The organism is Gemella massiliensis, from assembly GCF_900120125.1.
GTDB classification, from domain to species: domain Bacteria; phylum Bacillota; class Bacilli; order Staphylococcales; family Gemellaceae; genus Gemella; species Gemella massiliensis.
Map to the genome: position 1 here is coordinate 171,784 of NZ_LT635546.1, position 57,671 is coordinate 229,454.

At 29.8% G+C, this 57,671-nt stretch carries 57 protein-coding genes, 2 tRNA genes and 1 pseudogene (1 of these 60 running past the window's edge); 42 read left to right on the forward strand and 18 right to left on the reverse strand.

What is annotated here, in order from left to right; translation table 11 throughout:
• Positions 1 to 473: the final stretch of a ribonuclease Y gene (rny, locus tag BQ7358_RS05740; RefSeq protein WP_021752950.1), read on the forward strand. It extends 1,081 nt beyond the left edge of the window; the window shows 473 of its 1,554 coding nt (coding positions 1,082-1,554); the start codon falls outside the window, past its left edge; the stop codon is at positions 471 to 473.
• A gap of 151 nt (positions 474 to 624) precedes the next feature.
• On the opposite strand, the gene BQ7358_RS05745 is transcribed toward rny, so the two are convergent.
• Positions 625 to 1,704, reverse strand: a complete 1,080-nt coding sequence (locus BQ7358_RS05745) for an LPXTG cell wall anchor domain-containing protein (RefSeq protein WP_371524259.1) — start codon at positions 1,702 to 1,704, stop codon at positions 625 to 627.
• On the opposite strand from BQ7358_RS05745, the gene BQ7358_RS09070 reads away from it, so the two are divergent.
• Complete coding sequence (locus BQ7358_RS09070) at positions 1,616 to 1,876, forward strand: hypothetical protein (protein ID WP_062173962.1); 261 nt, start codon at positions 1,616 to 1,618, stop codon at positions 1,874 to 1,876. The two genes, BQ7358_RS05745 and BQ7358_RS09070, sit on opposite strands and share 89 nt — an antisense overlap.
• On the opposite strand, the gene BQ7358_RS05755 is transcribed toward BQ7358_RS09070, so the two are convergent.
• From BQ7358_RS05755 to BQ7358_RS05780, 6 genes are all read right to left on the reverse strand, one after another.
• Positions 1,873 to 3,222 carry a YSIRK-type signal peptide-containing protein gene (locus BQ7358_RS05755; RefSeq protein ID WP_062173960.1) on the reverse strand — a complete coding sequence of 450 codons (1,350 nt, stop codon included), beginning with the start codon at positions 3,220 to 3,222 and terminating at the stop codon, positions 1,873 to 1,875. The genes BQ7358_RS09070 and BQ7358_RS05755 overlap by 4 nt on opposite strands.
• 525 nt (positions 3,223 to 3,747) lie before the next feature.
• Positions 3,748 to 4,683: a 50S ribosomal protein L11 methyltransferase gene (gene prmA / locus BQ7358_RS05760; RefSeq protein WP_062173958.1), complete on the reverse strand. Its 936-nt coding sequence runs from the start codon at positions 4,681 to 4,683 to the stop codon at positions 3,748 to 3,750.
• Positions 4,684 to 4,796: 113 nt separating this feature from the next.
• Positions 4,797 to 5,591 (reverse strand): metal ABC transporter permease, encoded by a 795-nt coding sequence (locus BQ7358_RS05765; protein ID WP_062173956.1) that lies wholly within the window; start codon positions 5,589 to 5,591, stop codon positions 4,797 to 4,799.
• Complete coding sequence (locus BQ7358_RS05770) at positions 5,584 to 6,294, reverse strand: metal ABC transporter ATP-binding protein (protein WP_072520323.1); 711 nt, start codon at positions 6,292 to 6,294, stop codon at positions 5,584 to 5,586. Before BQ7358_RS05770 ends, BQ7358_RS05765 begins: the two co-directional genes overlap by 8 nt.
• Positions 6,295 to 7,086: 792 nt before the next feature.
• Positions 7,087 to 8,133 carry a metal ABC transporter solute-binding protein, Zn/Mn family gene (locus BQ7358_RS05775; RefSeq protein ID WP_062173951.1) on the reverse strand — a complete coding sequence of 349 codons (1,047 nt, stop codon included), beginning with the start codon at positions 8,131 to 8,133 and terminating at the stop codon, positions 7,087 to 7,089.
• Positions 8,134 to 9,049: 916 nt separating this feature from the next.
• On the reverse strand, positions 9,050 to 10,033 hold the full coding sequence (locus BQ7358_RS05780; protein WP_062174043.1) for a DDE-type integrase/transposase/recombinase: 984 nt from the start codon (positions 10,031 to 10,033) through the stop codon (positions 9,050 to 9,052).
• Positions 10,034 to 10,313: 280 nt separating this feature from the next.
• Here BQ7358_RS05780 and rpsB point away from each other — a divergent pair, with 280 nt between their 5' ends.
• The 8 genes from rpsB (at position 10,314) to fba (ending at position 16,043) form a co-directional block, all read left to right on the forward strand.
• Positions 10,314 to 11,057, forward strand: coding sequence for a 30S ribosomal protein S2 (gene rpsB, locus BQ7358_RS05785; protein WP_072520324.1), 744 nt, complete (start codon positions 10,314 to 10,316; stop codon positions 11,055 to 11,057).
• 45 nt (positions 11,058 to 11,102) lie between these two features.
• Positions 11,103 to 11,990, forward strand: a complete 888-nt coding sequence (gene tsf, locus BQ7358_RS05790; RefSeq protein ID WP_062173947.1) for a translation elongation factor Ts — start codon at positions 11,103 to 11,105, stop codon at positions 11,988 to 11,990.
• A 127-nt stretch (positions 11,991 to 12,117) separates the two neighbouring features.
• The gene (pyrH, locus tag BQ7358_RS05795; protein ID WP_062173945.1) at positions 12,118 to 12,831 is read left to right on the forward strand and encodes a UMP kinase; all 714 of its coding nucleotides are present in this window, start codon (positions 12,118 to 12,120) and stop codon (positions 12,829 to 12,831) included.
• A 20-nt stretch (positions 12,832 to 12,851) separates the two neighbouring features.
• Entirely contained in the window at positions 12,852 to 13,409 is a 558-nt protein-coding gene (frr, locus tag BQ7358_RS05800) for a ribosome recycling factor (protein WP_062173943.1), read from the forward strand.
• A gap of 2 nt (positions 13,410 to 13,411) precedes the next feature.
• On the forward strand, positions 13,412 to 13,621 hold the full coding sequence (locus tag BQ7358_RS05805) for a DUF896 domain-containing protein (protein ID WP_062173941.1): 210 nt from the start codon (positions 13,412 to 13,414) through the stop codon (positions 13,619 to 13,621).
• 3 nt (positions 13,622 to 13,624) lie between these two features.
• Positions 13,625 to 13,870, forward strand: coding sequence for a YneF family protein (locus BQ7358_RS05810; protein ID WP_062173939.1), 246 nt, complete (start codon positions 13,625 to 13,627; stop codon positions 13,868 to 13,870).
• A 307-nt stretch (positions 13,871 to 14,177) separates the two neighbouring features.
• On the forward strand, positions 14,178 to 15,077 hold the full coding sequence (locus BQ7358_RS05815; protein ID WP_062173937.1) for an RluA family pseudouridine synthase: 900 nt from the start codon (positions 14,178 to 14,180) through the stop codon (positions 15,075 to 15,077).
• Between the two features lie 99 nt (positions 15,078 to 15,176).
• The gene (gene fba / locus BQ7358_RS05820) at positions 15,177 to 16,043 is read left to right on the forward strand and encodes a class II fructose-1,6-bisphosphate aldolase (protein ID WP_021752663.1); all 867 of its coding nucleotides are present in this window, start codon (positions 15,177 to 15,179) and stop codon (positions 16,041 to 16,043) included.
• Between the two features lie 164 nt (positions 16,044 to 16,207).
• On the opposite strand, the gene glnA is transcribed toward fba, so the two are convergent.
• Positions 16,208 to 17,533: a type I glutamate--ammonia ligase gene (glnA, locus tag BQ7358_RS05825; RefSeq protein ID WP_072520325.1), complete on the reverse strand. Its 1,326-nt coding sequence runs from the start codon at positions 17,531 to 17,533 to the stop codon at positions 16,208 to 16,210.
• 44 nt (positions 17,534 to 17,577) lie between these two features.
• Positions 17,578 to 17,964 (reverse strand): MerR family transcriptional regulator, encoded by a 387-nt coding sequence (locus tag BQ7358_RS05830; RefSeq protein WP_021752661.1) that lies wholly within the window; start codon positions 17,962 to 17,964, stop codon positions 17,578 to 17,580.
• Between the two features lie 245 nt (positions 17,965 to 18,209).
• Between BQ7358_RS05830 and BQ7358_RS05835 the strand changes: the two genes are divergently transcribed.
• From BQ7358_RS05835 to trxA, 3 genes are all read left to right on the forward strand, one after another.
• A complete protein-coding gene (locus BQ7358_RS05835) occupies positions 18,210 to 18,488 on the forward strand; it encodes a GroES family chaperonin (protein ID WP_062173933.1) in 279 nt (92 codons plus the stop codon).
• 12 nt (positions 18,489 to 18,500) lie between these two features.
• Positions 18,501 to 20,105 carry a chaperonin GroEL gene (gene groL, locus BQ7358_RS05840; RefSeq protein WP_062173931.1) on the forward strand — a complete coding sequence of 535 codons (1,605 nt, stop codon included), beginning with the start codon at positions 18,501 to 18,503 and terminating at the stop codon, positions 20,103 to 20,105.
• An 82-nt stretch (positions 20,106 to 20,187) separates the two neighbouring features.
• Positions 20,188 to 20,493 carry a thioredoxin gene (trxA, locus tag BQ7358_RS05845; protein WP_062173929.1) on the forward strand — a complete coding sequence of 102 codons (306 nt, stop codon included), beginning with the start codon at positions 20,188 to 20,190 and terminating at the stop codon, positions 20,491 to 20,493.
• A gap of 37 nt (positions 20,494 to 20,530) precedes the next feature.
• Here trxA and BQ7358_RS05850 read toward each other — a convergent pair whose 3' ends face one another.
• The 4 genes from BQ7358_RS05850 to BQ7358_RS05865 all read right to left on the reverse strand — a co-directional run bounded on the left by BQ7358_RS05850 (position 20,531) and on the right by BQ7358_RS05865 (position 24,309).
• Positions 20,531 to 20,998 (reverse strand): OsmC family protein, encoded by a 468-nt coding sequence (locus BQ7358_RS05850; protein WP_062173927.1) that lies wholly within the window; start codon positions 20,996 to 20,998, stop codon positions 20,531 to 20,533.
• Positions 20,991 to 22,172, reverse strand: coding sequence for a cobalamin-independent methionine synthase II family protein (locus BQ7358_RS05855; protein WP_062173925.1), 1,182 nt, complete (start codon positions 22,170 to 22,172; stop codon positions 20,991 to 20,993). Before BQ7358_RS05855 ends, BQ7358_RS05850 begins: the two co-directional genes overlap by 8 nt.
• Positions 22,162 to 22,986 carry a phosphate/phosphite/phosphonate ABC transporter substrate-binding protein gene (locus BQ7358_RS05860; RefSeq protein ID WP_062173923.1) on the reverse strand — a complete coding sequence of 275 codons (825 nt, stop codon included), beginning with the start codon at positions 22,984 to 22,986 and terminating at the stop codon, positions 22,162 to 22,164. The genes BQ7358_RS05855 and BQ7358_RS05860 overlap by 11 nt, the downstream gene beginning before the upstream one ends.
• A 195-nt stretch (positions 22,987 to 23,181) precedes the next feature.
• Positions 23,182 to 24,309, reverse strand: coding sequence for an acyl-CoA dehydrogenase family protein (locus BQ7358_RS05865; RefSeq protein WP_062173921.1), 1,128 nt, complete (start codon positions 24,307 to 24,309; stop codon positions 23,182 to 23,184).
• Positions 24,310 to 24,769: 460 nt separating this feature from the next.
• Here BQ7358_RS05865 and BQ7358_RS05870 point away from each other — a divergent pair, with 460 nt between their 5' ends.
• The 8 genes from BQ7358_RS05870 (at position 24,770) to BQ7358_RS05905 (ending at position 35,148) form a co-directional block, all read left to right on the forward strand.
• A complete protein-coding gene (locus BQ7358_RS05870; protein ID WP_062173918.1) occupies positions 24,770 to 26,215 on the forward strand; it encodes an amino acid permease in 1,446 nt (481 codons plus the stop codon).
• Between the two features lie 211 nt (positions 26,216 to 26,426).
• Positions 26,427 to 27,023, forward strand: coding sequence for a dephospho-CoA kinase (gene coaE / locus BQ7358_RS05875; RefSeq protein WP_234971570.1), 597 nt, complete (start codon positions 26,427 to 26,429; stop codon positions 27,021 to 27,023).
• Positions 27,024 to 27,026: 3 nt separating this feature from the next.
• Positions 27,027 to 27,770 (forward strand): ABC transporter ATP-binding protein, encoded by a 744-nt coding sequence (locus BQ7358_RS05880; RefSeq protein WP_062173914.1) that lies wholly within the window; start codon positions 27,027 to 27,029, stop codon positions 27,768 to 27,770.
• Complete coding sequence (locus BQ7358_RS05885) at positions 27,763 to 28,980, forward strand: ABC transporter permease (RefSeq protein ID WP_062173913.1); 1,218 nt, start codon at positions 27,763 to 27,765, stop codon at positions 28,978 to 28,980. The genes BQ7358_RS05880 and BQ7358_RS05885 overlap by 8 nt, the downstream gene beginning before the upstream one ends.
• A 13-nt stretch (positions 28,981 to 28,993) precedes the next feature.
• Positions 28,994 to 30,394, forward strand: coding sequence for a protoporphyrinogen/coproporphyrinogen oxidase (locus BQ7358_RS05890; protein ID WP_062173911.1), 1,401 nt, complete (start codon positions 28,994 to 28,996; stop codon positions 30,392 to 30,394).
• An 18-nt stretch (positions 30,395 to 30,412) separates the two neighbouring features.
• Positions 30,413 to 31,852 (forward strand): leucyl aminopeptidase, encoded by a 1,440-nt coding sequence (locus BQ7358_RS05895; RefSeq protein WP_062173909.1) that lies wholly within the window; start codon positions 30,413 to 30,415, stop codon positions 31,850 to 31,852.
• A 619-nt stretch (positions 31,853 to 32,471) separates the two neighbouring features.
• Positions 32,472 to 33,587 carry an alanine dehydrogenase gene (gene ald / locus BQ7358_RS05900; protein ID WP_062173907.1) on the forward strand — a complete coding sequence of 372 codons (1,116 nt, stop codon included), beginning with the start codon at positions 32,472 to 32,474 and terminating at the stop codon, positions 33,585 to 33,587.
• A gap of 184 nt (positions 33,588 to 33,771) precedes the next feature.
• A complete protein-coding gene (locus tag BQ7358_RS05905; RefSeq protein WP_083577637.1) occupies positions 33,772 to 35,148 on the forward strand; it encodes an amino acid permease in 1,377 nt (458 codons plus the stop codon).
• 64 nt (positions 35,149 to 35,212) lie between these two features.
• On the opposite strand, the gene BQ7358_RS05910 is transcribed toward BQ7358_RS05905, so the two are convergent.
• Positions 35,213 to 35,758, reverse strand: coding sequence for a thermonuclease family protein (locus BQ7358_RS05910; RefSeq protein WP_072520328.1), 546 nt, complete (start codon positions 35,756 to 35,758; stop codon positions 35,213 to 35,215).
• Positions 35,759 to 36,083: 325 nt separating this feature from the next.
• On the opposite strand from BQ7358_RS05910, the gene tsaE reads away from it, so the two are divergent.
• The 6 genes from tsaE (at position 36,084) to mnmA (ending at position 41,048) form a co-directional block, all read left to right on the forward strand.
• A complete protein-coding gene (gene tsaE, locus BQ7358_RS05915) occupies positions 36,084 to 36,545 on the forward strand; it encodes a tRNA (adenosine(37)-N6)-threonylcarbamoyltransferase complex ATPase subunit type 1 TsaE (protein WP_072520329.1) in 462 nt (153 codons plus the stop codon).
• Entirely contained in the window at positions 36,533 to 37,210 is a 678-nt protein-coding gene (gene tsaB, locus BQ7358_RS05920; protein WP_062173899.1) for a tRNA (adenosine(37)-N6)-threonylcarbamoyltransferase complex dimerization subunit type 1 TsaB, read from the forward strand. The genes tsaE and tsaB overlap by 13 nt, the downstream gene beginning before the upstream one ends.
• Positions 37,194 to 37,646, forward strand: coding sequence for a ribosomal protein S18-alanine N-acetyltransferase (rimI, locus tag BQ7358_RS05925; protein WP_062173897.1), 453 nt, complete (start codon positions 37,194 to 37,196; stop codon positions 37,644 to 37,646). Before tsaB ends, rimI begins: the two co-directional genes overlap by 17 nt.
• Entirely contained in the window at positions 37,633 to 38,655 is a 1,023-nt protein-coding gene (gene tsaD, locus BQ7358_RS05930; protein ID WP_062173895.1) for a tRNA (adenosine(37)-N6)-threonylcarbamoyltransferase complex transferase subunit TsaD, read from the forward strand. Before rimI ends, tsaD begins: the two co-directional genes overlap by 14 nt.
• 159 nt (positions 38,656 to 38,814) lie before the next feature.
• Entirely contained in the window at positions 38,815 to 39,939 is a 1,125-nt protein-coding gene (locus tag BQ7358_RS05935) for a cysteine desulfurase family protein (protein WP_062173894.1), read from the forward strand.
• Positions 39,936 to 41,048, forward strand: a complete 1,113-nt coding sequence (gene mnmA / locus BQ7358_RS05940) for a tRNA 2-thiouridine(34) synthase MnmA (RefSeq protein ID WP_062173891.1) — start codon at positions 39,936 to 39,938, stop codon at positions 41,046 to 41,048. The genes BQ7358_RS05935 and mnmA overlap by 4 nt, the downstream gene beginning before the upstream one ends.
• Before the next feature lie 98 nt (positions 41,049 to 41,146).
• Here mnmA and BQ7358_RS05945 read toward each other — a convergent pair whose 3' ends face one another.
• Positions 41,147 to 42,139: an ornithine cyclodeaminase gene (locus BQ7358_RS05945; RefSeq protein ID WP_062173889.1), complete on the reverse strand. Its 993-nt coding sequence runs from the start codon at positions 42,137 to 42,139 to the stop codon at positions 41,147 to 41,149.
• Between the two features lie 309 nt (positions 42,140 to 42,448).
• Between BQ7358_RS05945 and BQ7358_RS05950 the strand changes: the two are divergent.
• Both BQ7358_RS05950 and BQ7358_RS05955 read left to right on the forward strand, forming a co-directional pair.
• A pseudogene (locus BQ7358_RS05950) lies at positions 42,449 to 43,230 on the forward strand (HAD family hydrolase).
• 10 nt (positions 43,231 to 43,240) lie between these two features.
• Positions 43,241 to 43,987, forward strand: coding sequence for a DeoR/GlpR family DNA-binding transcription regulator (locus BQ7358_RS05955; RefSeq protein ID WP_062173885.1), 747 nt, complete (start codon positions 43,241 to 43,243; stop codon positions 43,985 to 43,987).
• Between the two features lie 226 nt (positions 43,988 to 44,213).
• Here BQ7358_RS05955 and BQ7358_RS05960 read toward each other — a convergent pair whose 3' ends face one another.
• From BQ7358_RS05960 to BQ7358_RS05970, 3 genes are read right to left on the reverse strand one after another with little or no spacing between them, the layout of a single operon-like run.
• Positions 44,214 to 45,188, reverse strand: coding sequence for a DUF4097 family beta strand repeat-containing protein (locus tag BQ7358_RS05960; RefSeq protein ID WP_072520330.1), 975 nt, complete (start codon positions 45,186 to 45,188; stop codon positions 44,214 to 44,216).
• Between the two features lie 2 nt (positions 45,189 to 45,190).
• Positions 45,191 to 45,781 (reverse strand): DUF1700 domain-containing protein, encoded by a 591-nt coding sequence (locus BQ7358_RS05965; protein ID WP_062173882.1) that lies wholly within the window; start codon positions 45,779 to 45,781, stop codon positions 45,191 to 45,193.
• Positions 45,762 to 46,091 carry a PadR family transcriptional regulator gene (locus BQ7358_RS05970; protein ID WP_072520331.1) on the reverse strand — a complete coding sequence of 110 codons (330 nt, stop codon included), beginning with the start codon at positions 46,089 to 46,091 and terminating at the stop codon, positions 45,762 to 45,764. Before BQ7358_RS05970 ends, BQ7358_RS05965 begins: the two co-directional genes overlap by 20 nt.
• Positions 46,092 to 46,344: 253 nt before the next feature.
• Here BQ7358_RS05970 and BQ7358_RS05975 point away from each other — a divergent pair, with 253 nt between their 5' ends.
• The 13 genes from BQ7358_RS05975 to BQ7358_RS06035 all read left to right on the forward strand — a co-directional run bounded on the left by BQ7358_RS05975 (position 46,345) and on the right by BQ7358_RS06035 (position 57,544).
• Positions 46,345 to 47,409, forward strand: a complete 1,065-nt coding sequence (locus BQ7358_RS05975) for an NAD(P)-dependent alcohol dehydrogenase (RefSeq protein WP_021752369.1) — start codon at positions 46,345 to 46,347, stop codon at positions 47,407 to 47,409.
• Between the two features lie 219 nt (positions 47,410 to 47,628).
• Positions 47,629 to 48,561: a CobW family GTP-binding protein gene (locus BQ7358_RS05980; protein ID WP_062173876.1), complete on the forward strand. Its 933-nt coding sequence runs from the start codon at positions 47,629 to 47,631 to the stop codon at positions 48,559 to 48,561.
• A 301-nt stretch (positions 48,562 to 48,862) separates the two neighbouring features.
• Positions 48,863 to 48,938: transfer RNA gene (locus BQ7358_RS05985), tRNA-His, on the forward strand.
• Between the two features lie 22 nt (positions 48,939 to 48,960).
• Positions 48,961 to 49,034 (forward strand) — tRNA-Cys (locus BQ7358_RS05990).
• A gap of 142 nt (positions 49,035 to 49,176) precedes the next feature.
• The gene (locus tag BQ7358_RS05995; RefSeq protein WP_062173874.1) at positions 49,177 to 50,067 is read left to right on the forward strand and encodes a phosphate/phosphite/phosphonate ABC transporter substrate-binding protein; all 891 of its coding nucleotides are present in this window, start codon (positions 49,177 to 49,179) and stop codon (positions 50,065 to 50,067) included.
• 521 nt (positions 50,068 to 50,588) lie between these two features.
• Entirely contained in the window at positions 50,589 to 51,425 is an 837-nt protein-coding gene (locus BQ7358_RS06000; protein WP_062173872.1) for a hypothetical protein, read from the forward strand.
• 2 nt (positions 51,426 to 51,427) lie between these two features.
• Entirely contained in the window at positions 51,428 to 52,189 is a 762-nt protein-coding gene (locus BQ7358_RS06005; protein WP_072520332.1) for an iron ABC transporter permease, read from the forward strand.
• Positions 52,190 to 52,201: 12 nt separating this feature from the next.
• Positions 52,202 to 52,975, forward strand: coding sequence for a TerC family protein (locus BQ7358_RS06010; RefSeq protein WP_062173868.1), 774 nt, complete (start codon positions 52,202 to 52,204; stop codon positions 52,973 to 52,975).
• 220 nt (positions 52,976 to 53,195) lie between these two features.
• Positions 53,196 to 53,741 carry a helix-turn-helix domain-containing protein gene (locus BQ7358_RS06015; RefSeq protein WP_062173866.1) on the forward strand — a complete coding sequence of 182 codons (546 nt, stop codon included), beginning with the start codon at positions 53,196 to 53,198 and terminating at the stop codon, positions 53,739 to 53,741.
• Positions 53,742 to 53,753: 12 nt separating this feature from the next.
• Positions 53,754 to 54,845, forward strand: coding sequence for an ABC transporter ATP-binding protein (locus BQ7358_RS06020; RefSeq protein ID WP_062173864.1), 1,092 nt, complete (start codon positions 53,754 to 53,756; stop codon positions 54,843 to 54,845).
• Positions 54,846 to 54,847: 2 nt separating this feature from the next.
• A complete protein-coding gene (locus BQ7358_RS06025; protein WP_062173862.1) occupies positions 54,848 to 55,666 on the forward strand; it encodes an ABC transporter permease in 819 nt (272 codons plus the stop codon).
• Positions 55,666 to 56,466 (forward strand): ABC transporter permease, encoded by an 801-nt coding sequence (locus tag BQ7358_RS06030; protein WP_072520333.1) that lies wholly within the window; start codon positions 55,666 to 55,668, stop codon positions 56,464 to 56,466. The genes BQ7358_RS06025 and BQ7358_RS06030 overlap by 1 nt, the downstream gene beginning before the upstream one ends.
• A 1-nt stretch (position 56,467) precedes the next feature.
• Positions 56,468 to 57,544, forward strand: coding sequence for an ABC transporter substrate-binding protein (locus tag BQ7358_RS06035; protein ID WP_062173858.1), 1,077 nt, complete (start codon positions 56,468 to 56,470; stop codon positions 57,542 to 57,544).
• Positions 57,545 to 57,671: the final 127 nt, after the last annotated feature.

A 57,671-nucleotide genomic window follows, 5' to 3' on the forward strand; every position in this document is an offset into this window, starting at 1 on the left:
CGGGATTATTACATGATATTGGTAAAGCACTTGATCATGAAGTAGAGGGTTCTCATGTTGAAATCGGTGTTGCATTAGCATTAAAATACAAAGAGAATGCTACGGTTGTTAATGCGATAGCATCTCACCATGGGGATACAGAACCAACTAATCCGATTTCTGTTATAGTAGCAACGGCTGATGCTTTATCAGCATCAAGACCGGGAGCAAGACGAGAATCATTGGAAAACTATATTAAACGTTTACAAAAACTTGAAGAAATAGCTAATGAGCATAAAGGTGTAGAAAAAACCTATGCCATTCAAGCGGGACGCGAGATTCGTGTAATTGTTAATCCGGAAGAAGTTGATGATACGAAAACTTATAAAATTGCCAAAGAAGTTAAAAATAAAATTGAAGAAACTATGCAATATCCAGGTAACATTAAAGTTAATGTTATCCGCGAAGTAAGAGCAGTGAAATTTGCAAGATAATATAGAAAAAGAGATTGGGTTTCAATCTCTTTTTTGTGTTTTAGTAATGGTTTAAATCATTTAAAACATGGGTATTGCGATTTGTATTTGAATAAATACTAAGTAATAAGTTGTTTAATACAAGATATCTCAGGTTATACAGATTCATTTTTTATTTATTAGATAATTTCTTTCTAGCAATTAGACCTAATGCGGATATTAAGCCTAATTCCAGTATAGTGTTTTGAGTTGAGGTTTGTCCTGTATTTGGTAATGTCTTACCTTGCATTAAATTTTTATTTGATAGTAACGATTGTGTTGAATTTCCAAATGTTTCTTTTATCTTTTTATAGTGATGAGTAGTTATACCATTTTTTTCTAAAGTTTCATCAAATGTATATCCTTTTATTTCTCCGGCATCTAATTTTCCGGCTTTCGTCGGTTTTAATTCTTTGCCATTTTCATTCACCCAACGGGTTACTTTTAATTGTGGTTTTTCGGTTATTAAGTCTTTTACATTATCTTTTGGTTTTGTTGTACCTAATTGTTTAGACATATTTGATTTGTCTATTGATTTATCAGGTGTTGATATACTCGGATTGTTATCTTTTATTTTTTTAAAGTGGTGGGTGGTAATACTATCTTCTTTTGTAGTTTTATCAAATGTATATCCTGTTATGTTTCCAGCTTGTAATTCTTCAGAAGATGTTGATTTTATCTCTTTATCATTTTCATCAACCCAACGGGTTACTTTTAACTGCGGTTTATCTGTTGATAAATTTTTCACACCGTCTTGAGGGATAGCTGACGCTTTAGGCGGAGTTGGAGTGTCCGGTTGTTTAGGTTTATTAGGAGTAGGAGTGCTTGGTTTATTATATTTTATTTTTTTAAAGTGGTGGGTGGTAATACCGTCTTCTTTTGTAGTTTTATCAAATGTATATTCTGTTATGTCGCCGGCTTTTAATTCATCAAAATATGTTGATTTTATCTCTTTACCATTTTCATCAACCCAACGAGTTACTTTTAACTGCGGTTTATCTGTTGATAAATTTTTCACACCGTCTTGAGGGATAGCTGACGCTTTAGGCGGAGTTGGAGTGTCTGGTTGTTTAGGTTTATTAGGAGTGCTTGGTTTATTATTCTTTATTTTTTTAAAGTAATGGGTGGTAATACCGTCTTCTTTTGTAGTTTTATCAAATGTATATCCTGTTATGTCGCCGGCTTTTAATTCATCAAAATATGTTGATTTTATCTCTTTACCATTTTCATCAACCCAACGAGTTACTTTTAACTGCGGTTTATCAGTTGATAAGTTTTTTTCACCATTTCGAGGGATAGCTGAACCTTTAGGTGGAGTGGGTGTGTTAGGTTGTTTAGGTTTATTAGGAGTAGGAGTGCTTGGTTTATTATCCTTTATTTTTTAAAAGTGGTGGGTGGTAATACCGTCTTCTTTTGTAGTTTTATCAAATGTATATCCATCTACCATACCTGCATGTAATTCACCTGAAGATGTTGATTTTATCTCTTTACCATTTTCATCAACCCAACGGGTTACTTTTAATTGCGGTTTATCTGTTGATAAATTTTTCACGCCGTCTTGAGGGATAGCTGAACCTTTAGGTGGAGTAGGTGTATTCGGTTGTTTAGGCTCTTTTGGAGTATCAGGTTTTTGTTCTTTATTATCTTCTTTTACTTTAATATTGGCTATATCTTTTTTACCTTGATCTACAACTTTATTTAATATGTCTGAATTTTCTGCTTTATTAATATTTTCAGTAACTTCTTCTGCCTTTTTTTCTAATTCAGCACTTGCTTTATTTTTGCTATCTTCTGTTGATTTCGATTTGTTAATCTCCGATTGTTTATTCGCTAATTCTAAGGTAATATCTGTTGTCGCTACAGTTTTTAATGCTTCCAGATATGTTTTGATTATCTCTTTTTGTGCTTTTTCTGCTTCTTCGGCTGTTTTTATACTTTCTCCTTTAGATGCAATATTATTTATTCTAGCTGTTAGTTCTTCCAATTCTTTTGATATTTTTACTTCTAATTGTGTTTTATCTGCTTCAGATAGATTTTTATTATCTTTAATTGCTTTTAATACTTTTGCTTTAGCATCTCCGATTTTGTTTAAATACAAATCAGCACCAATTGGATTTATTTTTGATAATGCTTTTGTAAATTCTTCTTTTATATTTTTTATACTATTATCTATATTTTTTCCAACTACTTTGTCTATCATTTCATCCGCTTTTTGAACTGCAAAGTCAACAAATTTAATAGCCGCTGTCAATTCTGTTTCTGTTAAGTTTTTATTATTTTTTAATTGCGTTTTTTTATCAGCCATTAATAATCCTATATTTATTTTTTGAATATCTTTAATAAATGTATTTTTAATATCTGTTATTTTTTTCTTAAAGTCTTCTGATTTTTCACCTTTGTTAAGAGCATCAATTTTACCGGTTGCTGATTTTACTTCTTCTTCTACACGTTCTTTAGCTGATTTTTTATCTTCGCTATTTAAACTTTCTTTTGTGTTAATTAATTGCTTTAATTTTTCGGCATCTTCATTAATTTTTTGTTTAGTTTCTTCTTTCAATTTATCTAACTCACCATTGACTTGTAAATCGTACGGTGGTGTCATCTTAGTAGTAGGGATATATGTTGACTGTGCAATAACTTCACCTCCACTAATTGCAATTCCCAGTCCGATTAGGACAGATGCTGCTCCTATTTTATATTTTCGTATTGAAAATTTTTCTTGTTTTTTCATTTTATAATCCTCTTTTTTTAAAAAATTTATAAGGGTATAATACCCTAGAACGTTCTTTATAATACCATATTATTCAATATAATTATACTTAAAATTTTATTTTTATGTTATTATTTAATGTTATATAATTATAAAATGTTTTTACTACAAATTAACTTAAAATCAAATTTAAAGCTGATTTAAAGTGTATTTATTTTAAAATGAAATTTATGTGAACTAATATATTTTTGAAAATTAATTAAATAAATACAAATAAATATTATTTTATATAGATGTGAATAAATATTCACTTTTATTTTTATGTTTATGTTATAATTTTTAAAAAATGTTGTAACTGTTTTCTTTTTTGTTTTCATTTATATTTTAAATTAGTACTGTTAATAATAAACACCCTTTATAAAAACTTAGATAAGCTTTTATAAAGGGGGTTAGGCATGAAAGATGTTCAGGTCATAAAATATAATTTTAAATTTGTTATAAGCAACAGGGGTTATTTTTTATAAAATAGATCTTACTGGATATAAATTATTTTGTGAAAACTAATGAATACCAATCATTTTCAGAAGTTTCCTCTACTAGTTTAAATCCTTTTGCAATCATTTTTTCTAATAATTCATCTTTTTTTTCTTGAATAATACCGGAAGTAATAAAGTAACCATTGTCTTCAAGGAGATTATAAGCATCATCAAGCATAAGTTCTATGATATGAGTAAGTATATTTGCAACTATGATATTATATTTATTGCTTTCTTCGGTAAGAAGGCTTACCTGTTCTACTTTAATACGTTTTTCAAGATTATTTAAAGTGAAATTTTCTTTGGCGACATCAACGGCAAGTTTATCAAGATCAACAGCTTTGATATTACCGTCGGTTAGATAGCTTGTAGCAATACTAAGTATTCCACTTCCTGTGCCGACGTCAATAACGTTATCATGTTTATTAACATATTTTTCAAGATTTTTAATACAAAGTGAAGTAGTTTCATGACTACCAGTTCCGAACGCCATACCGGGATCAATGTTTATTATATACTTATTTTCCGTATTTTTATATTCTTTCCATGTGGGAACAATAACAAATTTTTCTCCAATATTTAGTATATCGAAATAGTCCTTCCATGAATTTTCCCAATCGCTATCCTTGATAATAGCAGTTTCAATCTTAAAAAATTTACCGATATTGATGTTTTTACCAAGTTTAATTAATTCGCTTTTTAATTTATTAAAGTCCTTATTGTCGAAATTCAGTTCATTTATATAACCTCTAATAATAATACCAACATCAGGATAATCTGTTGGATTTAATTCGACAATAGTGCCGAAATCATCGTGTAAATTTTCTTCTAAAGTAGTGGGATCTTCAATAGCAACTCCGGTAGAACCATAATCTAACAAAATTGATTCAATTATTTCGCTTGCTTCATTAGTAGTGTGAATTGTAATTTCAACCCAATTTTTCATGTTGTACCTCTTTCAAGATTTATTACTTTAATCATCTTATAATATTTTTTTATAACATGCAATTAAAAAAGAAAAATCCTATTAAATCAGATGAAATAATAGAATTTATCGCATTATTTTCTTTTTAAATTATAATATCCTAAACTTAAAAAGTAAAAAAGTGCTTCGATACTTGCAATAAAAAAAGTTACCGGTAGGGAAGTGTAGTATGATAATGTTATACCGAGCCAAGTTCCACTTAGGGCGAAAATGATGGAGATAAATATCATTTTCCCAACTTTGTTAGTAACATATCTTGCTGCACTGGCGGGTACTGTAAGAAGAACAAACATCAATAATGCTCCGACTACAGGAACAGTAACACTAGTTGCAATTGATAAGAGAACTAAGAAGAAAATAGAAATAAATTTTCCATTAAGTCCTAGTGCGTTAGCACCAACGGCATCAAACGAATCAAATTTTATTATTCTGTAAAACAGTGATAATAGTATTATTACTGCAATAGCTAATGAAAAAATAAGTTTTACATCAGAGCGAGTAATTGAAACTACGCTACCGAACAGAATGCTGTTAACGTAACTGGTACTTTTGGGAGTTAATGATAAGAAAAGTAAACCTAAACCAAGAAAAATTCCAAGCATAACACTAACCGTCGCCTCACGTCGAAATGCTTTAACGCTGAGATGACCAACAAGATATGACATCGTAATTGTAAAGATAAGTAAGCCGTAGATAGGGTTTATACCTAAAAATACTGCAAAAGCCGCACCGGCAAATCCAACATGAGAAAGGGTATGTGAGATAAATGACATATTTCGAGCCATAACAAAAACACCGATATATCCCGCCATTATCGCAACAATCGTTCCGACAATAAAGGCATTTTGCATAAAATCGTAATTAAACATGGTTTTCGCCCCCTATATAATGTTTACATATTTTAAGTGAATGTTGTTCTTTATTATAATCTTTAATATTCATAAATTTGTAGCCTTCTTCAGAAAGATAAAGGGTTTTATCAACATATCTTTCATCAATCAAAGAAAGTTCATGAGTAATACAAAGGGTTATAATATTTTCTTGTTTTGTAATATTTTTTACCAGTTCCATACACTCGATTTCACTTTGTTTATCCAAATTAGAAGTAAATTCATCAAGGAGTAATAAATTAGGTTTATTAATAAGAGCTTGTGCTAAGAAAACACGTTGTTTTTCGCCCCCGGATAATCTCCCTATAGAACTGTGCCTTTTTGAAAGTGAATTAGTTAAAGATAGTGCAGTTTCGATTTTTTTCTTTTCTTTATTGTTTAGCCATGGGAAAAGTTTTTGTTGTAAAGGAAGTGAAACAAAATCTTCAACAGAAAGGGGTAACTCCTCATCAATTTGTCTAAATTGCGGAACATAGCCTATTGTTGCATTTTCACCGACTAATTTTATATTGGTATCTTTGTTAAGTTTTTCTAAAATATTATTGAGAAGTGTAGTTTTTCCAACACCGTTTTTTCCGACAATAGCGACAACTTCACCGGAGCTACACTTAAAAGAAAGATTGTTTAAAATTTTTTTCTCTCCAATAGAGTAAGAGAGTTCATTAATATTAAGTTCTGCCATAAAACCTCCTATAATTTATTGTGTATTTTTTATTATATATTATTTTACAAATATTTCAGCAATGGTTAGTAGTGGTATGGACGCCTACAACTAACCTAGGTTAATTCTAGAATTTTTAGCATCTATGATGCGTAAAAATTCGTAGAAGTAAGGTATGCAAGGCTACTCTAATCTTTACGAACAAAGTGAGTAAAAGATTAGCTAGTAGCTACTGCCATGGGTCAGCAGTTGACACTAACGCATCATCTGCAACCTATGGTTTTGACGATACTAGTGTCTTTGCATACGTCACTTCTAATATTTATGATGTGCAGATAGCACTCATAAATAAAGAATTGACGCATAAAATTCTCCAAGTAAAATGCTTTTAGCATTTTACTATTACCACTACAAACATTGCTATTAGGTTCGTTGCTGTTCTTAGTGGTGGAATACTGGCTTCACCTGAGATTATAAGCTCAGGTGAACCTTAAGAAATCCACTGCGTACGTTAGCAGTGGGAACTAAGAATTTCCTCGTCACTACATTCCTTGAAATTCAAGTTCCTGTTGCATACTTTACTTCTAAGATTTATTCGTGCTAAAGGCACTCATAAACCTAAGAATTAAAGAGAGTTCTTAAGGTTGCCACACCACTATAGAATCAGCAACAAATAATATTTTGTATATAAATATATAAATTTATTTAAGAATAATTAATATTTATTTTTTGAAATTACATAAGTAAAAAAGAAGAGATACGATTTACAATCTCTTCTTTATATTATACTACATATCTAAACTTTGTGAATAATTAATTTTTCTTTTCATCTTTGTGGTCATCATCATGATCACTGTGATCGTGATGGTCATGATCATGTCCTTCATGAGAGTGACTATGACCTTCGTGGTTATGAGAGTGACCTTCTTCAGCACCTTCTATATGATATGCTTTTTCACCTTTACCTCCATTTAAAATTTCTTCAAGTTTATTATATTGATCTAACATCCACTCGATATAAGTTTTCCCGTCAGGTTGTGTTTCTGTCACATTAAGAATAGGAATATTATTTTCTTCTGCAAGATTGATTAATCCTTCAACAGTTTTGTTGGTAGTTTGGGTGTTATTAATAATTAAAGAAATCTTTTTAGATTTAATTTGTTCTTGGATAGCTTTCAAATCTTTTGGTGACGGATCGTTACCTTCTTCAGTAGCTTTGGCAAGTTTTTTAACTTCATCTGAAACTTTTAATCCCAAGCTATTAACAGAGTAATCGAATACCGGTTCTGTAGTTAAAACATATTTTCCATTCGCTTTTTCTTTTAAAGAATTGATTTTATCTGTTATTTTTGATAATTCTTTTTTGTAAGTGTCTCTATTTTTTTCATAGAAATCTTTATTTTTTGAATCTTTATCTACCAATATTTTTGTTAGTTCATCAGCAACTTTTGCCATTACTTCCGGATTGTACCAGATGTGTTCATTATCGCCGTCTTTAAGACCTAACAATTTTGCACCGTCGACTTTTTTTATATCTTTATTATTATCGGTAAGCTTTTCGAACCAAGAGTCATAACCACCACCATTAAGAATAGCAATTTTAGCATCAGCCACTTTTTTAGCGTCTTGTGCAGTTGGTTCAAAATCGTGTGGATCAACTGAAGCGGAACTGATAATAGAAGAAACTTCTGCTTTATCTCCTGCTATATTTTTAGCAATTTCTGCATAAAAGTTAACAGAAGTTACTATTTTTGTTTTTTCGCCGGAATTAGAACTGTTTGAATTAGTTTTATTAGCACATCCTACCAGTATAAGCGAGAATGCTGCTACAATAGAAAATAATTTTATTAATTTATTCATTTTTTAATACATCTCCTTTATTTCGTAATCATTACGTTCTAATAGATTATAATACAGAAAAATTAAAAAATCAACAGTTAAATCGAAATTATTTTGAAAAAGAAAATGACGAAAAAATGTGTATCATAAGATAAAGCCGAAAGATAAGACAATACTATAATAAAGAAAAACGCTCGATGATAAACGTAAAAAATTGATGTAACAAAGATTGAAAGACTATATGATATTTTATTATTTTTAATAATAATGTGCTATAGAATTTTTTAGGTGATTAAAGTACAATATAGAAATATAAATAATTTATTAGAATAAATGGATATATAGTTTATAGTATAATTACTTAATTTAGGATGTAGCAGGTAAAGAATAATTAATTACAGATTATAGGAGAAAGGTAAGCTGTTTTACAAATAAAGAAAATTTAATTAAAACAAAGAGGGTAGTTTATTTTACAGAAGTTGTTAAAAAACATAGTGCCAACTGTACGGTAAAAAAAGTTTTTTATTCCTGAATTATATATGGAAGATAATTGTATCATTATAGGTGCAGAATTATAAATATTTAGATTAAAAGCAAAGTAATTGACAGAGGTGCTGAGGTTGAAACTATAACAATTACCAATAAGTAGAATGTTTTTTTTAGTTTATCATGTAAAAAGTGTAATTTGTACATTTGTAAATGATGTGAGACAAAAAAGTAAAAAATAAATACCGGATATAATAGAATTACATAGAAGCTAGCTTCTATGTAAACCGTATGAAGCCCCCGACGTAAATTACATTATTTGATTAGATTTGCCAGCTTTAATTCCTTAGAGAACATTTCAGATTTCTAAAACTTATTTGTCAAGGATTTGAAAAAGGCGTAGCCCTTGTCCTTGACAAATAAGTTGTGAAATCTATTATCTAACAAGGAATTAAAGCCGGCATATTTTTATAGACTCTTTCCGTAGCTCTTTTCTTTTTTCAACAGGAGAAAGCCAATTTAAAGTCTGCATAGGAAGACGGTTAGAGCGATATAGATACTTTTTCATCTGAGATATAAGATCATCATACGAAAAGAAAGATAAATGCCTGTAAAAACGTTCATTATCATTTCTATGACTACGTTCAACCTTACCGTTATGTCTAGGAGTTCTAGGTCTAATAAGTTGATGTTTAATGCCAAGATTATTACACAATACATCAAAAGGGTGTATTCGTTTAGTATCTTTAAAATGCGTAAATTCAAAACCATTATCAGTTTGAATTATCTTAGGTTTATACCCAAAATAATCAATAGCCATTTTAACAAATTGAACAGTAGAATATGATGATTGTTCTTTAAAAGGGAAAATAAATCTTTCCCTAGTAGCTTCATCAATGATAGTATATTGATAAAATTTATCTGGAACTTCTCCTACATAACAACGTTTAGGAACATATTTCACATCAAGTTGCCATTTTTTACCAATTTCAGTAGGTGTATCATAAGGTTTAGGTTTATAAGGAATTACTTTTTTCTTAGTATCTTTATAAAAACCTAATTTTCTAAGTACTCTAAATAAAGAACAAGGATGTCTTTTATAACCTTTGTTGAATTTAAGTTTAGCATATAATTCAATCATAGAAATATTAGGGTTACGTTTAATAAGATTTTTAATCCAAGACAATTCTTCAACTGTATGGGCGTTAGGGTGAATAGAATGAGGTCTATGAGACTTATCTATAAGAGACTCTTTAGTACCGTCATATTTTTTATTCCAACGCAAAAGAGAGGCTTTTGATATTTTATAGCGCCTACAAATAAAGCGGATAGAGTTACCATTTCTATAAGTTTTAACTGCAGCTATTCTTGTTTGTAAAGTATGAGGTATATATCGTTGTGTTTTTTCTATATTTTCTGTTATAATAGTTTTCATAAGAGTAAATTCCTTTTTTTGATTTGTAGGTAACTTCATTATACAGGATTTACTCTTCTTTTTTTTATTATATGTCTCACATCTATTGTAACACTACAAGTTTATCATGTAAAAAGTGTAATTATGCTTGATTTTTAATTGACAATACTATATAATTAATAAAGTTGAGTAAAAATTCAACAAAAATAAAACACACGGTATTTGAGTAGCTGCTCGGTGCAGAGATGTTTGCAGTAAGCTTTGAGAATATCGGAGGAAAAACCAAGGAGGAAAATAACTTATGGCAGTTATTTCAATGAAACAATTATTAGAGGCTGGGGTACACTTCGGTCACCAAACAAGAAGATGGAATCCTAAAATGGATAAATACATTTTCACAGAAAGAAACGGTATCTACATTATCGACTTACAAAAAACAGTAAAAAAAGTTGATGAAGCATATGAATTTGTAAAATCAATTGCTGACCAAGGCGGTAAAATGCTATTTGTAGGTACTAAAAAACAAGCACAAGATGCGATTAAAGAAGAAGCTGAAAGAAGCGGACAATACTACATCAATCACCGTTGGTTAGGTGGAACTTTGACTAACTATAAAACAATTAAAGGACGTATTGATAGAATCGCTGAAATTGAAAAAATGGAAGCTGATGGAGTATTTGAAGTTCTTCCTAAAAAAGAAGTTATTGAATTAAGAAAAGAATATGATAAACTAAATAAATTCTTAGGCGGAATTAGAGAAATGAAAGGTATGCCTGATGCACTATTCGTTGTTGATCCTAAAAAAGAACACAACGCAATAGCGGAAGCTAAAAAATTAGGTATTCCTGTAGTCGGTATCGTTGATACAAACTGTGATCCGGATGATGTGGATTACGTAATTCCTGCAAACGATGATGCTATTCGTGCAGTTAAATTGTTAACTTCTAAAATGGCAGATGCTTTCGTAGCTTATAACGAAGGTAATATTGAAGAAACTGAAGAAGCATTCGTTGAAGTTGAAGAAGTAGAAGCAACAGAAGAATAATTTTAAGAATAAAATAATTAAAAAATAACGGAGGCGCTCATAAAAATGGCAACTATTACAGCTAGTTTAGTAAAAGAATTAAGAGAACGTACCGGTGCCGGTATGATGGATTGTAAAAAAGCATTACAGCAAACTGATGGTGATGTTGAAAAAGCAATTGACTATTTAAGAGAAAACGGTATTGCAAAAGCAGCTAAAAAAGCTGATCGTATCGCAGCAGAAGGACTTTCTTATATTGAAGTAAAAGGGAACAAAGCGGTTATTTTAGAAATCAATTCAGAAACTGACTTTGTTGCTAAAAATGAAAAATTTGTAGCATTAGTTAAAAATGTTGCAGATGCAATTTTGACAGCTGAACCAAAAAATTTGGAAGAGGCATTAAAGGTAGAAGCACAAGGTGGAACTGTAGAAGCGGTTATTAACGAAGGTATTGCGACAATTGGTGAGAAACTTTCATTAAGACGTTTTGAAGTGGTAACTAAAACTGATGCAGATGCGTTTGGAGCATATTCTCATATGGGAGGGAAAATCGGAGTTCTTACACTTGTTGAAGGTAGCACTGATGAAACGGCTGCTAAAGATGTAGCGATGCATATCGCCGCTTTGGCACCAAGATATTTAGACGAAAGTGAAGTGCCGGCGGATGTACTTGAACATGAGAAAAAAGTATTAACCGAACAAGCATTAAACGAAGGAAAACCGGCTAATATCGTTGAAAAAATGATTGCCGGTAGAATTAACAAATTCTTAGAAGAAATTACAGTTGTTAAGCAAAAATTCGTTAAAGATGATAGCTTTACTGTCGAAAAATTTGTAGCATCTAAAGGTGGTAAATTAACTAAATTTGTTCGTTATGAAGTAGGAGAAGGTATTGAGAAAAGAGAAGATAACTTTGCTGAAGAAGTAATGAGCCAAGTTAACGCTAGTAAATAAAAGTTCTCTTTAAATAGTTAATTATTAAAAGAGGTCAAGCACACACTGCTTGGTGTGTGCTTTTTTAAAAAGTTGTTAATAGTATTTAAAAATTAATATATTATCTGATGTTTTTAGGAGGATAAAAATGGCTACTAAATATAAAAGAGTTTTATTTAAACTTAGTGGTGAGGCATTAGCCGGCGGAAAAGGATTTGGAATAGATTCCGGTGTTGTAAATAAAATAACATCACAAATCGTAGAAGTTGTAAAACGTGGGGTAGAGGTTGCCATTGTTGTAGGTGGTGGAAATATTTGGCGTGGAAAAACCGGTGAAGAACTGGGAATGGAGCGTGCTACCGCTGATTCTATGGGAATGTTGGCAACTGTAATGAATTCTTTAGCATTACAAGATTCATTAGAACAAAAAGATGTTGATGTGCGTGTGTTAACATCTGTTGAAATGAAAGCGATGGCAGAACCTTATATAAGAAGAAGAGCAATAAGACATCTTGAAAAAGGAAGAGTTGTAATTTTTGCAGCCGGGATTGGAAATCCATATTTTTCAACAGATACAACTGCTGCACTAAGGGCAAAAGAAATCGGAGCAGAAGCTATTTTAATGGGTAAAAACGGTGTCGACGGAGTATATACTGCTGATCCTAAGATAGATAGTAGTGCGACCAAGTATGATAAATTGTCATATATTGATATTATACAAAAAGGGTTGACTATAATGGATTCGACTGCAATTTCATTTTGTATGGATAACCATTTACCAATTATAGTCTTTTCTATTGATGATGCAGATAATATTGTAAGAGTTGTTTCAGAGGATAATTTAGGAACAATAATTAAATAAGAATAGGAGTATACAAATTTATGCCTGAGCAAATTATGATTAACTTAGAAGAAAAAATGGGAAAAGCGATAGCTAGTTTAAGACGAGAATTAGCATCTATTAGAGCTGGGAAGGCTAGTGCATCTGTTTTAGATAGATTGAGTGTTGAGTATTATGGTGTACCGACCCCAATTAATCAAGTAGCAGGTATTTCAGTTCCGGAACCGAAGATGTTAGTAATTTCACCATATGAAAAAACATTATTAGGAGCAATTGAAAAAGCGATTCAAGCATCTGATTTGGGATTAAATCCGGCTAATGATGGTTCTGTTATTCGTATTGTCTTTCCGGCATTGACTGAAGAGCGACGTAAAGAACTTTCAAAACAAGTTGGGAAAGAATCGGAGGGAGCAAAAGTGGCTGTTCGTAATGTTCGACGTGATGCAATGGATGCAATGAAGAAACTGGAAAAAACATCTCAGATTACAGAAGATGATTTAAAAAGTTATTCAGATGATATTCAAAAACAAACTGATAAATTTGTTGCAGAAATTGACAAAATTACAAAAGAAAAACAAGATGAATTGATGAGTGTGTAATTATGGAAATGGAAGAAATTATTGCAAATATTAATTCACTTAATGTTATAAAAAAAGAACGAGAATTAACGGCTGATGAGCTAGAAGAACTTGCAAAATATAGACAGTTATATTTAAAAAATTTTAAAGCTAATATGAGAAATATATTAGATAATACAAGAGTTATAAATGAAAATGGAGAAGATATTACTCCGAAAAAGAAAGGAAAATAAGACATGAATACAACAACAATTATAATTTTAGTAGGGGCTGTATGTTTACTACTGGGTGTTGTAGGAGGTTTCTTCCTAGCAAGACGTAACTTTATGAATTACATGGAGAAAAATCCTCAAATTAATGAAGATATGGTGATGGCTATGATGAGCCAAATGGGTCAAAAACCATCACGTAAAAAAATAAATCAGGTAATGAGCAATATGCAAAAAGCTCAACAACAAGCTAGAAAACAAGGCAAAAAATAATAATTAAAAAAATAGATGCAGTATTAATATATTGACATCTATTTTTTTGTAGTTATATTAGTGTTATATATGATTTCAATATTATTTTCAATTTATAAAATCATTGGAATTAGAGTAGTTTCTTTAACATTAATTTTTGTTATTAGGTATAACAAATTTATTGTTAAAATGATTAGTTATACTGTAATAATCGATGTGATGATGTGGCTACTTTTTAAATTTTAACTGTTTATTATTTTCAGCTTATTAGTTTACAATTACTATTTTTTTAGTTAATATAATATAGTGAAATAGCAAGGAGGTAGTAATGGAACAAAAAAAGATAATTTATAATTCTGATAAGAGTGAACGTATTGATAAATTTTTACAGCAAGAATTAATTGATGTATCAAGAACAAATATTCAAAATTTGATAGTAGATGGATATATAAAGGTAGATGGTAAACCTACTAAAACAAATTTTAAATTAAAAAACGGTAATATAATTACAATTTATTATAAAGAACCTGAAGAGTTAAATGTAGTAAAACAAAATATTCCGGTAGATATTGTTTATGAAGATAATGATTTGATTATAGTAAATAAAGCTAAAGGTATGGTTGTTCACCCGTCACCTGGACATAAAGACGGAACATTAGTTAATGCTCTATTATTTCATAGTAAATTATCAAGTATTAACGGAACTGTAAGACCCGGAATTGTTCACAGAATTGATAAAGATACTTCAGGTTTGTTGGTAGTAGCCAAGAATGATAAAGCACATGTGAAATTATCAGAAATGATAGCTAATAAAGAGGTTAAAAGAAAATATTATGCTTTAGTTCATGGCAGTATTAAACATGATTATGGAACAATAGATGCTCCAATCGCAAGAAATCCAAAAGATCGTAAAGAAATGGCTGTTATAGATGAAGGTAAGCCATCAATAACACATTTTAAAGTAATTGACAGATTTGAAAATTATACACTCGTTGAATGTGAGTTGGAAACGGGTAGAACACATCAAATCAGAGTACATATGAAATATATTAATCATCCGTTAGTAGGTGACTTAGTATATGGACCACGTAAAACATTAAATACAAATGGGCAAGCGCTTCATTCTAAAAGTATTGAATTTAACCACCCTATTACAGATGAAAATCTTCATTTTGAGACGGAAATACCTAAATATTTACTAGATATTATGGATAAATTAGATAAATAGTACACATAATTGAAAAAACTTAGAGAAAAAAGGTTTATTTTTTTCTTAAATTGTAGTATGATATAAGAAGTAAGTAGTTATTCAAGGAGGAAAAATAACATGGTATTAGTACCGGCAAAAGATATGCTTGTGAAAGCGAGAAAAGAAGGATATGCAGTAGGACATTTTAATATTAATAATTTAGAATGGACTAAAGCTATTTTGTTAGCTTGTGAAGAAGCAAAAAGTCCAGTAATCTTGGGAGTGAGTGAAGGTGCTGCAAAATATATGACAGGTTTTAAAACAGTGGCAGCAATGGTTGATGCAATGGTTGAGGCATTAAATATTACCGTACCGGTGGCGTTACATCTTGACCATGGTTCATATGAAGGAACTAAGGCAGCTATTGAAGCTGGATTTAGTTCAGTAATGTTTGATGGATCTCACTATCCATTTGATGAAAATATTGAAAAATCTAAAGAAATGATTGCATTAGCACATGGTAAAGGTTTATCTATCGAATGCGAAGTTGGTTCAATCGGTGGAGAAGAAGATGGTGTTATCGGTGCCGGTGAATTAGCAGATCCACAAGAATGTAAAATAATGGCAGAGTTAGGAATAGATTTCTTAGCAGCCGGAATTGGTAATATTCATGGTAAATATCCGGAAAATTGGGCTGGTTTGAGTTTTGAAACATTGGAAAAAATTTCTAATGTAACCGGTGGTATTCCATTAGTATTACATGGTGGTTCAGGTATCCCAACTGATCAAATTCAAAAAGCAATTTCTTTAGGAGTAGCTAAAGTTAATGTTAATACTGAATGTCAATTGGCGTTTGCTGCAGCGACTAGAGAATATATTGAAGCCGGAAAAGACCTTGCAGGAAAAGGGTTTGATCCACGTAAATTATTAAATCCTGGATTTGAAGCAATCAAAGCTATGGTTCATGAAAAAATCGATATTTTCGGTTCAAGAAATAAAGCGTAAATAAAAAACGGGTTCTATAAAATTTAGGACTGATGATAGGAATTGTGGATTTTAAATCTACAATTCCTTTTTTATCAATGTTTTTAAAAAATAATGAGATTTTTTGTTGATATACAACCAAAAAATCTCATTAAAATTATTTATTATGAGGGCTAAATTTAATATTAACAATTTTTAAGGTATTGATCTAATTCCCAATCTGTAACTTGGGTTCTAAATGAATCCCATTCAATAGATTTAGCTTCAATAAAATTATAAAATATGTGATCACCTAATGCGACTTTCATGGTAGGAGATGAGTTTAGTTCTTTTAAAGCCGTATAAAGTGTAGAAGGTAACTCATTAATACCATTGCTAATTCTTTCATTACGAGTCATAGTGTAAATATTGCTTCTTACTTCATCAACCGGTAGTAAATTGTTTTCAATTCCATCAAGTCCTGCCGCAAGAATTGCAGTCATTGCCAAATAAGGATTAGCAGCCGGATCAACAGAACGAATCTCAATGCGAGTAGATTGTTCTCGTGAAGCCGGAACTCTTACTAACGGAGAACGATTAGAGGTAGACCAAGCGACATAACATGGGGCTTCATAACCCGGCACTAAACGTTTGTATGAATTAACAGTGGGGTTACAAATAGCTGTGAAACTGCGGGAGTGTTTAAGCACTCCGGCTATAAAATTATAGGCGATTTTTGATAAACCATTTTTGCTATCCTTATCGTAAAAGCTATTTTCTCCGTTGTTAAATAACGAAACATTGCAATGCATTCCGGAACCGTTAATGCCAAAAATGGGTTTTGGCATAAAAGTTGCATGTAATCCATGTTTTCTTGCTATTGTTTTTACAATGAGTTTAAATGTTTGAATATTATCACAAGCGGAAATTACATTATCATATTTAAAGTCAATTTCATGTTGCCCCGGTGCAACTTCATGATGGCTGGCTTCAATGTCAAATCCTAAACGTTCAAGTTCAAGAACTATGTCGCGACGAACATTTTCTCCAAGATCAATAGGTGCAAGATCGAAGTAACCACCGTTGTCATTTAGATCGATACTTGGTTCGCCATCTTCTTTTAATCTAAATAAGAAAAATTCCGGTTCAGGACCAAGATTTAAAGTATCGAACCCTAATTTTTTCATTTTAATCAATAGTTTTTTTAAATTACCTCGTGGGTCACCTGCAAAAGGTTTTCCGTCAACAGTATACACATCGCAAATAAATCTTGCTACTTTTCCATATTCACTATCCCATGAAAATACTAAAAAAGTATCAAGATCTGGGTATAGATACATATCGCTTTCTTCTATTCTAACAAAACCTTCTATAGAAGAACCGTCAAACATCATTTTATTATCTAATACTTTATTTATTTGACTAACAGGTACTTCTACATTTTTAATAGTTCCGGTAATATCCGTAAATTGAAGTCTAATGTATTTTACATTTTCTTCTTTTATTTTTTTTAGTATCTCATCTCTCGTCATTGTATTCTCCTTCTCGTTTTATGTAATAAAATTTAACGAAATTATTAAAATTTATTTTTTTTATTATTGTAGAATCTTGATAAATCACCACGACCGATAGAACGTTCTTCACGAGAAAGTCCGTTAGGACCTGCGAAAATATCATTGTGGATAATTTGACGAATTTTATTTGTTTGACTAGAGACTTCTTTTTCGTTAAGTATTTCATCAATAGCTTTTAAATTAAAGCCTTTTGTAAGCAAGTCTTTAATAGTCAGCAGCTTATCTATATCATTAAGCGAAAATAATCTAGTATTTCCTTCAGTTCGTTTAGGTGTAAATAATTTCTTTTCTTCATAATAGCGAATTTGTCTAGCGCTAAGTTGTGTTATTTTAGTTACAACACTAATGGAAAAAACTGGAAGATTTTTCTGAAATTCTTTAAAACCCACTAAGAACACCTCTCTTTTAATGTAGTGAAATATTTTTCTTACGTTATTAATATAACAGAAAACAATTAATAAAGAAAGTATATGTTATATTTTCTCACACAATTCAAGTGAGATATAAACTTTTGATGGCAACTTGTAATATTAAAAAGAGATAACACTCAATATTTGACTTTTTTTGACTTTTGATTTATGATATATGGTATAGTTTATTATAAAAATAAAATAAGTAATTAAAGGAGATTTATATGATTAAACCATTATTTGATAATGTATTATTGAAAAAAATTGAACAAGAACAAGAAACTACCAGTGGAATTGTTTTATCATCAACAGGTGCTGATGAATCAAATATTGGAGAAGTGGTAGCACTTGGGGAGAGTTGTTTATTATCAGCGGTTAATGAGGGTGAATTAACAACCGGAAGTGTTGTAGTTTTTTCAGATGTTTATAAGAAAATAACACATAAAAATGAAGTTTATTATATTGTAAATGAAGAAGAAATATTAGCAGTATTGGAAGACTAAGGAGGTATAAATATGACTAAAGAGATAAAATTTTCAGAAGATGCACGTCAGTCAATGAAACGTGGTGTTGACAAGTTAGCTAATGCAGTAAAAATAACATTAGGTCCTAAAGGGCGCAATGTTGTATTGGATAAAAAATTCGGTTCACCACTTATTACTAATGATGGAGTATCAATTGCAAAAGAAATTGAGTTAGAGGACCCATACGAAAATATGGGGGCAAAACTCGTGGCGGAAGTTGCTAATAAAACAAATGAAATTGCCGGTGATGGAACAACAACAGCGACAATTTTAGCGCAAGCTATGATTACGGAAGGACTTAAAAATGTAACCAGTGGAGCTAATCCTATTGGTATAAGAAAAGGTATGGAGCGTGCTGTTAAGGTTGCAGTGGAAAAATTAAAAGATATTAGTGTGACTGTTGATTCAAAAGATAAGATTGCACAAGTTGGTGCTATTTCAGCTGCTGATGTTGAGGTAGGTAAATTTATTTCAGAAGCTATGGAAAAAGTTGGTAATGACGGTGTAATTACAATAGAAGAATCGCAAGGTTTGGAAACAACGCTGGAAGTAGTAGAGGGAATGCAGTTTGATCGTGGGTATATATCTCCATATATGGTAAGTGATACGGAAAAAATGATTGCAGATTTAGATAATCCTTACATTTTGGTAACTGATAGAAAAATTCACGCAGTACAAGAAATATTACCGGTACTGGAAGAAGTAGTTTCGGCTGCTAAACCATTATTGATTATTGCAGATGATGTAGAGCAAGAAGCCAGTGCAACATTAGTAGTAAACAAGTTACGTGGAACATTTAATGTTGTTGCGGTGAAAGCACCGGGCTTTGGCGAAAGAAGAAAAGCTGTCTTAGAAGATATTGCCATTTTAACAGGGGCAACATTGATAACAGAAGACCTAGGTTTGGAATTAAAAGATGCTAACATTACAATGCTGGGTAGTGCAAATAAAGTAAGAGTGACAAAGGACAATACTGTTATTGTTGATGGTAAAGGTTCTAAAGAAAATATAGAAGCACGTATATTACAAATAAAAGCGTTATATAAAGAATCTACATCAGAGTTTGATCGTGAAAAATTACAAGAACGTTTGGCGAAATTATCAGGTGGAGTAGCTGTAATAAAAGTAGGAGCAGCTACTGAAACAGAATTAAAAGAACGCAAATTACGTATAGAAGATGCTTTAAATTCGACGCGTGCCGCAGTAGAAGAAGGAATAGTTTCCGGTGGTGGAACAGCTTTGGTACAAGTTATTTCCGAAGTAGAAAAATTAGATGCTGTTGGTGATGAATTAACAGGTATCAATATTATTAAAAAATCATTGGAAGCACCGGTTCGTCAAATAGCGGAAAATGCAGGACTTGAGGGTAGTGTTATAGTTGCAAAATTAAAAGAAGTGGAAATCGGAGTTGGATATAATGCTGCTATCGGTGAATGGGTAAATATGATTGAATCCGGAATAGTGGATCCAACGAAAGTTACACGTTCCGCCTTACAAAATGCGGCGAGTGTTTCAAGTTTATTCTTATCAACGGAGGCTGTTGTAGCGGATATAACAAAAGATGAACCACAAGCACCACAGATGCCGATGATGTAGAAAATTTTCAAAACAAAATAGTTGAATAACGTCAAATAATATTATAATATATACTCAATAATATAAAAGGAGATAGAAAACAATGAGAGAAATTACAGATAAAGAATTTTATGAATTATCAAAAACTGATAGTGTAAAACTATTTGATTTTTGGGCACCATGGTGTGGTCCATGTAAAATGTTAGCACCTGTATTAGAGGAAGTATCTAATGAACTAACTAATATTGAATTTTATAAACTTAATGTAGACGAAAATCAAGAAGCTGCTTCAGAATACGGTGTAATGTCAATTCCAACATTACTTATTATGAAAAATGGAGAAGTATTGGCAGAAAAATCTGGATATTTACCAAAAGAAGCATTAAAAGAGTTTCTATCAAAATATTAATATAAGTTAAAAAGGGTGAGCAAAATTGCTCACTCTTTTATATTATAGGGATAAATTCTATATTTATATCAATGGAAGATTTTAAAGTGTTATAAATAAATGAACGTTTTAAAGCATTATTACAAAATTCTATTAATTCGTCATCTTCTATATCAGCATATAAATAAATAATAATTTTACACTTATCTATTTTCGGTTCTTCATTATATCCTTTAACTCCTAAAAGTGTTAGGGGATTTTTTAATATAAAATGAATTTTTCCCTCAATTTCCTCAATTTCAAAATTTTCATGTTGACTTTGATTAACAATACTATGTATTATTCCACCTAAAGTGGCACTTGCAAAATAATTTAAGCTACTTTTATAATCTGCATTAATATCAAAATCTATTTCACTACTAACTTCTATGCAATCATTATTTGTGAAAAGTTTTAAAACTTTATTTTGAGACAAAACACCACGAAAAGAAACGTCATAATTATGAGATTCATAGATATTATTCATAGCGTGACCTTAAGTATTTACTAGCTTCACTTAGGCGTGCCAGTTTTTTATCAATAATATTGACAGTGCTGACCGGTCTGTTAGCGAATGTTGCAAAACCGCAATCAGGATTTAACCAAATTCTTTCTTTTGGAAGAAATTTTAACGCTTCTTCTGCTCTGGTAACAATAGATTCTAAAGATTCTATTTCATCTGTTCTTGGATTCATAACGCCTAATCCTAGTGTACAGTTTTCTTTGATTATTTTACTTTCAAGCAATGAGGATAATTCTCCTGCACGTGGTGTAGAAAATTCTAGTGTAAGTATATTAGGTAAAACTTTTTCAAATAATGGTAGTAGAGGTGTATATGGTCCGGTTAGCAAAATACTTTCATTGCGACTCCAGTTTCCACGACAAACATGTAAAGATACTAAAATTCCTTTTTCTTTTGCATAAGAAACAACATTTTTGATTAAATGGGTAGCAAATTCAAGTTCTTGAGTTGGATCTTTTTTTTCAGATAGTGCAGCACACATAAAAGAGCGTGTTTTTCCCTCGGTAAAAACTACTTCGGTTAATACGGGTTCATCAAATTGAACAATTTCGACACCTTGCAGCACAAGTTCATCAATTTCTTTTTTTAGAACATTTATAATATCTTCTCCCAGATGTTCTTTATTATTATAATGTTGTTTTGATAATGCCGGTAGCCACATAGAACGTGTTATTAAGTATGGTCCGGGGAGTGTTGCTTTTAATGGAGAGGTTGTGAATTTTCTTAAATATTTAATTTCATCAGCAACTAGCGGTTTGTTATAACTGACTTTTCCGGTACAAATAGCATTTTTAATACTAATAGCAGGAACATCAAGAGTTTCTAATATTTGCTCGAATGCTTGTTTGTCTTCAATATAGTCAAACATATCAGCCATACTCATCATTGTAACACCATTTAATTTATTTGCGATAAAGGATACATAGTTATCACGATCAAGTTCACCGCTGGTAATAATATCAATGTTATTTTTTTCTTGTAAATCCACAAAAAATTTAGTTTCTTCATCTAAAAGTTTTTTATAATCTTCTTGTGATAAATTACCTTTGAGAAATTTTCTTTTTGCGGTAAGCAGTTTTTTGCTACGGGGCATACTTCCCAGTAGCGAAGTTGTAAATGATTTAAAATTATTTTCCATGAAATTCACCTAAAAAATCTAAGTATTCATTTGCTTCCGTTAATTGTTTAAAACCGGTTATACGACCCGGAATCCATTCTTTTAAACCTTCCATATCCATCATTTCTTTATGTTTCGGGTTAGTGTAATCCATTTTGTGTAGAACTTCAAGGAATTTTTCAAAACGTACTTTATCCAGCTCCGGACGACCTGAGAAAATACAGTGATCAAAGAAATCTGTTTTATCTAAAATTACAAACTGGTTTTCATCAAGTGTTCCGTCAAGTGTCCATGCTTGATAATTAAAGTCAAGCATCCACGTGGCATCTACTTCACCATTTTTTAATGCAACTGCTGAATCTAATTCACCGCCGACATGATCCCCATGTAATCCTACACCAATATCAAAACGTTTTTCAATATAATCTTTTGAAAATTCCAAACCATTTTTATGTAGGTGATTTATTGGAATAAGACGTGCTTGTGGAGAATCAGTAGCACTAAAGCCTATGGTTTTACCTTTAAGATCTGCTAAACTATTTATACCGCTATCTTTTTTTACAACGATAAATGATTGTCTGTCACGATCAGTATCACGCATAGAACCGTCTAATGCTTTTCCTTTTGTGCGAAGGTGTGCATCTAACCAAGCAAGCGGGGAATTCCAAGCAACATCGATTTCTTCATTAATAAGTGCATCAACTTGTTCTTTGTAATTTTTAAAATAAATGGGTTCAATAGGAAAGTTTTCATCTTCAAAGAATTTAGCGATAATTTCCCAAATAACTGTTACTTTTGGAGCATAGATAACTGCTCCTATTTTTAATTTAGACATATAATTTACCTCATATTTTTATATTTATTTTTTAATCCTTAAGATAAAGATGATTAAAAGTAATTGATCTATTAATATAAATAACGGCGATTTATATAATGTTTGCTTAATCATGTTTTTTGATATTTTTATCAATATATTAATAGTATGCAAGGGAGTAAAAAGCTCTTTACTCCCTTATCTTTCATTTTAATTTTACGGTAATTGTTGACCGGTAATAGCTTTACCTAACCAAAGTGTGAGAACGTCAACACTTGGAGCCATAATGTGACTTGCAAATGAATCTCTTAAGTAACGTTCCATATTACCCATACGATTATAAGCTTTACCACCACCAACACGCATTCCAATTCTTGCCAGTTCAATAGATGCTTCACTAGCAAAAATACGTGCTGATAAAATTTTAGCAAGAGCATCTTCTTCTCCGGCTAGGAAACTACGTACAGCTTCATTTGTTCCTAGGACAGCAACGTTAGTTTGTGAATAGATTTTAGCAAGATGAATTTGAACAGTTTCAATATTGCTTAAAGACTTACCATCAGGATATTTTCTATTGGTAGTATGCTCAACAGCTTCATCTAAAATAGCTTGACAAAGTCCTGTATAAACGGCCGCTAATCCGGTAATAAAGTAAGTAGCAACGATGGTGAATACTTGTTCAACACCGCTACCGGCTTTACCAATACGCCAAGATTTATCCAGTTCCACATCATCAATAACCATTTGACATGATACGTTACCACGCATACCTAAGCCGTGCCAAGTATTAGGTTTAAAGTTTAATCCGTCAGTATTAAGCGGAATTATCCAGTTATCGATTTCTCCTTCTACATCAGATGGAGCAAGAACTAAGTAATAAGATGCTTGTAAAGCAGAGGTAACCATACTTTTAACACCATTGAAAACAACAGTGTTTTCTTTAAAATCAGTTTTTAAATCTGAGATATAGAAGTGAGTTCCGGTACCAAGTTCACTATAAGCTAATGCCAAAAATTTTTCATTTTCTACAACGTCTTTACAGATTTTAGCTTTTAAAGATTCATCAGCATAAGAAAGAATACAATTTAAAGCGACATTGTGCATCATATAACAAAGACCTACAGTAGCACTTGATTTTGCGAAAGCACGACAAGCATCGGCATGTTCCTGCATGTTTTTACCTAAACCGCCAAATTCCTCAGGAATCATTAGTTTAAAATAACCGGCTTTTCCCAGTTCTTCAAAAACTTCTTCAGGAAATCTTTCTTTTTCATCTATTTCTTTTGCAATAGGATCGATATATTTTTTAGCGAACTCTCTTGCCTTATTGTAAAATGTTGTCATATATTTAACCCTCCTAAAATTTGATTAGACAGTAGTGAATGTATATAGAAAATAATTAAAATAAAAGTCAACTATGTCTTATAGAAACCATTATATATAAAAAAAATAAGGTTGTAAACGATTAAATTTTTCTTTTTAAAATAAAGGTTTTAAAATAATTTTTTAATAAAAAAGTAGAGAAAATTAAAAATTAAATAAAATTATAAAAATTATGTTAACTAGATTTTAAATATTGTTATATAAAAATTATAATTTAAAACATAAAAATATTTCTTAATTGAGATTAATTATCAACTATAAAAGATTTGTCAACTTTGGTACAAAAAATAAATAGTAGTTAGAATTATCAGATTATTATTTTTTATTATCAGAGAAAATAAGTAGAAATACTTTACATATTGAATGAATAGTAGTATAATCTAGTACAAAATACGATATTATAAAGAGGGGAAGTGGTTGCATGACAAATCCAAAAATGGAAAGAAAATTGCAAGCAAGACACATTAGTATGATCGCCATAGGTGGTTGTATAGGAACTGGTCTATTTATGGCGAGTGGTGCGGTAGTCAGTAAAGCCGGATCTTACGGAGCGGTATTTACATATGCGTTAATTGGAGTAATTATTTATTTTTTAATGGCTTCAATAGGGGAATTAGCAACATTTTATCCGGTGTCAGGTTCATTTGGATCTTATGCGACTAGATTTATTGACCCGGGGCTTGGCTTTGGTATCGGTTGGCTGTACTGGATTTTATGGATTTTAGTGGCGAGTGTGGATATTATTACACTATCGAAAATTTTACATTATTGGGAATACTTTAGACAATTTTCTACATTTTCTATTTGTATCGTCTTTTTGTTATTACTATATATACTAAACTTAGTTAGTGTTAAAGTTTTTGGAGAAGTAGAATATTGGATAACGATTATAAAAGTAATAACTGTAGTAGTTTTCTTAATAGTCGGAGCAGCAATTATTTTTGGTATATCGGGTAATTCAGAAGCAGGGATTTCTACTTTTATTAAAAATGGAGAAAAAACTTCTTCAGCCGGACTTTTAGGATTATTTGGTGTGTTCTCTACAGCGGCGTTCTCATTTGGAGGAACAGAGGTTGTAGCGGTAACGGCGGGAGAATCTCCCAACCCGAAAGAAACTATGCCTAAAGCGGTTAAACAAGTATTTTGGAGAATTTTAATTTTTTATATTGCAACGATGTTTATTATATCATCAATTGTGTCGGCAGACGATGTTAGGCTGTTGGATACTAACAATGTAACGGCATCACCATTTACTATTGTGTTCCAAAATGTTGGACTATCGGTAGCGGCTGTAGTTATGAATATTGTTATTTTAACATCAGTGCTTTCGGCTGCTAATTCAGGAATGTATGTGTCAAGTAGGCAGTTATTTTCATTAAGTTCCAGCAATTATGGACCTAAAATGTTTAAACAATTAAATTCAAACTCAACACCATCAATAGCACTAACTTTTTCTGCTGTATTTATGATACTTTGTTTTGTGTTTGAACATTATAATCCAAGTGGATATTATATGCTATTGTCAATGGTTGGAATTATTGTTATGCTTATTTGGATTGTTTCTCTTGTTTCTCAAATAAGACTAAGAAAAGCTATTATAAAGCAGGGGAAAAAGGCTGAAGATGTTCTTCCTTATACAGCAAAAACAGGTGTGATAGGATCATATATTGCTCTAACTGTATTTATTTTAATAATAATATTACAATTAGTGGCGGATTATTTAACCGGCGGTTTTTTACAAATGTCATATAATTTGGTTTGCCCGGTTATTTGTCTATTACTTTATATTGGATTTAAACTTGTAACAAAAAGAAAATACGTTAAATTAGAAGAAATGGATATTAATCCATTTGGTGATGAAAAATAGATTTTAAATAATTATAAATATAGAGAAATTTGCTGGTTTGCAAAAAATGTTATAAGTATATGTAAAGAAGTTTAGTAAATTTTATGGGAGTAGGTTTAAAAGTAAATTGGTTAGCAATTATAATTTTTGTCCTACTCTCACTTTTTTATAGATATTAAATAATTAATGTGTTAAAATTATATTTAAGTTGTTTGAATTCTTATAAATGGAGATGATTTGTTTGAACGTAGGAGTTACAGGAAGTATTGCCTGTGGTAAAAGTGCAGTTTCAAATTATTTAAAAAAACTTGGATATATTGTTATTGATGCAGATAAAATCGGGCACGAAATGCTAAATAGTAAGGACGTAGTAGAAAAACTTGTTAAGATTTTTGGTGAGCAAATTTTAGATACTTATGGAGTGAATCGTTTAAAACTCGGCAGCTTAGTATTTGGTAATAGCAAGAACTTAGAGAAATTAAATGAAATAATACATCCTAAAATAAAAAATGAGATAAGAAAAATTGAAAAAAAATATTTTAAAGAAAAATTAGTTTTTGTTGATGTTGCATTACTTTTTGAAGCAAAATTTAGTGATTTAGTAGATAAAACAATAGTTGTTTATTGTGATGAAAAAACTCAGTTGGAACGATTAATGAAGAGAAATAATTTAACTAAACAAAATGCTTTAAGAAGAATAAGCAGTCAATTAAGTTCAAAAGAAAAAGCGAAACTGGGTGATTACGTAGTGAATAACAGTAATTCATTAGAATTTACTTATAAACAAGTAGATAATATTATAGAAGAATTGTTGAAAGGGGACGGGTAATTAATGATAAATATACTTGAGATAAAAAATTTGACAGGAGGTTATAATAGAAAGAAAGTAATAGAAAATATTAATATAGAAATTCCTAAAGGGAGTATAACAGCACTAATAGGTTTAAACGGTGCAGGTAAGAGTACAACTATAAAACATATATTAGGACTTCTTAATGCTATGGAAGGTGAGATAAAAGTAAATAATCTTACAATGGAAAATGATAATGAAAATTATAGAAAGAGCATTACCTATATTCCGGAATCTCCGGTATTGTACGATGAACTCACATTGGAAGAACATATTAACTTAACCGCTATGGCTTATGGGTTAGATATGAAGCATACTTGGGAAGTTGCTGATGAGTTATTGGAATTATTTAAGTTGAGTGATAAAATAAAGTTTTTCCCCGTTCATTTTTCAAAAGGGATGAAGCAAAAGGTAATGATTATTTGTGCCTTTTTAGTAGAACCTAGTCTTTATATTATAGATGAACCGTTTTTAGGTCTTGATCCGATTGCGATTAATGATTTAATTAATTTAATGTGTAAAAGGAAAAATGCAGGTGCCAGTATTTTGATGTCTACTCATATATTGGCAACAGCAGAAAAATATTGCGATAACTTCGTTATTATTCATGAGGGAAAAATATTGGCAAGTGGGAATCTTGATAAGTTAAGAGCGGAGTTTAAAATGGCAGGTGCGTCTTTAGATGAAATATACTTGGCTTTAACCGTAAGAGGCAATAATGACTAATATTACGACTATTTTCAATGATCGGAGAAAAAAAGAGCGAGAGAAAAGGGCATTATATAGTAAGTACATATTTAATTCGCACCTGATTATGTTTCTTATTATCGTGCTTGGGGCTGTAATGATAAATTACTCAAAATGGTTGGCTGTTGCTACTAAATTTGAGATGAAGGCAGTATTAATCGTAGTAATTTTACTTTTAAGCTATTTGATTACTTTCACGAAAGCTAAAACATTTATAAAAGAAGCGGACTCAGTTTTCTTACTTCCGCTCGAAAAATACTACGTTGAAGTATATAAAAATACTTTAACGATGGGTACAATAGGGCATTTGGTAATGACGGTGATATTTTATTTTGCGACTAAACCTATTATTGACAGAGTAGGAGAATTTCAAAATAAATTACAAATTATAAACATAGCAATTTTATTTTTAGTGATTATAGCTGTCAATGGAATGAAGTTGAGAGAAGCAGTTTATAACAAACCGCAAATAACTAGTTCTGTACTTCAGTATTTAATTTTGGTATTATCTTTATTAAGAGTGGTATTACATAAAAATTATTATGATTATATGGCAATAATAATTTTTATTATTATGGTTATGGTAATGATAAAAACAAATAAGGTTTATACTAATATAAATTGGTACGGAGCAGCGGATTATGATAAACAACGTAAGGAAAATTATTTAAAATTTGTAAATATGTTTGTAGATGTACCGATGGATAATATAAAAGTAGCCAGACGAAAATATTTTGATATATTATTGCCAAAATTAAAAGAAGATAATTTTTCTGTAGAAAATAGTTTTAAATACTATTATTATCGGGTATTTTTAAGACAAGAAAATACGGTATTTTTAGCATTAAGACTAATGTTGGTTGCAGTAATGTTTATTTACAGTTTTAAAAATAGTTATGTATCAATGGTAATAATCGTATCATATAGCTATTTGACAATAATCCAGTTAGTACCCTTATATAAAAAAATAAATAATAGTATTTGGAGTCATGTGCTTCCGGTAAAAGAAGAGATTAAAGTAAATAGTTTTAGACATTTGTTAACTGTTGTTATGTTATTGACTACATTATTACTGATATTAATATCAATATTATTAACCAATATTAACATGAATAATATAATAATAAATATAGTAGCTTTAATTTTGGCAAATTTAGTAGCAAGAATTTTTATAGTAAAGGTGAAATAAATTAGGAGAAATCATGAAGAATATAGCGATCATTGGGGGAGATTTATCCGGAGTAAGTTGTGCATACTTTCTTGATAAATTTTCAAACATTAATTCAAAAAAATATAATATTGATATTATTGAGAAAGATTTAGAATTTGCCAAAAATAGATTTGGAAAATTTCAATATGGGCAAGAGATCTATGATAATGGTTGGCATAATGCAATATATGGGCAAGGTATATTATTTTACTTAATGATTGAGCTTGGACTTCATAGATATTTAATAGAGAGCAGTAACACTAAAAAAGTTTTCTTTACAAAAGAGGGAGTAAAATATCTTCCTGAGAAAATGCTTTATGGTTATCCGTTGGAAAAAAGAGAATTGTTATTTTCAGATTTATTCGATTTTAAAGAAAAATTATCTATTGCTTATAATATGCACAAAACAATGGAAGAAGAAAATATAAAAAATATGACGGTAAAACGATTTTTTACTTCTAATATTAATTCTAAAATATATCATAATCTTATAGAGCCTTTATTAACAAGTCATTATGGAAGCGATGTTTCTAATCAGAATATGGTAAGTTTAATGCCGGAGCTTTCATTTTTAACTATTCAAAAAGAAGATATTAATGAAGTACTAGAAGATATGTATAACAAGAATGTTACTGATAATATTAGCATAGGAAATAAATATAGGTTAAAATTCACTTTAAAGTCTTTTGTAGAAACATTAGAGTCAAATTTTTCGGATAGAGTATTTTTAGAATTTAATAGGAAAATAGAAAAAATAGAGAAAATAGATAATAAATATTTAGTTCATTCCAATGGGAGAATTTATCAATATGATTATGTAGTATTAGCTTTAAATCATAACAATTTTTTGCCGTGGTTTAATGGAGATAAAATGGTAGAACAATTTTTTTCCACTATAAAGTATGTATCTAACATAGTAGTAACTTTTGTTTATAAGAGAGAGGATTTACACATAAATAGAGAAATAGGAGAGATAATTTTTCCGAAAAATACCGGTAATTACGTAACGAAGTTGGAGTATGTCAGTAACGAGTGGATAGATATAAAAATGAGTGGAATACAAATAGTAAGGGCTTATGTTAATCGGCAAAATAAAGTTAATGAATTATTTGAAAAAACAGATGAGCAGATAAAAGAATTAATAGAAAAAGAAATTCAAATGGTTCATGGTTTTGTAGGAATACCGGAAAGATATTATGTTAATAAAATAGAAGATAATTATAGATATTGTAATGGAAAGTATAATAAGAAAATTAACAGTTTTGTTGATTATATGAAAGAAAAATATCCGAACCTATATATAATAGGAACATCAAAAAAAGCCACTAATCTCGAAAATACAATATTGGAAGCAAAGGAAATTGCAAAAGAAATATTGGAAAAAATAAGATAAATGAAAGGAATATAAAAAATGAATATAGAAAAAATAAAATTTAATACAACCGATAAAAATGGGGTAAAAGTAACACCTATATTTGAGGATAAGGAATATAATAGTGAGTTATTACATTATACAAAAGAAAAAGAATTATTTTCAGGAAAATTAAATGAAATATTTAATAATTTGCCATATAACGAAGAAAAAGAAATTTTATTAGGTTTAGGAAAGTTCAAAGAAATAACTGAAGATGAAATAAGAGAAGTATTTTTTAAATTGGTAAAAAATTTATTAAAAGTAAAAGAATATGAAGTTAATATACAATTACCAAAAATAGATCATTTAACAGGTAGCTTTGTAGTAAAAGCTGCAGTTGAAGGAAGTTTGCATGCTATTTATAATTTTGATAAGTATAAGAGTGATAGGGAAGAATTACCGATATTAACGATAAATATTTCAACGGAAGAATTAATAAATACATTAGAAAAAGATATAAAAGAAGCACAAGATATTATGGAGGCGATATTTTTCTCAAGAGATTTAGTTAATGAAAGAGCGGAGTATTTATATCCGGAAACATTGGCAAATATAGTTGTTGAAAAATTAAAACCACTGGGAGTAACAGTAGAAGTATATGATGAAAAGCAATGTGAAGAACTAGGTTTGAAAGGACTTTTAGCTGTAGGTCGTGCTTCTGCTAGAAAACCTCGATTTATTGTGATGAAGTATTTAAACAATGCTGATAGCGATGAAGTAACGGGATTGGTAGGAAAAGGTGTAACTTACGATAGTGGAGGTTATTCGATAAAACCGACAGCTAATAGTATGGATATTATGCACTGTGATATGGGAGGAGCAGGAACCGTAATAGGAACAATGCACCTTATTGCAAAAAGAAAATTAAAAACAAATGTAATTGGAATAGTTGGGGCTTGCGAAAATATGATTTCCGAAAGTGCATATAAACCCGGCGATATTATTGAAACATTATCGGGAAAAACAATAGAGGTTCTTAATACAGATGCAGAGGGAAGAATAACTTTGGCAGATTCTGTATATTATGCAACTGAAAAACTAAAAGTAAATAAAGTAATAGATTTAGCAACATTAACCGGAGCTTGTTTAATAGCTCTAGGAGAATTTTATACCGGAGCGATTACCAATAACGAAAATTTCTTTAATGAATTAAAAATTGCTTCATTAAAAGCAGGAGAACGAGTATGGCAACTACCTGTAGATGACAGTTTTAGAAAATTAAATAAATCTTCGGTAGCTGATGTAAAAAATACCGGTGGTAGATTAGGAGGAACGATAACAGCAGGACTGTTTATAGAAAATTTTGTAGCAAATGATGTTCCGTGGATTCATTTAGATATAGCAGGAACAGCATACTTATCAAATTCTGAAAAGTATTTACCAAAAGGAGCAACAGGGGTTCATGTAAAAACGTTATTTAATTTACTAAATAAATAATGATAAAAAGATATAGTGATTTATAAGTGAGAATTTGTTAAAACATTTTTACTTATAAATCATTTATTTTTTTATAAATCGTAAAGTTTTCAAGTTATAAAACATAAGAATAAGTTGTGTTATAAAAATATAGAAAAAATGAAAATGTAAATAATATATTTTCCACATAATGTATAAAAATAATAAATTTTATGATAACAATAAATTAATATTTACATAAATTTTAAAGACAAAAAAATATGATGAGAATAAATCTCACATTGTAACTTATAAAAATCAAACATTATAAAATTTGTATATTAGGAATAAAATAATTATTAAAAAACATTATATCAATATTATAAAACATTATCAAAATATCTATTTTATGAAAACATAAAATCTGTTTTTCTGTATTCTTTTCTTAAAGAAAATAATCAAAAAAAGGCAAAAAATTCATTTGGAAAAATAAAATATAAATCCTATCACAACAGGAAAATAATAAAAAATTCAAATTATTGTAACACATCGGTATTTAAGGAAAATATTTACATAAAAACTTTCATATAAAAACGCTTTCATTTTGTATTTTTTTGTGATAAGATATAAATACAGAAAAAAAAATTAGGAGGTAAGGGAAATGATTATCGGAGTACCAACAGAAATAAAAAATAACGAAAGTAGAGTATCTGCAATTCCAGGAGTTGTTCATGAATTAGTATTAGATGGACACACTGTGTATGTAGAGAAAGGAGCAGGGGTAGCTTCAGGTATTTCAGATGAAGAGTATGAAAAAGTGGGGGCTGTTTTATTAGATAAAGCAGAAGATGTATGGAATAAATCAGACTTAATCTATAAAGTAAAAGAACCTATTCCTTCTGAATACAAATATTTCAGAAAAGGACTTATTATCTATACTTATTTACACTTAGCAGCAGATCCGGAGCTTACAAAAGCTATGGTAGATACCGGAACAATCGGTATTGCATTTGAAACTGTTAAAGTGGGACGTTCACTACCATTGTTAAGACCAATGAGTGAAATCGCAGGGAGAATGGCTGTTCAAGAAGGAACAAGATTCTTGTCTAAAGTACAAGGTGGAAAAGGTAAATTATTACAAGGTGTACCAGGGGTACAACCAGGACATGTAGTAGTAATTGGAGCAGGGGTAGCTGGAACAGCTGCAGCAACAGCGGCATCTGGACTTGGTGCACGTGTAACTATGTTAGATGTTAACTTAGATCGTTTAACAGAATTATCACATATCTTTGGCGGAAAAGTTGAAACTGTTTACTCTAACAAATTAAACATTGCTAATGCTATTAAATCAGCTGATTTAGTGGTAAGTACAGTATTAATCCCAGGAGCTAAAGCACCTAAACTTGTAACTAAAGAAATGATTAAAGATATGCCAGATGGTGGTGTAATCGTTGACGTAGCTATTGACCAAGGTGGTACAACAGAATATACTGAAGGACGTCCAACAAGCCATGATAACCCTATCTTTGTAGAAGAAGGAGTGCTACACTATTCAGTAGCAAATATTCCGGGAGCAGTAGCTGAAACAGCAACTTATGCATTATGTAATGCAACTGCTAAATATGTTAAACTAATTGCTAAATTAGGTGTTAAAGATGCAGTAGTTAAATTCCCAGAATTAGTACCTGGTATAAACGTAGCAAATGGAAAAGTTACTTTCAAAGCAGTAGCTGATGATTTAGGATACGAATATACTCCGGTAGAAGAAGCATTGTAAAAAATATTACAATAAAATAGTAAGTAGTTTAGGAAGTGGAAAAAAGAATACTTGTACCTTTTTTCCACTTCTTTTAAATAGGGTGGGAGCAAATATTTGTAGTAAATGATATATGACTGTGATATAATATAACGATATTATTTAAATGTAAATAATATTTGTTATATAATTTAAGGAGGAAATGATGAGTGTATTTAGGAAAAAATCAATTGATTCTATTTTAGCCGAATCTAAAAGTAAGACTTTAACCCCTACTATGAAAACATTGGATTTAGTTTTGTTCGGTATAGGTGCTATTATTGGATCCGGGATATTAGTATTAACCGGAAAAGCATCATCTGAAGCAGGACCTGCGGTAATATTCTCGTTTTTAATAGCGGGGCTTGCATGTTGTTTAGCTGCTTTATGTTACGCAGAGTTAGCTTCTACAATACCGTCAAGTGGAAGTACCTATACTTATTTATATGTTTCTGTTGGAGAGATAGTAGCATATGCAATAGGTTGGGTATTAATAGGAGGATATGTTCTTACATCTGCTACGGTAGCAAACGGATGGTCTAGTTACTTTTCACGTCTATTAGCAGGTTTAGGTGTTAACATGCCTAAAGAGTTTTACACATTACCATCAGCTGGTGGATATGGAAATATTCCTGCGGTAATTATTGTTTTATTAATAATATTTATTCTATCTAAAGGTACATCTAGCAGTAAAGTGGTAAATAATTTAATGGTTGCTGCTAAAGTGGGTATCGTAATATTATTTGTTATTGTTGGTTCATTTTATGTAGAACCTACTCATTGGACAGACAATTTTGCTCCAACAGGTTTTTCTGGGGTAATGTTAGCAGCAACAACAGTGTTTTTTGCTTATTTGGGATTTGATGCCATTTCTACTTCGGCAGAAGAAGCTATCCATCCTGAAAAATCTTTACCTAAAGCGATTATTATTACTATGATAGTATGTACAGCATTTTATATTTTGGTATGTTTAGTTTTAACCGGGGTAGTACCTTATACTGAATTAGGAACTGGGGATGCACTTGCCTTTGTTCTCGAAACTGTAGGTCAACATAAAGTAGCCGGTATAGTATCGTTAGGAGCTGTTATCGGACTTATGGCAGGTATTTTATCATTTATATATGCAGGTATTCGTATTACTTATACAATAGCACGTGATGGTTTACTACCTAAATCTTTGACAAAAGTTAATAAAAATAAAGTACCAAGTACTTTAACTTGGGGATTGGGAATATTAACAGCATTATTAGCAGGTTTCTTGCCTTTAGGACAATTAGCTGACTTAGCTAATGTTGCCTCTATTATTGCGTTTGCATTAGTAAGTTATACAACTATCGTGTTTTATAAAAAATATCCTGATTTAAAACGTGGTTTTAGAGTTCCGGGTATGCCAATTTTACCGGCAGTATCAATAATTCTGTTTGTAGCATTATTATATAGTGTAACATTAAAAACATGGATTATCTTTATAGTTTGGGTAATAATTGGAATGATAGTGTACTTTACTTTCTCATATAGAAATAGTAAGTTAAAAGAAGAATAGAAGTATCTTAGAAAAATCGGGCTGATAGTATTATCAGCTCGATTTTTATGTTTTCAGATAATTATTAGTTACTCCATAAATTTCGTTTATTACTTTTTGCAATATTTTGTGCTTTTTTAAATTTGTTTAAGTATCGTGTATCCGGTGCTTTTACATATTTTATTTCTGCCAGTCCTGATAATAGCAATTCTTCTTGAATTGATTTTCCATCTGCATAGACGTAACATAATGCACGATGGTATTTATCTTCTTTTTGATAAACATCAAATTCTATTTCTATATTTTGTGCATTTTTTAGTAATTTTTCATTTAATTCGCTGGCTTCAGGTCCGTATGGTTGAACAGCAACACCACGTTTTACAGTTTCAGGTGTATCTATAAGTAGATATCTTACTTTTAAATTTTTCTTATTAAATCGCACGACGATAGTATCACCGTCAATTTTTTCAACGAAGTTAACCTTATATTTAGTAGTATCTCCTTTTACTTCTACATCATTTATTATTTGTTTATTATATTTTTCTTGAAAATGAGTATTAAATATAAAGAATAATATTAAAAATATAGTCGAGAATATTCCGACACAGATAATAAAAATTTTTTTGTTCATAGTTATCCCCCTCAATGTTATTGTATCACTTTTATATATAAAATCAATGTTATAATTGGAATAAAATGGTAAATATGATATTATAGAAGATGTTAGAAAAATGAATTTCTTTTTTCACAGAGTAATGGTGTTAGATATAATAAACTGATTAATTTTATCTTAATTTATAAAGAGTAAAAAATTATTTTATAAAATCTTCCCTGTAAAATGTTTTAGCACTTTACTCCTTTAACCATAAATATAGAAGTTAAGAATTTTTTGATTTAATGGTAGTGAAAAAAGATAGTATATTAAAATTTGTAAAAAACTTATTAAAGGACATATTATGTTGGAAATAACTATAAAAAATTTACATGATACGGAGCGTTTAGCACATATAGTGGCTGACAGCATAGATAATAAATTGTTACTTATGCTTAATGGGGATTTAGCTGCCGGAAAAACTACATTTACGAAATATTTAGCACAGAATTTAGGCGTAAAACAAGTCGTTAACTCACCAACGTTCAATATAATGAAAGAGTATAAATCAAATAAAGGAAATTTATATCATATTGATGCGTATCGACTGGAAAATAGTAGTGAAGACTTAGGGTTTGAGGAAATTTTTTACGAAGATAATATTTGTATTATCGAATGGGGGGAGTTTATTGAAGAATATCTTCCTATGGAGCGTTTAGTATTTAATATAACATTGCACGAAGATGAACGTGTTATTACTATTTTTAGTGACGATGAGTATCACAATCGTATAGTAGAAAGGATAAAAGAAGAATGGTCAGTTTAGTAGTGGAGGCATCAAATAGCTTTCTTTCGGTAGCATGTCTTAAAAATGATAAAGTGTTGGCAGAAAGAAATATATCATGCTCCAATAATTTATCATCAATTATTTTAACAGAAATAGACAGATGTTTAAATATGGCAGGTGTAACCAAAAAGGATTTAAAGGAAATAATATCAAGTAAAGGCCCGGGCTCTTACACAGCGATACGAGTTGTCGCTGCTGTTTGTAAGACATTTTCTTATGCACTAAAGATACCTATTAAAGTTATTTCCAGTTTGAAGTTACAAGCATTGATTGAATATGAAAGTGATAAGCTGATTGTACCTGTTATTGATGCAAGACGTGGAAGTGTTTTTGGAGCTGCATATAAACGAGAAGGTAATGATTTAGTAGAGGTATTGGAAGAAAGTTATTATACACTTGTTGAATTAAATGACTTTATTTTATCACAAAATATACCTACTATATACGTGGGAAAAGATGTAGAAAAATTATCAGATAAATTATTGGATAACACGTTGATATCAATTAATACTGATGCTATAAAAGCAGCAAATATATTAAAAATATATAATTATTTAGAAAAAAGTGATTGTTTTAATATGACACCGCAGTATTTAAGAAGAACAGAGGCAGAAAGGGAATTAAAAAATGATAAAAGTAAATAAAGTAGATATAAATAATTTAGATGTATTATCAAAAATAGATATTGATAATTTTGATGATGCGTGGACAAAAAGTATGTTCAAAACAGAGTTGGAACATGAAAATTCGGAGTATTTCGGTTTGTTTAATGATGACGAAATAATCGGTTTTTGTGGGGGATGGTTGGTTGCGGATGAGTATCAAATCAATAAAATTGTTATTGATAAACCACATAGAAATAAAAAATTAGGGCAAATCTTTTTTACATACGTAATGCAATTTATGAAATTAAAAGGTGTTAAGAAAGCCCTAGTAGAGGTAAGAGTTAGTAATATGCCTGCCATTACTGTTTATGAGAAAGCAGGTTTTCAGACGATTGATATGAGAAAAAATTACTATAAAAATAACGGTGAAAATGCTTATGTAATGGTAAGGGATTTTAGCAATGAAAGATATTAATATATTAGCGATAGAAACCAGTTGTGATGAAACAAGTGTTGCTGTTGTAAGAAATGGTAAAGAAGTTTTATCCAATATTGTAAGTTCTCAAATAGATACACATAAACAGTTTGGGGGTGTTGTCCCTGAAATTGCCAGTCGTCAGCATATAGAGGTTGTAATTCAAATAGTTGAGGAAGCATTAGATGAAGCGGAAGTAATTTTAGATGAAATAGATGCAATATGTGTAACACAAGGTCCGGGATTAATAGGTTCGCTTTTAGTCGGCGTTAATGTTGCTAAAACATTGAGTTATACTCTTGATAAACCGTTAATTGGAGCACATCATATTGCCGGGCATATTTATGCGAGTGATATTGATAATAATATTGTTTATCCGTCATTAGCACTTGTTGTTAGTGGTGGGCATACAGAACTTGTTTATTTAAAAGATGAACTTGATTTTGAAATTATCGGCTCCACTCATGATGATGCAGTTGGTGAAGCGTATGATAAGGTTGCTCGTCAATTAAATTTAGAATATCCGGGAGGGACAAAAGTAGATAAGTTGGCGAAATTTGGTGAAGATAAATATAAATTTCCACGGGCAATGATTGATAGTGACGATTACCATTTTAGTTTTTCGGGAATGAAATCTGCTGTAATAAACTTTGTTCATAATGCCAAACAACGTGGAGATAAGATAGTTTTTGCAGACTTGGCATGTAGTTTTCAAACGGCGGTAGTCGACGTCCTTATTACAAAAACAAGAAAAGCGATAGAAAATTTTGACGTAAAACAGTTAATACTTGCAGGAGGTGTCGCCGGCAATAGTGAATTACGCTTGCAAGTTTTAAACTTAGAGAAAGAATTAGGAATAGAAGTATTAATACCAAAAATGAGTTATTGCAGTGATAACGCAGCGATGATAGGAGCGGTAGGATATTACTATTACAAACATAAACTATTTGCAGATCCGTTGTCATTAAATGCAAGATCAACATTAGATTTGGAAGAGATAAGAAAGTAGAAAATAAATTTAGTTATATTTTATTAAAAGCCATTGTGATGATTATTTTTTTGAAACTTTATTTCTAAAAAATAGAGAAATAAACTAAAAGTGATTTTGATTTTATTTGACCTTTATTTATGATACAATGGATTGAATAGATATTAGGAGGCGGATGTTATGGAGAATATATATTTAGACTATGCAGCTACATCAAAAAAACATTTTGATATAATAGAGAAAAATTTAAAATTATTAAAGGAAATTTATGCTAATCCCAGCAGTAGTCATACCTTAGGGAAAAAAAATGCAAAATTAAAGAAAGAAGCACAGCAAAAAATAGCATATTCAATCAACGCACAACCCGAGGAAATTATTTTTACTTCCGGAGGGACAGAAAGTAATAATACTGTATTTAATCATGTTTTTAACCGTTTTAAAAGTGGGGAGATTATTATTTCTGAAATAGAGCATCCATCGGTAAAAGCTAGTGCCAGACATTTAGAACATTTCGGTTTTACAGTAATTGAGTTGGCAGTCGGAAAAAATGGTATGGTTAGTTTAGAAGAACTGGAAGATAAAATAACGGATAATACGGTACTTATTTCTATTATGTTTGCAAATAATGAAACGGGTGTTTTAAATCCGATTAAAGAAATTTCAAAATTAATATCGGGTAAAAATATTTTATTACATAGTGATATTGTTCAAGCATTTGCTAAAATTGAAATTGATGTAAAAGATTTAGGGGTAGATTTTGCTTCGGTATCTGCACATAAAATAGGTGCATTAAATAATTTCGGTTTTTTATATGCTAAAAACGGTATAGTTGAGCCTTTTATTTTAGGCGGCGGTCAGGAAAACGGTTTACGCTCAGGAACCAGTGATGTTTTGGGGGCATTAACATTAGCCGACAGTATTGATGAAACTTTAAAGACCGTTCCATATTTAAGAGATTTAAAAAATTATTTTATTGAAAAATTAGAAAAAAATAATGTAGAGTTTGAAGTGAACGGGGCAATAGAATATTCATTACCAAATATATTAAATATTTACTTTAAAAATATTGAATCGCAGCGTTTGATTACTTATCTTGATGCTAATGAAGTATATATTTCCGGCGGTTCGGCGTGTAGTTCCGGTAATATTAAAGGTAGCAAAATAATTACACAGATGTATAATATAGAGCGTGCGGCTCATTCTGTCAGAATAAGTGTGGGCTTTGATGTTGATAAAAAAATGATAGACAATGTTATTAATAAAATAGTATATCTTGAACAAAAAATTAAAGAAAGGAATAAATGATGAACGGAAAAAAAGTAGTTGTTGGTATGAGTGGAGGTGTTGATTCATCAGTTACAGCATACCTTCTGAAACAACAAGGTTACGAAGTTACCGGAGTTTTTATGAAAAACTGGGAAGAAAAAGATAATCATGGTGTTTGTGTCGCAGAAAAAGATTATAAAGATGTAATAAAAGTATGTGAGCAATTAGAGATACCGTACTACTCAATAAATTTCGAAAAAGAATATTGGGATAAGGTGTTTACGTATTTTTTAGATGAATATAAAAAAGGACGTACCCCTAATCCTGATATTATGTGTAATAAAGAAATTAAGTTTAAGGTTTTTTTAGAATATGCTGAAGACTTAGGTGCTGATTATGTGGCAACCGGTCATTATGCCCGTCTACAAGATAAAAATGGTGAACGATTGTTACTTCGTGGTGTTGATAGTAACAAAGATCAAACTTATTTCTTATCGCAGTTAAAACAAGATCAAATAAAAAATATATTATTTCCTATAGGAGAGCTTGAAAAAAAAGAAGTTAGAAAAATTGCCGAAACAGCAGGACTTGCTACTGCGAAGAAAAAAGATTCAACCGGAATTTGTTTTATTGGTGAGAAGAATTTTAGAACATTTTTATCACAATATCTCCCGGCAAAAAGTGGAAAAATGATTGATCTTGATGGTAATATCCGTGGAGAACATGCAGGGCTTATGTATTATACTATAGGTCAACGTCATGGGTTAGGTATTGGTGGAACAAAAGATACAGATGGAGAAGCATGGTTTGCTTGTGGAAAAGATTTGGAAAATAATATACTATATGTTTGCCAAGGTTTTCATAATGAATATTTGTATTCAGATAGTCTGTTTGCTAGCGGGTTATCATTTACAACCAAAGAAGAACTACCGAAAAACTTTAGCTGTACGGCAAAATTTCGTTATCGTCAGCAAGATACCGCTGTTGATGTTGAAGTATTAGAAGAAGGAAAGGTTAAAGTAACATATAAAGAGCCTGTAAGAGCGGTAACACCGGGACAAGCTGTTGTCTTTTATAACGGAGATGTTTGTTTAGGTGGTGCAACAATTGATGAAGTATATAAAAACGGAAAAAGATTACAGGTGTAATGCAAAACAGAGAAAAGAATAATTTAATAAACTAGCCCCCCTAAATAGGTTTAGGAAGCTAGTTTTTCTATACATATTCTATCTTTTTGAGCAAATTTCTATATTTTTATATAGTTTCCTATACCAATTTTTGTTGCTTTTTTTATTATTGCTTCGGAGGTAGCTACATCTAAAACGGCACTACCTACAGATTTGAAGAGTGTGATTTCATCATTATTTTCTCTACCGCTAACTTTTTTTGAAATTAGTTCTCCTAACTCACCGGTAAAAGATGACTTATTGATCATTTTTTCTTTTAAAGCCAGTAAAATATCTCCGGCTTCACTTAATACTCCATTATTTGTATCAAAGAAAATTTTATCAGCTCGAGTTGTTATTTTCGGAGGAAGTTCAATCATTTCAGGGGTGTAAGAACCGATACCGTTTATATGGGTACCAAGTTTTATAAAGTCCGAATTAAAAGTAGGTGTAGTAGAGGTAGTTACTGTAGTTATAATATCAGCATCGATAATTGCAGTATTTGAATTTTCTAATGCAATTATTTTGGTATTAAAATGTTTGAAGTCATTATTAATTAATTCAACAAATTTTTTAGTTTTTTCAAAATTTCGACCGACAACACGAAGTTCATCCAGTTTTCTAATGGTAAGCATAGCATGTGCTTGTTCATATGCTTGTCCGCCTGTTCCGATTAATACAGCAATTCTACTATTTTTTTTAGCAAGTAAGTCTGTAGCGGCTCCTTGTAATGCAGCCGTACGTAGCTGTGTTAAGTAAGTGCCGTCTAAAAGACCGGAGATAATACCGGTTTTTGAATTAAAAACAAGCATTGTTGCAGGAACGGAAGGAAGATTATTTTTTACGTTATCAGGATAAACAGATACGATTTTTATACCGAGAGAATCGTTTTCACCACTAATACAGGCAGGCATAAAAAGTGCTTGTCCGTTATATTTATCAATGTTTAAATTTGTTCGTAACGGGACGATTGCATTTTTATTTGAATAATTTTTAAGTGCTTCTTTACTAATTTCAATTGCCTCTTTCATTGTTATACATTTTTTAATGTCTTCTTTTGTTAAAATAATCATATTAAAACTCCTAACTGAATTTTATATTTATATAAGTTAAATATATACTGAAATAACCTTTAGGTCAATAGTACAATTTTTATTTAGTAAAAATTTTATATTAAATACAATTTATTATAAACTGAAAAAATAATATAAATAAGTTTTTTTAAGTTTATGAAATGTATTTTAAATGAAATATAGGTATTTATACTTTAAATATAAAAAATAACTTAAAAAAACTTGCAAAAACTTAAAATTAATGATAATATATAAGTGTAAATAATTAATCAAGGAGATAAAATAATGATAAAACATTTGTTTTTAGATATGGATGGAACTTTATTAAATAGTGAAGGAATCATAAGTAATAGTACGGTAAAATTGTTAAAAAAATGCAAATACCACTTACGTTAGTATCGGCAAGGGCACCTATGGAAATGGAAGATACAATAAATAAATTGGATTTGAATTCAATTCATGTGGCATTTAATGGTGGATTGATTTATGAAGTGAATAATGGCAAAAAAAATATTTTATATAAAAAATATTTACAATTTAGCGTTGCAAGAGAATTAGCACTTGTATTAAGAGAGCAGTTTCCAAAATTAAGTATTAGTGTTTATGATGAAGAAAATTGGAATACCGACATAATCGATGATGGAATACTTTACAAACAAAATATTACCAAAAAGGATTTTAATATAGTAAACTTTAAAGAGTATTTCAATAATTATCACGAAGTATTTAAGTTAATGTTAATAACTTTTGATGATAATGAAATGGAAAAAATAAATAATTTTTTAGCAAAATATAGCGACAAAAATATTAGTGTTTTACGTTCAGGCAAAAATCATTTGGAAATAACCCATTCGCTGGCAATGAAATCTACGGGAATAAAATTTATTCAATATTTAAAAAATATAACAAAAAAAGATTGTGTTGCCTTTGGTGATGGGCACAATGATATTCCAATGTTCGAATGTACTGAGTATAGGGTAGTGATGGATAATGCACTAGCAGATATAAAAAAATATGCAAATTTTGTTACAAAATCTAATGATAAAGATGGGGTCGTGTATGCTATAAAAAAATATGTAAAATATTTGTAAGGAGCAGAAAATGTATCAAGCACAACGTTTGGAAAAAATAATGGAATTACTAAGCAAAAAAGGTGTAGTATCAGCTAAAGAAGCGGTTGAATATTTAGGGGTATCGAGAGATACAATTCGTCGTGATTTTTTGATTTTAGGAGAGCGTGATGATGTGCAAAGGACACATGGTGGTCTTATAAAACAAAAAGAGAGTGCTCATGTAAGCTCATATAATGAAAGATTGAAAATGTTAACGCCGGGAAAAAAAGAAATAGCGTATAAAGCAAAAAAAATGATAAAAGAAGAAGGTGTATATTTTTTAGGTGCTTCTACAATAATAGAGAAGTTAGCACAATTGATAAAAGAAAAAATTATTGTTTATTCACATTCATTAGATGTAGCGATGGTTTTAGCTGGTAATGATAATATTAATTTTAATCTTATCGGCGGAAAATTTTTCAATAAAAATAGATTTTACTATTCACCGGAAAGTACGGAAATTTTAAAAAATATTAGTTTTGATATTGTATTTATTGGGGCAGCCGGGGTTAAAAATGGCGTTATAACCCTTGACGATTATGAAGATGTTGCAATAAAAAAATTGGTATTAAAAAATGCCAAAATAAAGGTACTTTTGGCAGAAATATCGAAATTTGAAAAAAGTGCTAATTTTATTTTGGGAGATATAACAGAGTTTGATTATTTAATAACAGATAAAGAGCCGAGTGCAGAACTTTTAAAACTATTAGGAGAAAAAGTACAAGTAATTTATTAAAAAACATTATGATATTTAATTGAAATTTTATAGATTAATTTATATGACGTGTATAATTTATAAAATATATTAATTATTAAGAGCCGGATTTAAGTTAAAAACTTTATCTGGTTTTCTTATATATTTGAATCACTCTCTTTTTTGATTCTGTGTTAAATATGGTGTATAAAAATACTGAGCAAATTTTTTCAAATTAGAAAAGTTTACTTCACAGAGATAGGTACAGTTAATATCCTATAAAATCTATATCTATATTACCACTGGTATTAGTTATATTAAGATTTTTTAAAGAAGAATTAGAATCGGTATTGTTTTTGTTATTTATATTTTTATTAAAATTTTCTTCTTTATCACTAATTTTAGTTTTAATATTACCGGATATATTTTTTAAAGAAAGTTTTTTATTAATTTTAATTTCATTTATAATAATATTACCGCTGGTTGATTCAGAAATAAAATTGTCTATAATATTGTTACTATTCGAAAATTCAATATTGCCGCTAGTTGTTTTAGAATCAATATTTTTGGAAACAATGTTGTCAAATATTATATTACCACTGGTAGTTGTAATATTGGTAGAACCGGAATTTATGATATCTTTTAGCAATACATTGCCGCTAAGGTTATAAATATCTAATTTATTATTTTCTGCTTTTATATTATTTAGCCGGATATTACCGCTTTTACTATTTAAGTTAATATTGTTTGTATTTAACTTTGATAAATTAATATCTCCACTAATATCGTTTATCTGAATATCCTTAAAATGTAGATCTTTAAGTGAAATATTACCGTTGATATTTTTTATAGAAAGATTGACAAGCAGTTCTTTTGGTATTTTTAATTTTATGTAATGATTATTAAAATTAAAGCCAAAATCAAATGAAAAATTAAACCATTTTTCTTTATAGGTATCTTTAATTAATAGAATATCAGCATTTTCTTCTATACTAAAGTAAAAATTTTTTCCCTCACGATATTCAACTTCTATTTTATCACTATTAGAAGGTTCGATATCAATATCTGATTTAGTAACATGAAATTTTAAATTTTTAAGATTTTTTGATTCGATGGCATGATATTTAGGCGGTTTTGTTTCGCCCGCAAGTGGTAATTTATTTCCATTTAAAATAAAAGCTAATAATATTAGTATTATTCCAAGACTGGAAAATATAATCGCTATTTTTAGTAATTTTCTCATAATTAATCAATCTCCTTTTTGAAAACTTTCTCAAATATATATTTAAAAGTCCAGCCATTATTCTTAAATAATTTTCTCAGTTTTATTAAACCGTAAATTATAAAAAGAGAAAAACCTATAGTTATAAAACCGATACCGGCAGTAAATAAGGCTGAGTAAATATTTTCTTCAGAAAAGTAAAATGGTATAGATATAATTATAAGAATTCCCCAGATAAAAAATCCAATAATACCAACTATAAAACCTAATATCATCATGATTAAACAGAAAAATAAACCAAAAGCTATCATTAATAGCGAAAACCAAATTGGAAAGCAAATAATTAATAAAATAATTTCCAATGCTGAAAAAGATTTATTAGGTAAAAATCTCCAAGTTTTATTTTTGGGAACAATTTTATGTTCAACTATTGTCTGGTTTATAATATCATCAATAGTTCCAAAATTACTTATTGCTTCTTCCTCGCTAAACCCATCTTCAACAGCATCATCAATCATTTCATTGAAGTAGTTAATACTTTTTTCAATATCCAATTTTGATAAATACTTTTTTAATTTTTTTCTAAGTAAATAATTAAAAGTTTCTTTGTTCATAACTTTCTTCTCCTAAAATAAATTCATAAGCCTTTTGTATTGCTTGCCAGCTAGTAAGAAAATCATCAATTTTTTTTAATCCTATATCGGTTATCTTATAATATTTTCTTAATCTACCATTATGCTCCACGCTGTAGGATAACACGGAATTATTATTTTCCAATCTTTTTAATATAGGATAAAGAGTAGATTCTGTTATTGGAATTATTAGAGAAACATCTTTTACTATTTTGTACCCATAAGATTCAAAATTTCGTAGTGATGCAAGAACACAAATATCAAGTATACCCCGTTTTAATTGTGTATTCATTGGAATATCTCCTTTCATAGAATATTATATGATACATAGTATTATGTTGTCAATAATATAGTCAAAATAATATAGATAATATACAATAATATTTATTTATATATATTTCAGTATTTTTTTATGATTACAGCTAGTAAAACAAAGAAATCGGTTTATATTTTTTGCGTATTTTTTATGTCAGGCATTAATGTTGAAATTTAATAATAATAATGAGATAATATAGTAACAAACAAAAACAAGGAGGAGAAACATTATGAAAGGATTTGCAATGAAAAAAATAGGAGAAATCGGATGGATAGAAAAAGAACGTCCTAAATGTGGACCAACGGATGCAATTATTCGTCCTTTAGCATTATCTCCATGTACTTCTGATGTTCATACAGTATGGGAAGGTGCAATCGGTGAAAGAGAAGATATGATCTTAGGACATGAAGGTTGCGGTGTTGTTGAAGAAGTTGGAGAAATGGTAAAAGATTTTAAACCGGGAGATAGAGTTATGGTGGCGGCTATTACGCCGGATTGGAATTCTTTAGAGGCTCAAGCCGGTTTTGCAATGCACTCTGGTGGAATGTTGGCAGGATGGAAATTCTCTAACTTCAAAGATGGTATGTTTGGGGATTATTTCCATGTTAATGATGCAGATGGTAATTTAGCACTTATTCCTGAAGGAGTAACTATAGAAGAAGCATGTATGCTTTCTGATATGGTTCCAACAGGTTTCCATGGTGTAGAATTAGCAGATGTACAATTTGGAGATACCGTTCTTGTGGTAGGTATAGGTCCTGTAGGGTTAATGGCAGTTGCCGGAGCAAATTTAAGAGGGGCATCAAGAATTATTGCTGTAGGAACAAGACCAATTTGTCGTGAAGTTGCTAAAAAATATGGTGCAACAGATTTTATAGGATATAAAGATGGAAGTATTGATGAACAAGTTCTAGCATTAACTAACGGACAAGGTGTTGATAAAGCTATTATAGCCGGTGGTGGTGTTGAAACTATGGAACCGGTAGTTAAATGCTTAAAACCGGGTGGTAAAATAGGAAATGTAAACTACCTAGGAAAAGGAACATATATTAATATACCTCGTGTAGAATGGGGCGTTGGTATGGGACATAAACAAATATTAGGCGGTTTGATGCCGGGAGGTAGATTGCGTTTAGAAAAATTAGCACGTTTAATTCAATGTGGAAAACTTGATGTAACTCATCTACTGACTCATAAGTTTTATGGTTTTGATAAAGTAGAAGATGCATTATTGCTGATGAAAGAAAAACCGAAAGATTTGATAAAACCGGTTGTAATATTAGAAAAAGAATAGTTGACAATAATAAGGGGCTGACCCAAAAGCTAAAAATTCTAATAGAATTTACTTATTAGTAGTTAGCCGTAGTGGTTCATTGATTTGGGAATATGCTTAAAAAAGATTTTATTAAATCAATGAACTATTAATGAACTGTATGGGCGACTTGGCAAAATTGATTTTTAACGAAATCATGATTTTAAGTCGCTCTTTTTTTATAAAAGTGGTGGTGAGAATATGAAGATTATTTTAGTTTCCGGTTTCTTAGGTGCCGGGAAAACAAGTTTTATAAAAGAATTAGTAAAACAAACTAAACAAAAATTTGTCATATTAGAAAATGAATTTGGTGAATTAAATCTTGATGCTAAAGAATTGAGAAATGAACTGGAAGTTGATGAGAATATGAAAGTTTGGGAATTAACTGAAGGGTGTATTTGTTGTTCTTTAAATTTAGATTTTACTCATTCTGTTTTAACAATAGCTAATACATTAAATCCTGATTATTTAATAATTGAACCTAGTGGAGTGGCAATGATTAGCAACCTCATAAGAAATTTCAAAAAAATAAGTTACGAGAGAATTGAACTTGGAGCACCTATAGTTATTATTGATGCACAAAATTACAAAAATACATTTAAAAAATATAAAACTTATTTAGATGATCAATTAAAATATTCCAGTGTTTGTGTTTTGAGTAAATCAGAAAACTTAAGTGAGGAAGATTTTTTAACAATAAAAAATGAATTGAAAATCAGAGATAATATAAAATATAATTTGAAACATTATAGTAAATGGGAAAAAGATTTTTGGTTTGAAATTTTGAATATAAAAACTTTAGCAAAAGAAAAAGATAATAAATTAGAGCTTGTTTTTAAAACAGTACAACATGTAAATGGTGCTGAAAAACTAGAGCAACTAAGTTTAGATAAGATAAATATTAATTCTTTAAATACATTATCTTTGATATTATTGCTGTTGATAAGTGGTAAATTTGGAGAAATAGAGAGAGTAAAAGGATATTTTTCAATAGGAGAAAATGGTTTTAAATTTGATGTAGTAGGAGAAAATTATATTATAACGGGTTGTGAAGAAAATTCCGATAGCAAAGTTGTCGTTATTGGAAAAAATCTTGAGAAAAAACAAATAGAAAATCTATTTAAAAATTTTTAATAAAGTAATTAATATATTAAGTGTGACCATTGTTACACTTTATTTTATAACTTTTCATATAAAAATAAAATTTATCTATCTGATGAATTGAAAAAAACAATCTATAGTTGATAATGGGAATATTATAAAAGTATAGGAAAAATTATTAAATTTAGTAAGTGATAAATAAGAAAAAAGTAAGAGAAAATTTTACATAAATAGCTTCTTATTATATCAATTATGGTGTAGATAGTAACGGAAGTAAAAAAATGTCTTGACATTAAATAATAAAAATTGTATAATATAAATTGTTCTGATTACGGCGGCTGTGGCGAAGTGGTTAACGCATCGGATTGTGGTTCCGACATTCGAGGGTTCGATTCCCTTCAGCCGCCCCATTAAAATTTGATAACTGAATAAGGCGGCTTAGCCAAGTGGTAAGGCATGGGTCTGCAAAACCCTGATCACCGGTTCAAATCCGGTAGCCGCCTCCAAGTATTAACATCTTTTTAGATGTTTTTTATTTTTTTCAAAATTATGAATACGTTTAACTTTTTTCTAGCTATCTTTATAGAAATGTGATAGAATAATTTTTGACTGATATAATATATCAAATAATTTTAAGGAGTAATAGTTATGAAACGATTATTGTTAACTATTTTTAGTGTAATATTTATTTTTAGTATTGTTGGTTGTTCAGCAAAACAGGAAAACAAGAAACAGGAAAATAAAGTTATTAAGATGGGGTTTGTTCCGCTTAAAAATAGTGAAAAATTAATTGAAGATGTACAACCTATAGCAGATTATCTGAGTGAAAAACTTGGAGTAAAAGTAGAGGCCTTTACTGCCAGCAGCTATATCGGTGTTGTAGAGGGAATCGGAAGTGGAAGTGTTGATTTTGGTATTATCCCGCCATTTTCTGCATTGTTGGCACAAAAACAAAGTAATGCTGTACCATTATTAACATCAAAAGGTGCAACAGGAAAACCGGGATATTATGCAGATTTATATGTAAGAAAAGATTCTGGAATTAAATCATTGCAAGATGTTAAAGGGAAAAAGGTAGCTTTTGTAGACCCGTCTTCGTCATCGGGTTATATCTACCCGGGTGCAATGTTGGTAGAAGCCGGGTTGGATCTTAGTAAAGATATTACTTATCAATTTAGTGGAGGACACGATAAAAGTTTACAACTTTTATTAAATAAAGATGTTGATGTTATTGGAACTTTTGATGGAGTACCTGAGAAATATGCGAAAGATTTCCCTAATGCGTTAACTGATATAGAAAAACTGAAATCAAGTGATTTGATACCGGGAATTATGGTCACGGCTTCTAGTAAAATGGATAATGAATTACAACAAAAATTGAAACAAGCATTGCAGGATATAGAAAAAGATCCTAAAATGAGTGAATTATTTAAAAAAATGTTTAATATTACAGGTTTTCAAGAAGTTGATAAGGATTCATATAAAAAAGTAGAAGACACAGCTAAAATAATGAATGTGGATTTAGATAAAGTAAAATAATAAATAAAAAGGTTATTTCAAAATAAGATGTTGGCTTAAAAGTTAAAAATTCTAATAAAATTTACTTATTAGTAGTTAGATGTGGTGGTTTGTTGATTTGGCAGTTCGCTTTAAAGAGTTTTTTTAAAATCTAATGAACTATGGATGCCCTGCAAAATTGATTTTCAATCATGATATTTGGGGAATTTATTTTATTTTGAAGTAATTCTTTTTTTGGCTCTTTATCAAATATGAAGTATGGAAAAAATTTCATTCCTATATTTGATAAAGAGCTTTTTCATTAACTAACTTTAAAGTAATAATTGTATAGTTACACAGAAAGTGAATTTTGAGTATCTTAGTAAGATAAAATGAAATATCACAATAATATGGAACAAAAATTTTACGTAATCTTAGGAAGATAATATAAAATAAAAAATTTTATTATTGATATATCATGAGTTTTGACAATGAGTGCAAGCAATGGTATTATAATAAGATAGATAGGAAATAATTTAGACTAACTTCAGGGGAAAAAAGTAGTGTTAGAATTTAATAATTATATAAAAAAAATAAACAAAAATACTTCTTTAGAGTTGGATTTTAAAATTGATAAAGGAGAAATTTTATCAATTATAAGTGATAGCTCGGAAGGTTTAAATATTATTAAAGAATCTTTTCAAAATAGAACAAAATATAAAGGAAATATTCTTTTTGATAGCAAAAAAATAGAAAAAGAAAAAATAATATTTATTGATGATTATGGTTTTTATGGAAATATAACTGTGCTAAAAAATCTGAAACAGATGTTGACTATTTTCAAAATAGGATATAATGCTGAAAAATTAAAAGAAAAATTACAGTTGTTAAGTATAGATGAAAATAAGAAATATAAAAATTTAGAAAAAAAAGAAAAAATAAAATTTCATATTTTATTTTCGCTGCTTATTAAACAAAAATTATTAGTAATAGAAGATATAGATAATTCTCTAACAAAAGAGGATAAAATTGTTATAAAAAATTTGTTGTTAACTGAAAAAAGTAGAAAAACAACAGTAGTTATTTTAGACATAATGTTAAATAAATTAACAGAATTGGCAAATACTGTCATCGTAATTTCTAATTGTGAAAAATCATATTATGGTTTACTGAAAGATTTGTTAATAATAAAAAAATTGGCAGCTGTCACAGTTTCTCATCAAGATGATTTAGAAATTATTCTGCAAGATTATCAATATACAATTTACAATGATGAAGAAATTGTTGTAAGGGAAGAAGTGCTGGAAGATATAGTTTATGAATTATTGAAAAATAATATTGAAGTATATCAGATTAGAAATCTTGGAGAAAAAATAAAATTATATGAAGAAGGTGATTAAAAATGTTACAAATAGAATTTGCAAAAATATTTAAACGAAAATTTAATTATCTTTTCGGGATAATCACCTTACTTATTGGTTCTTTTTTAAGTTATAGATTAAATAGTATCTCCCAGTTTTTTGAAATATCTGAGATTGAAACAATCTTCAATGTGATTATTAAAATTATCTTGGTGCTTGTTATTTTTATAATGGGAATAAACTATATTTATTCATATCGTGAGGATTATAAAACAAAAGTTGTAACTTTATTAGAAGTTAGAAAAGTAAAATCCGTTAGAGATTTTTTCGCAGTGTTTGCTAATTTAGTATATTTTTTTCTTTATAACGTTGTCGTTTTATTAGGAGTTTTTTCTGTTCTTTTCTTAAAGAAAAGGGATATTCTGGTAAAAATAGTACAAGATTTATTGACAAATGGGCATTTATTAGCATATATTGTTCAACTATTTATGTTGTTATTATTTGCTAATTTGATATTTTTATTGGCACTTTCGTTGTTTAATAATACAAATTTGGCAATTTCATTATCATTATTATACTTTATAGGTTCAGGGGTTCTTGTAAAAGTTCTAAGTGAAAGATTGTCTGAAACTTATAGTAATCTTTTAAATAACAGTATTTTTAATGTTTTTGATAAGGCATTTAATAGCTTAGACTATAATGTGACTTTTGAAATAAATACTTTCTTACCATTAGGGTTAAATATAATAGGATTAGTAATAGTAATATTTATAATAAAAATTTTTAAAAAAGTAATAGATTAAAGGAGAGTTTTAATGGATTCGCAGGTTTTAGTTCAATATGCAATTGTATTATTTAGTTTGATTATATTGGAAGGTTTGTTATCAGCTGATAATGCCATTGTTCTTGCGATAATGGTAAGGCATCTACCGCTAAAAGAACAAAAACATGCTTTAATGTACGGATTAGCTGGAGCGTTGTTTTTTAGGATAATTGCCATTTTTTTAATTACCATTTTAGCACAGTATTGGGAAATTCAGGTAATAGGTGGTGTGTATCTAATTTACATGGCTATTAGTCATATAAAGGAATTTTTTGATAAAAGAAAACGTCCGGAAGAACACCACCATGAAGAAAAAAAACCTAAAAAACAAAGTGGATTTTGGCTAACGGTACTAAAGGTTGAGTTAACGGATATCGCATTTGCTATTGACTCGATTTTAGCAGCAGTTGCCATAGCGATAACATTACCTCATATTTCCGAGACGGCAATAGGTGGAATTAATTTAGGGCAGTTTCTGGTAATGGTAATAGGTGGTTTTATTGGTGTTATTATTATGAGATATGCAGCTAATATTTTTATAAGGGTACTTGAAAAAAAACCGGGTTTAGAAATTGCAGCATTTCTTATTGTTGCGTGGGTAGGTATAAAACTATTTGTTATAGCAGCGGCTCATCCGGCATTAGCATTGATTCCTGAACATTTTCCTCATTCAACATTATGGACTATAATATTTTGGGCAGTATTATTAGGATTATTAATCTGGGGTGTATTAATATCGGATAAATTTGAAACAAAAAGAATTTAAAAATGAAAACTTAAGCGACAAAAATTGCTTGAGTTTTTTTGTGTGATTTTTTATAAACTACTTGATTTTCTTTTGAAAATATCGTATTATATATTTTGTGTTAACAATATTATTAAACTTGATGTTTAATAATAAAAAACTTTAATAACAATAAGTTTACTATTATAAAACTTTTATAAATATGAGTTTTATAATAGTAAAATTTATGGAAGGATTTAATATGTATTCAATTGGTGAAAGATTAAAAAGACTCAGAATTCAAAAAAATCTAACACAAGAAGAACTTGGGGAACGAACTGATCTTACAAAAGGTTATATTTCTCAGGTAGAAAGAGATTTAGCATCGCCATCTATGGAAACTTTTTTTAACATATTAAAAGTATTAGGATGTGCACCGAAAGATTTTTTCGATAAAGAAAGTGCAAGTCAAAAAGTATATTACTCATTAGATGACCAAACTAGTTATGCAGAAACTGATGAGGGGTACGAGCTTAAATGGTTAGTGCCGGAATCTAATGAAAAAGAAATGGAATCTTTAATACTGACTTTAGAGAGTGATAGCAGTTATAAAACTTTCGATCCGTCAGAATCAGAAACGTTGTGTTATGTTTTGAGAGGAAAATGTAAATTAATGCTTGGTGATGATGAATTTATAGCTAAAGCGAATGAATCATTTTATTTTTTGGCTACATCAGAACATCGATTATCAAATCCGTTTGATGAAAAATGTGAAATTCTTATAGTAGCGACAAATTCATATTTATAAAAGGAGAGAAAAATGACGAATATTGTGGAATTTAAAAATGTATCAATGGCTTTTGGGGATATGAAAGTACTAAAAAATATTGATTTAGAAATAGAAAAGGGTAAATTTTATACTTTGTTAGGCCCAAGTGGTTGTGGGAAGAGTACCATTTTGAAATTAATCGGAGGATTTCTTAGTCCGACAACAGGAGATGTTTTACTGGATAATAAAGTGGTTAACGATTTGCCTGCTAATAAGCGTCATGTAAATACTGTATTTCAAGATTATGCACTGTTTCCTCATATGAATGTATATGAAAACGTAGCTTTTGGTTTGAAAATAAAAAAGATAAATAAAGAGATTATAAAGAAAAAAGTAAAAAAAGCACTTAAACAAGTAAATTTATCAGGTTTTGAAAAGCGTGATATTAATGAAATGAGTGGCGGACAAAAACAACGTGTTGCTATTGCACGTGCTATTGTTAATGAGCCTGAAATTATATTGCTTGATGAATCCCTATCAGCACTTGATTTAAAGTTGCGACAAGAGATGCAGTATGAATTGCGTGAACTTCAACAACAAACAGGAATTACGTTTATTTATGTGACTCATGATCAGGAAGAGGCATTAGCGATGAGTGATTATATTTTTGTAATGAATCATGGGAAAATAGAACAAAGCGGGACACCGTTAGATATTTATGATGAACCCGTTAATCGTTTTGTAGCTGATTTTATTGGAGAGTCTAATATCGTTAATGCTGTTATGTTAGATGATTATTTGGTAGAAATTTACGGGAAAGAATACGAATGTGTTGATGCCGGTCTTGACAAAAATAAACGCGTTGAAGTTGTAATCCGACCGGAAGATTTAGAAATTACAGCGGAGGATAAAGGAAAAATCAAAGTACTTGTTGATACACAATTATTCCGTGGCGTACATTATGAAATTTGCTGTTTAGATGATCAATATAACGAATGGATTGTTCATTCGACAAAAGCTGCAAAACCGGGGAGTGCCGTAAGTTTAAATTTTGAACCGGAAGCAATACACATTATGGTACCCGGAGAAACTGAAGAAGAGTTTGATGCACGACTTGAGTCGTATGAAGAAGAGGAGGAATAAAAATGTTCAATAAAAAAACACGTTCATTTTTTATGATTCCTTATATAATGTGGCTACTATTATTTGTTGTTTTTCCTATCTTACTTATTGTATATTATTCATTTCATGATATAAGCGGTAATTTTACATTTAGTAACTATAGTATATTCTTTAGCAGCACTTATGTTTTAATGACGTTATATAGTTTTTGGTACGCATTTTTAATCACAATTATATGTCTTATTATAAGTTACCCACTCGCATTTATTATTAGTAAAAGTAAATATAGTGAATTGCTTTTACTATTTATCATAATGCCGACATGGATTAATATTTTACTAAAGACGTATGCTTTTTTAGGTTTATTCGGTGAATATGGGACTGTTAACAGTTTTTTAGAATATCTTGGGGTTGGTACGCAGAGTTTGTTGTTTAACTCATTTAGTTTTGTTTTTGTATCAAGCTATATTTATTTACCGTTTATGTTATTACCGATATATAATTCAGTAGTCGGTATTAATAAAAATTTAATTGAGGCATCATATGATCTTGGAGCAGATTTTAAAACAACATTTAGGAAAGTTATCTTTCCATTAAGTATTAATGGTGTAAAAACCGGTATTCAAGTAACATTTATACCGGCATTATCATTATTTATGATTACACGTTTAATAGCCGGTAATAAAATTATTAATCTTGGAACGGCGATTGAAGAACATTTTTTAGTAACTCAAAACTGGGGACTTGGTTCAACGATCGCAGTATTTTTAATAGTTGTAATGGGGATTATTATGATATTAACAAATACAAAAGATAAGACAAGTATAGGAGGTAGAAAATAATGAAATTAGGCTCTAAAATATATTTAGTAACTATTTTTGCTATTTTGTATATTCCGTTGATTTATTTAACATATTATTCATTTAATGCCGGAAAAACGATGATTAATTTTGATGGTTTTTCTCTGGTTCATTATACGGAGTTATTTAAAAACAGTCGTATGCTTGTAATTGTTATTAATACAGTGGTAGTTGCATTGTTGTGTGGATTGTTTTCAGCAATTTTTGGAACATTGGGAGCGTTGGGAATTTATTCTTTAAAATCAAAAAAGAGACGTAACAGCTATCTTGTTGGAAATAATATTCTAATTATCAGTCCGGATGTGATTATTGGGTGTTCATTTTTATTAATGTTTACATTTATTTCAAAACAATTTGGTATTGATAATATCCAAGGTTTTTGGTCAGTATTATTATCACATATTGCTTTTAGTATTCCGATTGTTGTATTAATGGTACTACCAAAATTATATGAAATGCCACATTCTATAGTTAATGCGGCGATTGATCTCGGGGCAAATTATAAACAAGTATTAAGTCAAATAGTTATTCCATATATTACTCCGGGGATAATGGCAGGTTTTTTTATGGGGTTAACTTATTCACTTGATGATTTTGCTGTAACATTTTTTGTAACCGGAAATGGATTTCAAACATTATCAGTAGAAATTTATTCAATGGCACGTCAAGGCATAAGTCTTCAAATCAATGCTTTATCAACAGTATTATCAGTTTTTGTAGTTGTAGCGGTATTAATTTACTATATCTTGAATACAAGTAAATTAAAAAGGGAGGTAAAGTAGCATGAAAAAATTATTAATGACAGCTTTATCCATTTTGATAATTTGTATTGGTTTGTTATACAGTCGTTCATTTATTGACAGTTCAGGTGGTAGTGATAAACAAACATTGACAATTTTTAATTGGGGTGAGTATATTGATCCGGAACTTATTAAGGACTTTGAGAAAGAAACAGGAATAAAGGTTGTTTATGAAACTTTTGATTCAAATGAAGCGATGTTGACAAAAATCCAATCCGATTCAACGCCTTATGATATTGTTATACCATCAGATTATATGATTAAAAAGATGAAAAAATTAAATCTTCTTAATAAAATAGATAAAAATAAATTAGAGAATTTTGATACTCTTGATCCAAAATTACTTGATAAAAGTTTTGATTATAATAATGAATATTCAGTACCCTATTTTTGGGGTACGGTAGGTATTCTTTATAATAAAAACAAGGTGCCAAAAGATTTGAAATTTGATAAATGGAATGATCTTTGGGATAATAGATTACAAAATAATATTTTATTAATTGACGGGGCAAGAGAAATGATGGGTATTGCTTTGCAATCGGAAGGAAATTCTGTTAATGATACAAATGAGGTAAATTTGAATCTTGCTGAGAGAAAACTGGAATTAATGCACTCGAATATTAAAGCAATTAATGCTGATGAGAAAAAAATGTTAATGATAAATAATGAAGCGTGGGTGTCAGTAGTTTTTTCAGGAGATGCCTCAGCCATTATGTCGGAAAATGATGAATTGGAGTATTCTGTTCCTAAAGAAGGAACAAACTTATGGTTTGATAATATTGTTATTCCAAAAACTTCAAAAAATGAAGAGGCAGCATATAAATTTATTAATTTTATGTTAAAACCGGAAAATGCTGCAAAAAATGCTGAATTTATAGGTTATGCAACACCAAGTTTGGCTGCTAAGAAACTGTTACCGAAAGAAGTGACGGATGATGAAGAATTTTATCCAAACTTGGATACATTTGGAAAAGTTGAAGTATATGAAGATTTATCACCAAAAATGTTACAATTATATAATGATCTGTTTTTAAAATTTAAAATTAATAACAGGCAGTAGATGGCTGAGGCGATGTGCTTCAGCTTTTTATTATGATTTGAATTATATACAAAATATTATTTGTTGCTAATTCTATAATGGTGTGGCAACCTCAAGAATTCTCTTTAATTCTTAGGTTTATGAGTGC

Coding starts and splice junctions, on each gene's coding strand:
- BQ7358_RS05810 (WP_062173939.1), top strand. CDS start 13,625: ATGAATACAACAACAATTATAATTTTAGTAGGGGCTGTATGTTTACTA.
- mnmA (WP_062173891.1), top strand. CDS start 39,936: ATGATGAACGGAAAAAAAGTAGTTGTTGGTATGAGTGGAGGTGTTGAT.
- fba (WP_021752663.1), top strand. CDS start 15,177: ATGGTATTAGTACCGGCAAAAGATATGCTTGTGAAAGCGAGAAAAGAA.
- BQ7358_RS05860 (WP_062173923.1), bottom strand. CDS start 22,986: ATGTCTAAATTAAAAATAGGAGCAGTTATCTATGCTCCAAAAGTAACA.
- tsaB (WP_062173899.1), top strand. CDS start 36,533: ATGGTCAGTTTAGTAGTGGAGGCATCAAATAGCTTTCTTTCGGTAGCA.
- BQ7358_RS05945 (WP_062173889.1), bottom strand. CDS start 42,139: ATGATTATTTTAACAAAAGAAGACATTAAAAAATGTATAACAATGAAA.
- BQ7358_RS05755 (WP_062173960.1), bottom strand. CDS start 3,222: ATGAAAAAACAAGAAAAATTTTCAATACGAAAATATAAAATAGGAGCA.
- BQ7358_RS05905 (WP_083577637.1), top strand. CDS start 33,772: ATGAGTGTATTTAGGAAAAAATCAATTGATTCTATTTTAGCCGAATCT.
- BQ7358_RS05850 (WP_062173927.1), bottom strand. CDS start 20,998: ATGAATAATATCTATGAATCTCATAATTATGACGTTTCTTTTCGTGGT.
- tsaD (WP_062173895.1), top strand. CDS start 37,633: ATGAAAGATATTAATATATTAGCGATAGAAACCAGTTGTGATGAAACA.
- trxA (WP_062173929.1), top strand. CDS start 20,188: ATGAGAGAAATTACAGATAAAGAATTTTATGAATTATCAAAAACTGAT.
- rpsB (WP_072520324.1), top strand. CDS start 10,314: ATGGCAGTTATTTCAATGAAACAATTATTAGAGGCTGGGGTACACTTC.
- coaE (WP_234971570.1), top strand. CDS start 26,427: ATGATTTGTTTGAACGTAGGAGTTACAGGAAGTATTGCCTGTGGTAAA.
- BQ7358_RS06030 (WP_072520333.1), top strand. CDS start 55,666: ATGAAATTAGGCTCTAAAATATATTTAGTAACTATTTTTGCTATTTTG.
- BQ7358_RS05960 (WP_072520330.1), bottom strand. CDS start 45,188: ATGAGAAAATTACTAAAAATAGCGATTATATTTTCCAGTCTTGGAATA.
- BQ7358_RS05910 (WP_072520328.1), bottom strand. CDS start 35,758: ATGAACAAAAAAATTTTTATTATCTGTGTCGGAATATTCTCGACTATA.
- BQ7358_RS05815 (WP_062173937.1), top strand. CDS start 14,178: ATGGAACAAAAAAAGATAATTTATAATTCTGATAAGAGTGAACGTATT.
- BQ7358_RS05770 (WP_072520323.1), bottom strand. CDS start 6,294: ATGGCAGAACTTAATATTAATGAACTCTCTTACTCTATTGGAGAGAAA.
- BQ7358_RS05865 (WP_062173921.1), bottom strand. CDS start 24,309: ATGACAACATTTTACAATAAGGCAAGAGAGTTCGCTAAAAAATATATC.
- BQ7358_RS06035 (WP_062173858.1), top strand. CDS start 56,468: ATGAAAAAATTATTAATGACAGCTTTATCCATTTTGATAATTTGTATT.
- ald (WP_062173907.1), top strand. CDS start 32,472: ATGATTATCGGAGTACCAACAGAAATAAAAAATAACGAAAGTAGAGTA.
- glnA (WP_072520325.1), bottom strand. CDS start 17,533: ATGACGAGAGATGAGATACTAAAAAAAATAAAAGAAGAAAATGTAAAA.
- BQ7358_RS05885 (WP_062173913.1), top strand. CDS start 27,763: ATGACTAATATTACGACTATTTTCAATGATCGGAGAAAAAAAGAGCGA.
- BQ7358_RS06005 (WP_072520332.1), top strand. CDS start 51,428: ATGTTACAAATAGAATTTGCAAAAATATTTAAACGAAAATTTAATTAT.
- BQ7358_RS05855 (WP_062173925.1), bottom strand. CDS start 22,172: ATGGAAAATAATTTTAAATCATTTACAACTTCGCTACTGGGAAGTATG.
- BQ7358_RS05780 (WP_062174043.1), bottom strand. CDS start 10,033: ATGAAAACTATTATAACAGAAAATATAGAAAAAACACAACGATATATA.
- BQ7358_RS05965 (WP_062173882.1), bottom strand. CDS start 45,781: ATGAACAAAGAAACTTTTAATTATTTACTTAGAAAAAAATTAAAAAAG.
- BQ7358_RS06015 (WP_062173866.1), top strand. CDS start 53,196: ATGTATTCAATTGGTGAAAGATTAAAAAGACTCAGAATTCAAAAAAAT.
- BQ7358_RS05805 (WP_062173941.1), top strand. CDS start 13,412: ATGGAAATGGAAGAAATTATTGCAAATATTAATTCACTTAATGTTATA.
- groL (WP_062173931.1), top strand. CDS start 18,501: ATGACTAAAGAGATAAAATTTTCAGAAGATGCACGTCAGTCAATGAAA.
- tsf (WP_062173947.1), top strand. CDS start 11,103: ATGGCAACTATTACAGCTAGTTTAGTAAAAGAATTAAGAGAACGTACC.
- tsaE (WP_072520329.1), top strand. CDS start 36,084: ATGTTGGAAATAACTATAAAAAATTTACATGATACGGAGCGTTTAGCA.
- prmA (WP_062173958.1), bottom strand. CDS start 4,683: ATGAAAAATTGGGTTGAAATTACAATTCACACTACTAATGAAGCAAGC.
- BQ7358_RS05995 (WP_062173874.1), top strand. CDS start 49,177: ATGAAACGATTATTGTTAACTATTTTTAGTGTAATATTTATTTTTAGT.
- pyrH (WP_062173945.1), top strand. CDS start 12,118: ATGGCTACTAAATATAAAAGAGTTTTATTTAAACTTAGTGGTGAGGCA.
- BQ7358_RS05835 (WP_062173933.1), top strand. CDS start 18,210: ATGATTAAACCATTATTTGATAATGTATTATTGAAAAAAATTGAACAA.
- BQ7358_RS05980 (WP_062173876.1), top strand. CDS start 47,629: ATGAAGATTATTTTAGTTTCCGGTTTCTTAGGTGCCGGGAAAACAAGT.
- rimI (WP_062173897.1), top strand. CDS start 37,194: ATGATAAAAGTAAATAAAGTAGATATAAATAATTTAGATGTATTATCA.
- BQ7358_RS06010 (WP_062173868.1), top strand. CDS start 52,202: ATGGATTCGCAGGTTTTAGTTCAATATGCAATTGTATTATTTAGTTTG.
- BQ7358_RS05970 (WP_072520331.1), bottom strand. CDS start 46,091: ATGAATACACAATTAAAACGGGGTATACTTGATATTTGTGTTCTTGCA.
- BQ7358_RS05955 (WP_062173885.1), top strand. CDS start 43,241: ATGTATCAAGCACAACGTTTGGAAAAAATAATGGAATTACTAAGCAAA.
- BQ7358_RS05870 (WP_062173918.1), top strand. CDS start 24,770: ATGACAAATCCAAAAATGGAAAGAAAATTGCAAGCAAGACACATTAGT.
- BQ7358_RS05890 (WP_062173911.1), top strand. CDS start 28,994: ATGAAGAATATAGCGATCATTGGGGGAGATTTATCCGGAGTAAGTTGT.
- BQ7358_RS05975 (WP_021752369.1), top strand. CDS start 46,345: ATGAAAGGATTTGCAATGAAAAAAATAGGAGAAATCGGATGGATAGAA.
- BQ7358_RS05880 (WP_062173914.1), top strand. CDS start 27,027: ATGATAAATATACTTGAGATAAAAAATTTGACAGGAGGTTATAATAGA.
- BQ7358_RS05775 (WP_062173951.1), bottom strand. CDS start 8,133: ATGAATAAATTAATAAAATTATTTTCTATTGTAGCAGCATTCTCGCTT.
- BQ7358_RS06025 (WP_062173862.1), top strand. CDS start 54,848: ATGTTCAATAAAAAAACACGTTCATTTTTTATGATTCCTTATATAATG.
- BQ7358_RS05895 (WP_062173909.1), top strand. CDS start 30,413: ATGAATATAGAAAAAATAAAATTTAATACAACCGATAAAAATGGGGTA.
- BQ7358_RS05765 (WP_062173956.1), bottom strand. CDS start 5,591: ATGTTTAATTACGATTTTATGCAAAATGCCTTTATTGTCGGAACGATT.
- frr (WP_062173943.1), top strand. CDS start 12,852: ATGCCTGAGCAAATTATGATTAACTTAGAAGAAAAAATGGGAAAAGCG.
- BQ7358_RS06020 (WP_062173864.1), top strand. CDS start 53,754: ATGACGAATATTGTGGAATTTAAAAATGTATCAATGGCTTTTGGGGAT.
- BQ7358_RS05935 (WP_062173894.1), top strand. CDS start 38,815: ATGGAGAATATATATTTAGACTATGCAGCTACATCAAAAAAACATTTT.